At 35.5% G+C, this 57,671-nt stretch carries 55 protein-coding genes, 1 pseudogene, 1 riboswitch and 1 other annotated feature (2 of these 58 cut by a window edge); of the genes and pseudogenes, 40 read left to right on the top strand and 16 right to left on the bottom strand.

Going from position 1 to position 57,671, the window contains the following annotated elements; genetic code table 11:
- Positions 1–242: the 5' end (the start) of a Crp/Fnr family transcriptional regulator gene (locus tag FG384_RS08730; protein ID WP_142642213.1), read on the bottom strand. Its footprint begins 454 nt before the window's first position; 242 of the gene's 696 nt are visible here — the first part of the coding sequence; it begins with the start codon at positions 240–242; its stop codon lies beyond the left edge, outside the window.
- Positions 243–389: 147 nt separating this feature from the next.
- Here FG384_RS08730 and FG384_RS08725 point away from each other — a divergent pair, with 147 nt between their 5' ends.
- Positions 390–2,516, top strand: a complete 2,127-nt coding sequence (locus FG384_RS08725; protein WP_142642212.1) for an ATP-dependent Clp protease ATP-binding subunit — start codon at positions 390–392, stop codon at positions 2,514–2,516.
- Between the two features lie 1,675 nt (positions 2,517–4,191).
- Here FG384_RS08725 and FG384_RS08720 read toward each other — a convergent pair.
- A complete protein-coding gene (locus FG384_RS08720) occupies positions 4,192–4,380 on the bottom strand; it encodes a YjzD family protein (protein ID WP_142642211.1) in 189 nt (62 codons plus the stop codon).
- 164 nt (positions 4,381–4,544) lie between these two features.
- Here FG384_RS08720 and FG384_RS08715 point away from each other — a divergent pair, with 164 nt between their 5' ends.
- From FG384_RS08715 to FG384_RS08685, 7 genes are all read left to right on the top strand, one after another.
- Positions 4,545–5,480 carry a beta-ketoacyl-ACP synthase III gene (locus FG384_RS08715; RefSeq protein WP_142642210.1) on the top strand — a complete coding sequence of 312 codons (936 nt, stop codon included), beginning with the start codon at positions 4,545–4,547 and terminating at the stop codon, positions 5,478–5,480.
- A 28-nt stretch (positions 5,481–5,508) separates the two neighbouring features.
- Positions 5,509–6,741, top strand: coding sequence for a beta-ketoacyl-ACP synthase II (fabF, locus tag FG384_RS08710; protein WP_142642209.1), 1,233 nt, complete (start codon positions 5,509–5,511; stop codon positions 6,739–6,741).
- A gap of 484 nt (positions 6,742–7,225) precedes the next feature.
- On the top strand, positions 7,226–8,233 hold the full coding sequence (locus FG384_RS08705; protein ID WP_142642208.1) for an ABC transporter ATP-binding protein: 1,008 nt from the start codon (positions 7,226–7,228) through the stop codon (positions 8,231–8,233).
- Positions 8,230–9,216 carry an ATP-binding cassette domain-containing protein gene (locus FG384_RS08700; RefSeq protein WP_142642207.1) on the top strand — a complete coding sequence of 329 codons (987 nt, stop codon included), beginning with the start codon at positions 8,230–8,232 and terminating at the stop codon, positions 9,214–9,216. The genes FG384_RS08705 and FG384_RS08700 overlap by 4 nt, the downstream gene beginning before the upstream one ends.
- Before the next feature lies 1 nt (position 9,217).
- Positions 9,218–10,180, top strand: a complete 963-nt coding sequence (gene opp4B, locus FG384_RS08695) for an oligopeptide ABC transporter permease (RefSeq protein WP_142642206.1) — start codon at positions 9,218–9,220, stop codon at positions 10,178–10,180.
- 30 nt (positions 10,181–10,210) lie between these two features.
- Positions 10,211–11,122, top strand: coding sequence for an ABC transporter permease (locus FG384_RS08690; protein ID WP_142642205.1), 912 nt, complete (start codon positions 10,211–10,213; stop codon positions 11,120–11,122).
- 61 nt (positions 11,123–11,183) lie between these two features.
- On the top strand, positions 11,184–13,031 hold the full coding sequence (locus FG384_RS08685) for an oligopeptide ABC transporter substrate-binding protein (protein WP_142642204.1): 1,848 nt from the start codon (positions 11,184–11,186) through the stop codon (positions 13,029–13,031).
- 244 nt (positions 13,032–13,275) lie between these two features.
- On the opposite strand, the gene trpS is transcribed toward FG384_RS08685, so the two are convergent.
- Complete coding sequence (gene trpS / locus FG384_RS08680) at positions 13,276–14,262, bottom strand: tryptophan--tRNA ligase (protein ID WP_142642203.1); 987 nt, start codon at positions 14,260–14,262, stop codon at positions 13,276–13,278.
- A gap of 44 nt (positions 14,263–14,306) precedes the next feature.
- Positions 14,307–14,525, bottom strand: a binding site (T-box leader).
- 54 nt (positions 14,526–14,579) lie between these two features.
- Complete coding sequence (locus tag FG384_RS08675; protein WP_142642202.1) at positions 14,580–14,924, bottom strand: DUF3899 domain-containing protein; 345 nt, start codon at positions 14,922–14,924, stop codon at positions 14,580–14,582.
- A gap of 235 nt (positions 14,925–15,159) precedes the next feature.
- Here FG384_RS08675 and FG384_RS08670 point away from each other — a divergent pair, with 235 nt between their 5' ends.
- The 10 genes from FG384_RS08670 (at position 15,160) to pepF (ending at position 28,372) form a co-directional block, all read left to right on the top strand.
- The gene (locus FG384_RS08670; RefSeq protein ID WP_142642201.1) at positions 15,160–16,872 is read left to right on the top strand and encodes a peptide ABC transporter substrate-binding protein; all 1,713 of its coding nucleotides are present in this window, start codon (positions 15,160–15,162) and stop codon (positions 16,870–16,872) included.
- 209 nt (positions 16,873–17,081) lie between these two features.
- The gene (gene opp3b / locus FG384_RS08665; protein WP_142642200.1) at positions 17,082–18,014 is read left to right on the top strand and encodes an oligopeptide ABC transporter permease; all 933 of its coding nucleotides are present in this window, start codon (positions 17,082–17,084) and stop codon (positions 18,012–18,014) included.
- Complete coding sequence (opp3C, locus tag FG384_RS08660; protein WP_142642199.1) at positions 18,014–19,033, top strand: oligopeptide ABC transporter permease; 1,020 nt, start codon at positions 18,014–18,016, stop codon at positions 19,031–19,033. The genes opp3b and opp3C overlap by 1 nt, the downstream gene beginning before the upstream one ends.
- 16 nt (positions 19,034–19,049) lie before the next feature.
- Positions 19,050–20,114 (top strand): ABC transporter ATP-binding protein, encoded by a 1,065-nt coding sequence (locus FG384_RS08655; RefSeq protein ID WP_142642198.1) that lies wholly within the window; start codon positions 19,050–19,052, stop codon positions 20,112–20,114.
- A complete protein-coding gene (locus FG384_RS08650; protein ID WP_142642197.1) occupies positions 20,114–21,055 on the top strand; it encodes an ABC transporter ATP-binding protein in 942 nt (313 codons plus the stop codon). Before FG384_RS08655 ends, FG384_RS08650 begins: the two co-directional genes overlap by 1 nt.
- Before the next feature lie 104 nt (positions 21,056–21,159).
- On the top strand, positions 21,160–22,368 hold the full coding sequence (locus FG384_RS08645; RefSeq protein ID WP_142642196.1) for a putative glycoside hydrolase: 1,209 nt from the start codon (positions 21,160–21,162) through the stop codon (positions 22,366–22,368).
- A gap of 821 nt (positions 22,369–23,189) precedes the next feature.
- Positions 23,190–23,585 carry a transcriptional regulator SpxA gene (gene spxA, locus FG384_RS08640; protein WP_142642252.1) on the top strand — a complete coding sequence of 132 codons (396 nt, stop codon included), beginning with the start codon at positions 23,190–23,192 and terminating at the stop codon, positions 23,583–23,585.
- A 221-nt stretch (positions 23,586–23,806) separates the two neighbouring features.
- Positions 23,807–24,475 (top strand): adaptor protein MecA, encoded by a 669-nt coding sequence (gene mecA / locus FG384_RS08635; protein ID WP_142642195.1) that lies wholly within the window; start codon positions 23,807–23,809, stop codon positions 24,473–24,475.
- An 862-nt stretch (positions 24,476–25,337) separates the two neighbouring features.
- On the top strand, positions 25,338–26,489 hold the full coding sequence (locus FG384_RS08630; RefSeq protein ID WP_142642194.1) for a competence protein CoiA: 1,152 nt from the start codon (positions 25,338–25,340) through the stop codon (positions 26,487–26,489).
- Positions 26,490–26,551: 62 nt separating this feature from the next.
- On the top strand, positions 26,552–28,372 hold the full coding sequence (gene pepF, locus FG384_RS08625) for an oligoendopeptidase F (RefSeq protein ID WP_142642193.1): 1,821 nt from the start codon (positions 26,552–26,554) through the stop codon (positions 28,370–28,372).
- A gap of 451 nt (positions 28,373–28,823) precedes the next feature.
- Here pepF and FG384_RS08620 read toward each other — a convergent pair whose 3' ends face one another.
- The 4 genes from FG384_RS08620 to FG384_RS08605 form a co-directional block, all read right to left on the bottom strand.
- Positions 28,824–29,639: a DsbA family protein gene (locus FG384_RS08620; protein ID WP_240793379.1), complete on the bottom strand. Its 816-nt coding sequence runs from the start codon at positions 29,637–29,639 to the stop codon at positions 28,824–28,826.
- A complete protein-coding gene (locus tag FG384_RS08615; protein ID WP_142642192.1) occupies positions 29,636–30,034 on the bottom strand; it encodes a globin domain-containing protein in 399 nt (132 codons plus the stop codon). Before FG384_RS08615 ends, FG384_RS08620 begins: the two co-directional genes overlap by 4 nt.
- 137 nt (positions 30,035–30,171) lie before the next feature.
- The gene (locus tag FG384_RS08610; RefSeq protein ID WP_142642191.1) at positions 30,172–30,822 is read right to left on the bottom strand and encodes a lytic transglycosylase domain-containing protein; all 651 of its coding nucleotides are present in this window, start codon (positions 30,820–30,822) and stop codon (positions 30,172–30,174) included.
- A 6-nt stretch (positions 30,823–30,828) separates the two neighbouring features.
- Positions 30,829–31,404, bottom strand: a complete 576-nt coding sequence (locus FG384_RS08605; protein WP_142642190.1) for a CYTH domain-containing protein — start codon at positions 31,402–31,404, stop codon at positions 30,829–30,831.
- A gap of 100 nt (positions 31,405–31,504) precedes the next feature.
- On the opposite strand from FG384_RS08605, the gene FG384_RS08600 reads away from it, so the two are divergent.
- The 6 genes from FG384_RS08600 (at position 31,505) to FG384_RS08575 (ending at position 36,332) form a co-directional block, all read left to right on the top strand.
- Entirely contained in the window at positions 31,505–31,888 is a 384-nt protein-coding gene (locus FG384_RS08600; RefSeq protein WP_142642189.1) for a UPF0738 family protein, read from the top strand.
- A 32-nt stretch (positions 31,889–31,920) separates the two neighbouring features.
- On the top strand, positions 31,921–32,598 hold the full coding sequence (gene yjbM / locus FG384_RS08595; protein WP_142642188.1) for a GTP diphosphokinase: 678 nt from the start codon (positions 31,921–31,923) through the stop codon (positions 32,596–32,598).
- On the top strand, positions 32,595–33,401 hold the full coding sequence (locus tag FG384_RS08590) for an NAD kinase (RefSeq protein WP_142642187.1): 807 nt from the start codon (positions 32,595–32,597) through the stop codon (positions 33,399–33,401). The genes yjbM and FG384_RS08590 overlap by 4 nt, the downstream gene beginning before the upstream one ends.
- Positions 33,398–34,315 (top strand): RluA family pseudouridine synthase, encoded by a 918-nt coding sequence (locus FG384_RS08585; protein WP_142642186.1) that lies wholly within the window; start codon positions 33,398–33,400, stop codon positions 34,313–34,315. Before FG384_RS08590 ends, FG384_RS08585 begins: the two co-directional genes overlap by 4 nt.
- Before the next feature lie 224 nt (positions 34,316–34,539).
- Entirely contained in the window at positions 34,540–35,895 is a 1,356-nt protein-coding gene (mgtE, locus tag FG384_RS08580; protein WP_142642250.1) for a magnesium transporter, read from the top strand.
- 59 nt (positions 35,896–35,954) lie between these two features.
- On the top strand, positions 35,955–36,332 hold the full coding sequence (locus FG384_RS08575; RefSeq protein WP_142642185.1) for a hypothetical protein: 378 nt from the start codon (positions 35,955–35,957) through the stop codon (positions 36,330–36,332).
- A gap of 933 nt (positions 36,333–37,265) precedes the next feature.
- Here the strand turns inward: FG384_RS08575 and FG384_RS08570 are convergent.
- Complete coding sequence (locus tag FG384_RS08570; RefSeq protein WP_142642184.1) at positions 37,266–37,778, bottom strand: CotY/CotZ family spore coat protein; 513 nt, start codon at positions 37,776–37,778, stop codon at positions 37,266–37,268.
- Between the two features lie 133 nt (positions 37,779–37,911).
- Between FG384_RS08570 and FG384_RS08565 the strand changes: the two genes are divergently transcribed.
- The 7 genes from FG384_RS08565 (at position 37,912) to FG384_RS08535 (ending at position 41,024) form a co-directional block, all read left to right on the top strand.
- The gene (locus FG384_RS08565) at positions 37,912–38,301 is read left to right on the top strand and encodes a YhcN/YlaJ family sporulation lipoprotein (protein WP_142642183.1); all 390 of its coding nucleotides are present in this window, start codon (positions 37,912–37,914) and stop codon (positions 38,299–38,301) included.
- The gene (gene spoVAC, locus FG384_RS08560) at positions 38,301–38,756 is read left to right on the top strand and encodes a stage V sporulation protein AC (protein WP_142642182.1); all 456 of its coding nucleotides are present in this window, start codon (positions 38,301–38,303) and stop codon (positions 38,754–38,756) included. The genes FG384_RS08565 and spoVAC overlap by 1 nt, the downstream gene beginning before the upstream one ends.
- Positions 38,750–39,757, top strand: coding sequence for a stage V sporulation protein AD (locus tag FG384_RS08555; RefSeq protein ID WP_142642181.1), 1,008 nt, complete (start codon positions 38,750–38,752; stop codon positions 39,755–39,757). The genes spoVAC and FG384_RS08555 overlap by 7 nt, the downstream gene beginning before the upstream one ends.
- A gap of 1 nt (position 39,758) precedes the next feature.
- Positions 39,759–40,124, top strand: a complete 366-nt coding sequence (gene spoVAE, locus FG384_RS08550; RefSeq protein ID WP_142642180.1) for a stage V sporulation protein AE — start codon at positions 39,759–39,761, stop codon at positions 40,122–40,124.
- Between the two features lie 67 nt (positions 40,125–40,191).
- Positions 40,192–40,335 carry a YjcZ family sporulation protein gene (locus FG384_RS08545; protein ID WP_142642179.1) on the top strand — a complete coding sequence of 48 codons (144 nt, stop codon included), beginning with the start codon at positions 40,192–40,194 and terminating at the stop codon, positions 40,333–40,335.
- 33 nt (positions 40,336–40,368) lie between these two features.
- Positions 40,369–40,614 (top strand): stage VI sporulation protein F, encoded by a 246-nt coding sequence (locus FG384_RS08540; RefSeq protein ID WP_142642178.1) that lies wholly within the window; start codon positions 40,369–40,371, stop codon positions 40,612–40,614.
- Between the two features lie 104 nt (positions 40,615–40,718).
- Positions 40,719–41,024: a hypothetical protein gene (locus FG384_RS08535; protein ID WP_142642177.1), complete on the top strand. Its 306-nt coding sequence runs from the start codon at positions 40,719–40,721 to the stop codon at positions 41,022–41,024.
- Between the two features lie 70 nt (positions 41,025–41,094).
- Here FG384_RS08535 and FG384_RS08530 read toward each other — a convergent pair whose 3' ends face one another.
- Genes FG384_RS08530 through FG384_RS08520 form a run of 3 tightly spaced genes read right to left on the bottom strand, consistent with a single transcriptional unit; the run spans position 41,095 to position 42,825 of the window.
- Complete coding sequence (locus tag FG384_RS08530; protein ID WP_142642176.1) at positions 41,095–41,523, bottom strand: GNAT family N-acetyltransferase; 429 nt, start codon at positions 41,521–41,523, stop codon at positions 41,095–41,097.
- A gap of 3 nt (positions 41,524–41,526) precedes the next feature.
- Positions 41,527–42,042 (bottom strand): YjcG family protein, encoded by a 516-nt coding sequence (locus FG384_RS08525; protein WP_142642175.1) that lies wholly within the window; start codon positions 42,040–42,042, stop codon positions 41,527–41,529.
- Between the two features lie 60 nt (positions 42,043–42,102).
- The gene (locus FG384_RS08520; RefSeq protein WP_142642174.1) at positions 42,103–42,825 is read right to left on the bottom strand and encodes an alpha/beta hydrolase; all 723 of its coding nucleotides are present in this window, start codon (positions 42,823–42,825) and stop codon (positions 42,103–42,105) included.
- A 101-nt stretch (positions 42,826–42,926) separates the two neighbouring features.
- On the opposite strand from FG384_RS08520, the gene FG384_RS08515 reads away from it, so the two are divergent.
- Positions 42,927–43,511 (top strand): phosphatidylglycerophosphatase A family protein, encoded by a 585-nt coding sequence (locus FG384_RS08515; RefSeq protein ID WP_142642173.1) that lies wholly within the window; start codon positions 42,927–42,929, stop codon positions 43,509–43,511.
- Between the two features lie 54 nt (positions 43,512–43,565).
- On the opposite strand, the gene FG384_RS08510 is transcribed toward FG384_RS08515, so the two are convergent.
- The 3 genes and pseudogenes from FG384_RS08510 to FG384_RS08505 form a co-directional block, all read right to left on the bottom strand.
- Positions 43,566–44,932 (bottom strand): IS3 family transposase gene (locus FG384_RS08510; RefSeq protein ID WP_142642172.1). Its coding sequence is split into 2 segments (ribosomal slippage): positions 43,566–44,434 and positions 44,434–44,932, totalling 1,368 coding nucleotides; the frame shifts between segments, so codons are not numbered across the junction.
- Positions 44,933–45,280: 348 nt separating this feature from the next.
- Positions 45,281–45,337 (bottom strand): annotated as a pseudogene (locus tag FG384_RS20510) (hypothetical protein); the annotation flags it as partial.
- A gap of 14 nt (positions 45,338–45,351) precedes the next feature.
- Entirely contained in the window at positions 45,352–45,939 is a 588-nt protein-coding gene (locus FG384_RS08505; RefSeq protein ID WP_166462413.1) for a thermonuclease family protein, read from the bottom strand.
- Between the two features lie 44 nt (positions 45,940–45,983).
- Here FG384_RS08505 and FG384_RS08500 point away from each other — a divergent pair, with 44 nt between their 5' ends.
- Positions 45,984–46,829, top strand: coding sequence for a DNA-3-methyladenine glycosylase family protein (locus FG384_RS08500; RefSeq protein ID WP_142642249.1), 846 nt, complete (start codon positions 45,984–45,986; stop codon positions 46,827–46,829).
- 56 nt (positions 46,830–46,885) lie between these two features.
- On the opposite strand, the gene FG384_RS19780 is transcribed toward FG384_RS08500, so the two are convergent.
- A complete protein-coding gene (locus FG384_RS19780; RefSeq protein WP_166462412.1) occupies positions 46,886–47,032 on the bottom strand; it encodes a hypothetical protein in 147 nt (48 codons plus the stop codon).
- 321 nt (positions 47,033–47,353) lie between these two features.
- On the opposite strand from FG384_RS19780, the gene FG384_RS08495 reads away from it, so the two are divergent.
- The 7 genes from FG384_RS08495 to FG384_RS08465 all read left to right on the top strand — a co-directional run.
- The gene (locus tag FG384_RS08495; protein ID WP_142642171.1) at positions 47,354–48,742 is read left to right on the top strand and encodes an aldehyde dehydrogenase; all 1,389 of its coding nucleotides are present in this window, start codon (positions 47,354–47,356) and stop codon (positions 48,740–48,742) included.
- 177 nt (positions 48,743–48,919) lie between these two features.
- The gene (locus tag FG384_RS08490) at positions 48,920–49,969 is read left to right on the top strand and encodes a M42 family metallopeptidase (RefSeq protein ID WP_142642170.1); all 1,050 of its coding nucleotides are present in this window, start codon (positions 48,920–48,922) and stop codon (positions 49,967–49,969) included.
- 136 nt (positions 49,970–50,105) lie between these two features.
- Complete coding sequence (locus FG384_RS08485; protein WP_142642169.1) at positions 50,106–51,680, top strand: peptide chain release factor 3; 1,575 nt, start codon at positions 50,106–50,108, stop codon at positions 51,678–51,680.
- Positions 51,681–52,185: 505 nt separating this feature from the next.
- Positions 52,186–55,257 carry an efflux RND transporter permease subunit gene (locus FG384_RS08480; RefSeq protein WP_142642168.1) on the top strand — a complete coding sequence of 1,024 codons (3,072 nt, stop codon included), beginning with the start codon at positions 52,186–52,188 and terminating at the stop codon, positions 55,255–55,257.
- Between the two features lie 34 nt (positions 55,258–55,291).
- The gene (locus FG384_RS08475; RefSeq protein WP_142642167.1) at positions 55,292–56,380 is read left to right on the top strand and encodes an SDR family oxidoreductase; all 1,089 of its coding nucleotides are present in this window, start codon (positions 55,292–55,294) and stop codon (positions 56,378–56,380) included.
- Between the two features lie 60 nt (positions 56,381–56,440).
- A riboswitch (yybP-ykoY riboswitch) is annotated at positions 56,441–56,600 on the top strand.
- Positions 56,599–57,351 carry a TerC family protein gene (locus tag FG384_RS08470; protein ID WP_142642166.1) on the top strand — a complete coding sequence of 251 codons (753 nt, stop codon included), beginning with the start codon at positions 56,599–56,601 and terminating at the stop codon, positions 57,349–57,351. It overlaps the preceding riboswitch by 2 nt.
- Before the next feature lie 120 nt (positions 57,352–57,471).
- Positions 57,472–57,671 carry the start of a TrkH family potassium uptake protein gene (locus FG384_RS08465; protein ID WP_142642165.1) on the top strand. 1,153 nt of this gene lie beyond the right edge of the window, so the window shows 200 of its 1,353 coding nt (coding positions 1–200); its start codon is at positions 57,472–57,474; the stop codon falls past the right edge of the window.

The raw sequence follows: 57,671 nt of genomic DNA, 5'->3' as shown, positions 1-57,671 counted from the left end.
ACTACGTCACAAAAAACAGTAGTCTCTCCAATGATATTTTGAGGACCAGCTATTTTAAGTGTAAGAATTCTTCCGCTTTCTGTATCTTTTGTAATTCTGACAGAACCGGATTGAATATAATAAACATCCTCGGAACGTTCACCCTCATGAAATATTGGCTGGTCTTTCTCGATTTTATTAATGGAACCAAATTGTTCAAACAATGAATAAATACCAGTCGAAGAAAATGTATTTTCATCCATTTATCAACACAACCTTTCCATCTTTAATACAATAATAGCATATTAAACTAATGTCAATAAATCACTTTTCTTTACAAAGTGTATTGTGAAAACTTATAATTGAATTAGTCAAAAAAGGTCAAACTATTTCAAAGGAGATGTTTGGTTATGCAGATGAAACAACAAGAAGAAAAAAGTCCTTTAGAAACGTATGGACGTAATTTGGTTTCAGCAGTTAAAGAAGGGAAAATGGACCCTGTTATTGGCAGGGATCAAGAAATAAGAGACGTCATTCGAATATTATCTAGAAAAACAAAAAACAATCCCGTGCTTATCGGAGAACCTGGTGTAGGTAAAACAGCAATTGTAGAAGGATTAGCACAAAGAATAGTTCGAAAAGATGTTCCAGAAGGACTAAAAGAGAAACAAATTTTTGAATTAGATATGAGCTCATTAATAGCAGGAGCTAAATATCGGGGAGAATTTGAAGAGCGTTTACAAGCTGTTTTGAAGCAAGTAAAAGATAGCGAAGGTCAAATTATTTTATTTATCGATGAAATTCATACAATTGTAGGTGCCGGAAAAACAGATGGAGCAATGGATGCTGGTAATATGCTAAAACCAATGCTTGCTCGCGGTGAATTGCATTGTATCGGAGCAACAACATTAGATGAATATCGGATGTACATCGAAAAAGACCCTGCTCTAGAAAGAAGATTTCAACAAGTTTTAGTACGAGAGCCTTCCATAGAAGACACTGTTTCTATTTTGCGAGGATTGAAAGAGCGATTTGAATTACATCATGGTGTTCGGATTCACGATAGAGCGATAGTCGCTGCTGCGGAGCTTTCCAATAGATATATTACAGAACGTTTTCTTCCAGATAAAGCAATCGATTTAGTTGATGAAGCATGTGCAATGATTCGTACAGAAATAGACTCCATGCCACAAGAATTAGATGAAGTAACGAGAAAAATGATGCAACTCCAAATAGAGGAGCAGGCATTGATGAAAGAAATAGATGTTGCTAGTCGTAAGAGACTTGAACAATTGCGACAAGACTTACTCGAATTAGATCAATCATCGAGTGAAATGCGGAGTAAATGGCAGCAAGAAAAAGAAGCAATTCAAGTTATTCAACAAAAAAGAGAAGAGCTCGATCGATATAGACGTGAACTGGAAGAAGCAGAAAATAAATATGATTTGAATAAAGCTGCAGAACTTCGACATGGTAAAATACCTACTCTAGAAAAGGAACTGCAAAGTTACGAGCAACAAGTAAATCAAGAATCAGAATCACGCTTGTTGCGTGAAGAAGTAACAGCGGAAGAGATTGCATCCATTGTTTCTAGATGGACTGGTATTCCAGTAACGAAACTAGTAGAAGGTGAAAGAGAAAAGCTTTTACGTTTAAAAGAAACACTTGGGGAAAGAGTAGTTGGACAAGACCAAGCTGTGCAATTAGTTACGGAAGCAGTATGGCGTGCAAGAGCAGGTATAAAAGATCCTAAAAAGCCTATTGGTTCATTCTTATTTTTAGGGCCGACTGGAGTAGGAAAAACAGAACTTGCTAAATCGTTAGCAGCAAACTTATTTGATTCGGAAGAGCATTTTATACGCATTGATATGTCCGAGTACATGGAGAAGCACAGTGTCTCTCGTCTAGTTGGTGCACCTCCTGGTTATATAGGGTATGAAGAGGGTGGCCAGTTAACGGAAGCAGTTCGTAGAAATCCATATTCTGTTGTGCTTTTAGATGAAATAGAAAAAGCACATCCAGATGTTGCTAATATTTTATTGCAACTAATGGATGATGGTCGAATTACAGATAGCCAAGGTAGAATTGTTAATTTTACGAATACGATCGTCATATTAACATCAAATATAGGTTCTCAATATCTTTCGAATACAACTGGAGTTATTGAAGAGGAAGAAGAGACTCTAGTTATGGCTACTTTGCGTGAATATTTTAAACCTGAGCTTTTAAATCGGTTAGACGATATCATCATGTTCCATTCTTTAACGGCGCAGCATTTCGAAAAAATCGCTGAAAAATATGTAAAACAACTTCAAGCTCGTGTGTTGGAACAAGAGATTATGTTACAAGTAGATGAAGAGGTTATCGGTTGGATTGTGTCAGAAGGAACAGACGCTGCTTTTGGTGCAAGACCTTTGAAACGATTTATTCAACGGAATCTAGAAACAGCGGTAGCTAAGCTTTTACTTGGAGGAACCGTTCTACCGGGAAGTACAGTAGTAGCTTCAATTGTGGATGGTCAATTAGTATTGAATTAAAAAAACAGCTCCTATTGGGAGCTGTTTCAGATTGAAGACAAAAGGTTTCGGTAATGTTGGAAAATCTCGAAACCTTTTAATTTTATCCATTTTTTTCAATTCCGTGGGTATTTCCATGATGATGCTTCTTCAAAAAGAAAATCGTTGAAACGGCTCTCTTTCCGCGGGCGTTGCCTCAGCCTCCTCGCTACGCTGTGGGGTCTTCGACTAACGCTATTCCCGCAGGAGTGTCGCCATTCCAACGATTTACTAAAAATGAAAAAGTCCCTATAATTCGAATTTGATAGATGAGGTTGTTATAATAATCCAACCAAAAAGAAAATCGTTGAACCAGCTCCCTTTCCGCGGGCGTTGCTTCAGTCTCCTCGCTGCGCTGCGGGGTCTTCGACTAACGCTATTCCCGCTGGAGTGTCACCATTTCAACGTTTTCTAGAAATGAAAAGGTCCCTATAATTCGAAGTTTCCAGATGAGATTGTCTAATATTTCAATCAAAAAGAAAATCGTTGAAACGGCTCTCTTTCCGCGGGCGTTGCCTCAGCCTCCTCGCTACGCTGTGGGGTCTTCGACTAACGCTATTCCCGCTGGAGTGTCGCCTTATTCAACGATTTTCTAGAAATGAAAAAGTCCCTATAATTCGAAGTTTCCAGATCAGATTGTCTAATATTTCAATCAAAAAGAAAATCGTTGAAACGGCTCCCTTTCCGGAGGCCACTGAAAAACCAAAATTCAGAAAATAAAGTCACCACTTGAGAAGTATATTTGTATCAAAATTGGCATGACGTCCCCATAAACACCCTAAAAAGTGAAGGAATTATGGGATTTCGTTTTTATTTTTTGAAAAAAAGTGACTTTTTCAGTGGCCTCCCTTTCCGCGGGCGTTGACTCAGCCTCCTCGCTACGCTGCGGGGTCTTCGACTAACGCTATTCCCGCAGGAGTGTCGCCATTTCAACGATTTTCTAGAAATAAAAAAGACTTAATCATCTCTAGCTATTCGTGTCCATTTAGTATGTATTAGGACATCATCGCTTAACTACTTCTTAATTCAATACATAGAGGAAAAAGTTGCGAGACTCCTGCGGAAAAACGATCGTCCAAGACCACGCACGATCGAAGCGAGGGCACTGAAAAACCTCGTTTTTATCATTTCAATCTTTATAAATGAAAAAGTAAGGCACTTTTTGCTCGTTATTGAACAAAAAGTGCCTTATTATTTTACTTATTCTTGCTCATTTTTCACCATTAGTTAGTCTCTCTATTATAAACGAAGAAGGTTTTTAGAAGAATAGGTGGATGCTAGTTGATTGGAGGGGAAGGCGGCGACTCCAGCCGGAATAGCATGAGCTGAAGACCCTGGACTGAGCGTAGCGAGGGAAGCGGCTGAGGCCATGCCGGCGGAAAGCGTCCGCCTGGAACGGAAATCAACGATTTCCTAATAAAAAGAGAGTATGTGAACAACTTGTCATTCACCATACTCTCTATGAAATCTCTTGGAGGTCTTTTTCAGTGCCCTCATCGAAGCGAGGAGGAGGCTTGACGGTTCGTCCTCGGAAAGCGAGTAACTTTTTCCGTACTCAATTAGTCTTCATTCCGTTTAAAAGAAAAAAGACAGTAGTCAAACTCGATATTATCGAATTTGTCTACTGTCTGAAACAGCTCCTATTGGGAGCTGTTTTTTAGTGATGTTCAGATGGTGTTGGATCGTTTGGAAGTATTGCAGAGATGATGAAAATCATAATTGCAACTGGAATAGACATGATTAATCCATTCATTAAGATAAAATCTACGTTTTGTACGGAGCTAACTACATAATTTAACATAGTTACTAAAATTACTGACCAGAAAATTGTCATGATATATTTCATTATAAGTTCACCTCAAGCTATTTTTACTATGTTTATCATATCATAACACTGGCTTTTTCAAAAGAATATTTGTAGTTTCAAACTATGTTGTTGAAAAATGTACATAAATTCGTTATTATTATTACCAGGTACTAATAATAGATTATAAGAAAAGAGGAACTTTCATGAATGCAGGGATTATTGGTTTAGGTACGTATGCACCTGAACAAGTACTAACAAATGAAGACCTTGAAAAAAAAGTAGATACATCCGATGAATGGATTCGCACTAGAACTGGAATAGAAGAACGTAGAATTGCGAGGCCTGAAGAAGATACATCCGATATGGCATTAGCAGCAGCAAAAGAGGCTATTAAAGATGCTGGGATTTCTGCAGATCAAATTGGTTTAATCCTTGTTGCAACAGTAACACCAGATCGTCCGTTCCCAAGTGTAGCAACTATACTACAAGATAAACTTGGTGCAACAAATGCAGCAGCAATGGATATTTCTGCTGCATGCGCTGGGTTTATGTACGGATTAGTTACAGCAAAACAATTTGTAGAATCTAATGCTTATTCTCACGTACTTGTAGTAGGGGTAGAAAAATTATCCAAAGTTACAAACTGGGAAGATCGTAACACTGCTGTCTTATTTGGTGACGGTGCTGGTGCTGCAATAGTAAGTAAAGTATCAGAAGGTAGAGGAATATTATCTTTTGAACTTGGTGCTAACGGAAGTGGCGGAAAGTACTTATTACAAGACGGTTCTTATATTACAATGAACGGACGAGAAGTATTTAAGTTTGCTGTTAGACAAATGGGTGAGTCAGCAGTTAATGTAATAGAGAAGGCTGGGCTTTCAAAAGAGGATATCGACATGTTAATCCCTCATCAAGCAAATATCCGTATAATGGATGCTTCGAGAGAAAGACTAGCATTACCTGTCGAAAAAATGTCAAAAACGATTCACAAGTATGGTAATACATCATCCGCGTCCATCCCACTTTCTTTAAAAGAAGAAGTAATTAATGGGAAAGTTAAAGATGACGATATTATTGTCATGGTTGGATTTGGTGGCGGATTGACTTGGGGAGCAATTACACTTAAATGGGGAAAATAAACGAAGAACTTCGGAAGGATGAATATTCATGACGAAACGCAGAGTTGTAGTAACAGGAGTAGGAGCTGTGACTCCACTAGGAAATGATGTTGAAACGACTTGGGCTGGGATTAAAGAAGGAAAATCAGGTGTAGGAATGCTTACACGTTTAGATGCAAGTCAGTTTTCAGCAAAAGTGGCAGCGGAAGTAAAAGACTTTGATATAGAGAAATATATTGAAAAGAAAGATGCTCGTAAAATGGATCGTTTCACTCATTATGCACTTGCGGCTTCTATTATGGCTGTAGAGGATGCAAATTTAACGATCACAGAAGAATTAGGACTTCGCACTGGTGTATGGATTGGTTCAGGAATCGGTGGTATGGAAACATATGAAGCACAATTCCGAGTATTTCTAGAAAAGGGAGCGCGTCGTGTTAGTCCGTTTTTTGTACCAATGATGATTCCTGATATGGCAGCTGGTCAAGTATCTATTCATTTTGGAGCAAAAGCAATCAATTCATGTACGGTTACTGCTTGTGCTTCAGGTACAAACTCCATAGGGGATGCATTCAAAGTGATTGAACGTGGAGATGCAGACGTGATGATTACTGGTGGAGCAGAGTCACCGATCACGCATATGTCAGTTGCAGGATTTTGTTCAAATACTGCACTTACATTAAATACAGATCCACAAACTGCTTCAAGACCATTTGATGCAAATCGTGATGGATTTGTTATTGGTGAGGGAGCAGGAATTCTTATATTAGAAGAATATGAGCATGCAGTTGCGCGTGGAGCAAAAATTTATGCTGAAATTATTGGTTATGGCTCTACTGGTGATGCACATCATATTACTGCTCCAGCACCTGAAGGAGAAGGAGCTGCACGTGCAATGCAACAAGCAATAGAAGATGCGGATATTAGTCCTGAACAAGTGGACTATATCAATGCACATGGCACAAGTACTCCATATAATGATCAATTTGAAACACTTGCAGTGAAATCAGTTTTTGGTGAACATGCATATAAATTAGCTATGAGTTCTACAAAGTCAATGACTGGTCACTTGCTCGGGGCAGCGGGTGGAGTGGAAGCGATTTTCACAGTATTGGCTTTAAAAGAAGGAATTTTACCACCTACGATGAATTTAGAAACTCCAGATCCTGAATGTGATTTAGATTATGTGCCAAATAGTGCAAGAAAAGCAGAAATCCAATATGCTATGAGTAATTCACTTGGATTTGGCGGACATAATGCAAGTATCTTATTCAAAAAGTAAAATAAAATTTTATTAAATATTAAATGTTGTAAAAAAGCAATTCCATTTATTTTGGAATTGCTTTTTTGTGTTCCAGAAACGTTGATAATTCAATACTTTAGCAGATTGATTTACTAACGTAATAGAAAAAAACAGTAAAAAAATGTCGAAATACGACTAAATATTCTGTCTGTTAAAATTATTTTTAAATTTATATTTTTAAATTAAAACGTTGATAGTATTGATTTTTTTATTCAATTAAGTTTGTCGAAATATACTGAATAAAGAGAATAGTCTAAAAATGTATTGCTATAGAAATAATACTGTAATAAAATTTACACTTAAGAGTAGCAAAAAACAGAAAAATGGAAAATTAGAAATGAAGGGGTGATTAAGTATACATTTTCCAAAATAGGTTATTAATTCTCCCTATTCTCATATCATAGGAAGTAATTAGATGTTGCACACCGTAAATAGGTTTTAGGAGAAAGGAGTTAATTATAATATGACGGGTGAACTTTTAACGATAAAAGATTTACATACTGGATTCCGAATTAAAGATACATATTACGATGCAGTCGATGGGGTATCGATTACATTAAAGAAAAATGAAATCCTTGCCATTGTTGGAGAATCAGGTTGTGGAAAAAGTACATTAGCAACATCTATTATTGGACTTCATGATCATAACAAAACGAAGGTTCAAGGTGAGATATCATACAACGGTTTAAACCTTGCCCTTCTAGATGAAGACAACTTTAATAAAGTTCGTGGTGAAGAAATAGGGATGATTTTCCAAGATCCGTTATCTGCATTAAATCCCTTAATGCGAATTGGAGAGCAAATTGAAGAAGGATTAATATATCATACAAATCTTTCAAAGGATGCAAGGGAAAAGCGTGTGCTTGAATTATTAAGTCAGGTTGGAATTCCTAAACCAAAACGAGTCATAAGACAATTTCCACATCAACTTTCGGGTGGTATGCGTCAACGTGTCATTATAGCTATTGCAATTTCTTGTAAACCAAAAATTATAATAGCAGATGAGCCTACAACAGCACTAGATGTTACTATTCAAGCGCAAATACTGGATTTATTAATAGATCTTCAAGCAGAAACAGGAGCTGGAATTATATTAATAACACATGATTTAGGTGTAGTTGCTGAAGTAGCAGATAGAGTTGCTGTAATGTATGCCGGTCAAATTATTGAAGAAGCTCCTGTAGACGAATTATTCTCGAATCCGCAACATCCATATACTCGGTCATTGTTCAATTCAATCCCTCAAATGAATAGTGAAGATGACAAATTACAAGTAATTCAAGGGTTGGTACCATCTTTAGTGAAGTTACCTAGAACTGGATGCCGATTCTCATCACGAATTCCATGGATTCCAGCTAGAGCTCATGAAGAAAATCCAATACTTCATGAAATTTCTCCAGGTCACTTAGTAAGATGTACTTGCTGGCAGCACTTTCATTTTGAAGGTGAAAGAGGAGGAAGTTTCCAATGAGTTTTATGCAAATTAATGATTTACATGTACATTACCCAATACGTGGGGGATTCTTTAACGCAGTTGTAGACAATGTGTTAGCAGTTGACGGCATCAGTTTAGAGTTTGAGAAAGGAAAAACTTATGGTTTGGTTGGAGAATCTGGGTGTGGTAAATCCACGACAGGCAAATCGATTATCGGACTTGAGAAAGTGACTTCTGGAAGTATTATATACGAGGGAGAAGATGTCACAAACAAAAGTCGTAATCGAAATTCTAGTTTTAACAAGGATATCCAAATGATTTTCCAAGATGCAAATTCTAGTTTAAATCCAAGGAAAAGGGTTCAAGATATTATCGCTGAACCAATTCGTAACTTTTTGAAGCTTTCTGATTTAGAAGAAAAACGTAAAATTAATGAATTACTAGCAATTGTCGGAATGCCAGAAGACGCAAAGTTAAAATACGCACATGAATTTTCTGGAGGACAAAAACAACGTATTGGAATTGCACGAGCTATTGCAACAAATCCAAAATTGATTATAGCAGATGAGCCTGTATCTGCTCTTGACTTGTCTGTACAAGCCCAAGTATTGAATTACTTGAAAGATATTCAAAAAGAACTAGGTCTGAGTTATTTATTTATTTCACACGATTTAGGTGTAGTAAAGCATATGTGTGATCATATTTCGATAATGTATAAAGGACGTTTTGTTGAGTCTGGAAATCGTCAAGATGTCTATCAGTCTCCTCAACATATTTATACGAAACGATTATTATCTGCTATTCCAACGATAGAACCTTCCACAAGGGAATCACGTAAAAGAGAACGGATTACTGTGGAACAAAACTATCAAAAAGAAGAGTATCAATATTTTGATGAGGATGGTCGTGTGTTTGACTTATATTCTCTTTCAGATACACATAAAGTAGCGATGACCACTACAAACAAGGAGGTCATCCATAAAGTAGCGATGACCACTACAAATAAGGAGGTCATCTAGTATGTGGAAAACAATTTTAAGACGTGTACTAGTAATGATTCCTCAGTTATTTGTATTAAGTTTACTTATTTTTATCTTAGCTAGTTTTATGCCAGGGGATCCATTTACAGGATTAATCACACCCGAATCAGATCCCAATCGGCTTGAGGAATTGCGTGAAGCTGCCGGATTTTATGATCCTTGGTATGTTCAGTATTACAATTGGATTGTAAATGCTGCTCAAGGAGATTTTGGGAAAAGCTACACGTATAAAATAGCTGTCGCTGATTTAATCGGTGACCGAGCATTGAATACATTTTGGTTATCGTTATTAAGTGTTGTTCTACTTTATTTGATAGCCATTCCTTTAGGAGTTTTAGCGGGGCGTTATCAAGATACATTCCTTGATAAAACAATCGTTTTGTATAGTTTTATTAGTTACGCTATTCCTACATTCGTACTTTCACTAATTTTCTTATTTTTGTTTGGTTATCAATTCCACTGGTTTCCAACAACAGGTACGGTAGATATCAAATACGATCAAGGATCTTGGGGGTATATATGGAGTAAAATTTACCATATGCTTTTACCGGCCATTACTTATGCAATATTGGGAACTACTGGAGTTATTCAATATCTTCGTTCTGAAATAATTGATTCGAAATCGATGGATTATGTACGGACAGCACGAAGTAAAGGTATTCCAATTCGTAAAGTATATAGCAAACATATTTTTAGAAATTCATTATTACCAATTGCCGCTTTCCTTGGTTTCACGATTACTGGGTTATTAGGAGGATCAATCTTTATCGAAACTATTTTCGGGTATCCAGGAATGGGCCAGTTGTTTGTTCAATCCATTACATCACGAGACTATAGTGTCATTACAGCATTAGTCTTACTTTTAGGCTTCTTAACATTATTGGGTAGTCTATTGTCCGATATCATCATGAGTATTGTAGATCCTCGCATTAGGATAGATTGACGAAAATACAGGTTAAGGAGAGAGGGAAAGATGAGTGTAAATGTAGGAAATGTAAAAGATATCAATGAAAATATTATTAGTTCTCCTCCTACTGGTATTCAAGTAATAGCACGGGAGTTTAAAAAAGATAAATTAGCTATGTTTTCTTTAATAGGATTAGTTACAGTCATTCTTGGAATTTATGTTGCAGCATTTTTTTTAGATCAAGAAACATTAATGAAAGTAAGTCTTCGAGACAAATTTGCAGAACCAGGAGATAAGTTTTTCCTTGGAGCAGACCAAGGAGGCCGTTCTATTTTAGCACAGCTAATACTCGGTGCTCGTAACTCTATTACTATAGCATTATCCGTTACAATTATTACCGGAATTTTTGGGATTGCTGTTGGTTTAATAACTGGTTACTTTGGTGGTTTGATCGATAATATTTTCATGCGTATCATTGATTTTTTCATTACGATTCCAGTATTAATGATTATTATTGTTTTCGTAGTAATCATTCCTAAATACAATGTAGTGACTTTCATTTTCATTATGAGTGCTTTTCTTTGGGTAAGCACTGCACGACTTGTTCGAAGTAAATCACTTACTGAGAGTAGACGAGATTATGTAAATGCATCTAAAACGATGGGTACGGGGGATGCTAAAATTATTTTTACAGAAATTATGCCGAATATAAGCTCAATACTAATTGTAGATATGACACTCAGTTTTGCTGGAAATGTTGGACTTGAAACGGGATTATCTTATTTAGGATTTGGATTACCACAATCTGTTCCAAGTTTAGGAACGCTAGTAAGTTATGCGAATAATCCACTCATTTTACAAGAAAAATGGTGGGTATGGTTGCCCGCATCTTTATTAATTTTATTATTGATGCTTGCAATAAATTATGTTGGTCAAGCGATTCGTCGATCCGCAGATGCTAGACAACGTCTCGGATAATAGTAGGTATTAAACGTTAAACGTTTGATATATATAAGAGATATAAAAAGGAGGAAAAAGAATGAGTAAAAAGCTGTGGGCTCTACTTGTAATACTTTTAGCATTTATGCTAGTTCTTGGTGCATGTAAAGGTAGTGAAAATTCTTCAGAAGGCAATACGGAAACTACTCCAAAAGAAACTGAGAAAGAAAAAGAAGAAAAACCAGAAGAAAAGACAGAGGAACCTGCTGAAACATCAGAGTTCCCTCTAATCGTTGACAATGAAGGAGAAGCTATTAAAGGTGGAACTTTAAAAGTTGCTCTAGGAACTGACTCTCCTTTCCAAGGAATTTTCTCATGGGTTTTATATGAAGATGGTTATGATGCAGACATTATGGCATATTCAAGCAATGCAATCTTCGCAACAGATGGTGACTTTTTAGTTAATGATAAAGGAATTGCTACATTAGAGGTAGATCAAGCAAACAATAAAGCAATCGTAAAAATCCGTGAAGGAGTAAAATGGTCAGACGGAGAACCTCTTAAAATTGAAGATTTAATTTTACCGTATTTAATCATTGGTCACCCTGACTACCAAGGTATCCGATATGATGGTGATTTCCAAAATATCGTTGGGGCAGTTGAGTACCATGATGGTAAAGCGGACACAATTTCAGGATTGAAAAAAATTGATGAAACAACTTTAGAAATTTCATTCCAAAAATTATCACCAGCAATATTCTCAGTTGGTGATGGACTATGGAGTTATGCAGAACCAAACCATATTTTAAAAGACATTCCAATCGGACAGCTTTTAGAATCTGATGCGGTTCGTAAAAATCCTGTAACTTTAGGGGCATTCAAAATTGATAAAATCGTTCCAGGAGAATCAGTTCAATTTGTACGAAATGAACATTACTGGAAAGGTCCTGCTAAACTTGACGGAGTATTGCTGAAAGCAGTTCCATCTACATCTATCGCAGCTGCTATTCAATCTGGCGAATATGATATGACAGCTGGTTCACTACCTGCAACAAAATATCCTGAAGTAAAAGATTTTGATAACATTACGATTTTAGCTCAACCAGAGCTTTCTTATTCTTATTTAGGATTTAAATTAGGAAAATTTGATACAGTTAATGGAATCTCTGTTATGGATCCAAATGCTAAAATGGGAGATGTAAAATTACGACAAGCTATGGGTTATGCACTTGATGTAGAACAAGTAAATGAAGTTTATTATGATAACCTACGCAGTCGCGCAAACTCTTTAATACCACCAGTATTCAAATCATTCTATGATTCGTCTTTAAAAGGTTATTATTATGATAAAGACAAAGCAATCGAAATACTTGATGGAGCTGGATATAAAGATACAGACGGAGATGGTTTCCGAGAAACTCCTAAAGGTGAAAAATTAGAGATAAAAATGGCTGGTATGGCTGGTGATGCAATTGCGGAAGAGATGGCTGCATTCTGGATGCAAAACTGGGCTGATGTTGGTTTAAAAGTTGTATTGTCAACAGGTCGTTTAATCGAATTCCAAACTTTCTATGATAAAGTTGAAGTGGATGATCCAGAAATTGATATTTATATGGCAGCATGGGGAACAGGTACAAACCCATCTCCAGCAGGATTATATGGTAAAAACGCTGCATTTAACTTTAGTCGCTTTACAACACCTGAGCTAGATGCTTTGTTAACAGCGATTGATTCTCCAGATGCATTCGATCCAGCATTCCGTGCAAATGCATTCCGTGAGTGGCAAGAATATATGGAAGAAAACGCGCAAGTTATCCCAACTCAATTCCGTACTGCAATATATACAATTAATGACCGTGTAAAACACTATGATGTAAATTATGATACAGAGTTTGATCTAAACGAAGTAGAATTAACTGCAGATGCACCAGCAAAATCTACTAAATAATTAAGTAAAAACCGTTCCTTTACGAAAGTTTAGGAACGGTTTTTCATATGGTTTAAGAAGGATGTGATATAGATTAGACTTTTATTATTTCTAATAAGCTACGGAATAGCAATCGTCAGCTGTTCTCACTTAGTTTTGTATTTGAATTTCCTATCTTTAGGATACTCTTGGAACACTGTCCTTCTCTATATACTACAATCAAATGATTTTTTCGTTTTCTGTTTTTCTATCATTTCTTTGACGGTTATCGTCTTCTTCCAAGGCCCATTGCGGATTCCATCTTAGTTAAAGTAGCTTGAGCGAGAGTATTTGCTTTTTCTGCTCCTCTATCTAAAATATCGTCAAGCTCTGTAGAATGCAATAGTTGCTCATAACGAGCTTGGATAGGAGCGAAATGTTCTATTATTACTTGTGCAACGGATGATTTAAAATCGCCATAGCCTTTGCCTTCATATTTTTGTACAAGTGCTTCGATCGATACATTTGTTAAGGCTGACTCAATGGATAACAAATTTGACACACCTGGTTTATTTTCTGGATCAAATGCAACGATACCTTCTGAATCGGTAACAGAGCTTTTAATTTTCTTTTCAATTTCTTTAGGTGTATCTAAAATACGTATAGTTGCTTTTTGGTTTGGATCTGATTTGCTCATTTTCTTTAATGGATCTTGAAGGGATTTAATACGTGCACCATTTTTCGGTAACTGTATCTCTGGAATCGTAAGCACTTCACCATAACGTTTGTTGAACCTTTCAGCTAGATCACGAGTTAGTTCAACATGTTGTTTTTGGTCATCTCCAACAGGAACGATATCTGTTTGATAAAGTAAAATATCTGCGGCCATTAAAGGAGGATATGTTAAGAGCCCAGCAGAAACACCATCCTTTCCATCTGATTTATCTTTAAATTGCGTCATTCTTTCTAATTCACCGATATGGGAAATACATTGCATAATCCAACCTGCTTGAGCATGAGCAGGAACTTCCGATTGAATAAATAATGTAGATTTTTCCGGATCAATACCTACTGCGAGATATAAGGCTGCAAGAGAACGAATATGTTTACGTAATTCTTCTGGATCTTGCGGCACTGTTATTGCATGCTGATCTACGATGCAAAATACACACTCATTGTCATCTTGAAGTGCAATAAACTGTCTGAATGCACCAATATAATTACCTAAAGTAATGGTGCCTGTTGGCTGAACGCCTGAAAATAATGTTTTCACTACTTTTCCTCCTTTATAAATAAAAAAAACATCACGCATCCCTAAAAAGGGACGAATGATGTTAAATCCGTGGTACCACCCGGCTTGCTAAAATATGTATTTAGCCACTTTGACTTCGTAACGTGAAGGATACGGTATATGCTACTATAAGTTCACATATACGGCTCTGAAGCCCATTCCATTTGCTGTATGTTCTGTTTGCACCTACCACAGACTCTCTAATCATACGATTCAAATGTACTTTTCTTCGTCATCGCTTAGCTATATTGTTTTGAACATTATATTATAGAAGAAACTCAAAAATCAAGACTGAAAACCTAACTATAATAAACAAATAAAGCGATACACATACAGAACAAACAAGACAATCCTAACGCAATAATTGGCTTATAAGGAAAAGAAAAAACTTCAGAAGGCAAACGCATTTTCTTTGCTTCCTCTTTCATATGCTTCGGAGTAAAAACTTTTCTTGTACTTTCCGTAAAAAAATCAAAAAATCCACCAGATACTACATAAGTCAATAATCCTAAAAAAGTAATTGTTCCTCCAACATAAAAGGATATATTCACATAAGAAACTAGTGTGGAATTTCCATGAAATAAGAACATTAGTACGAAAACTAGTAATTGTAACCCAAAAAAGTAAATTAATTTTTTCTTCATATTTCACCTCAATCAAATTTTATTATAGAAGATTTCTTTTAAATAATCAAAACTTTAGGAAAATAAATGAAATAAACCTATAAAATATTTACCAAACATTCTCAATTGTTAGGACAATGTAATGATTTTGTTACGCAATTGTAAAAATATTATAAAAAAACCTGTACAAGTTAAAAGTAAAATGTATAATAATTATTGTAATGAATTTTTCTGAATATTTAAGGAGGTTATTATTTTGAAGAATAAAAAGTTTTTATGGCTTTTTAGCCTTCTGCTAGTTGTAGGTCTTTTCCTTGCTGCTTGTGGCGGTAAAGAAGAAGGTTCAAAAACAACTACAGACGAAAAAGAAAAAGAAGAAACTACAACACCGGCTGAAGAAGTAGCAGCTGACGAAGAACAAGTATTAAACTTGAACATGAGTGCGGAAATTCCAACTCTTGATTCATCTTTAGTAACAGACGCAGTAGGTTTTGACATTCTGAACAACACAAACGAAGGTTTATACCGCTTGAATCAAGAAAACGTTGCTGTTCCTGCAATCTCTGATGGTGAACCAACAATTTCAGAAGACGGACTTGTTTACACGTTCAAACTTCGTGATGCTAACTGGTCAGACGGTTCTCCTGTAACTGCAAATGATTTTGAATATGCTTGGAAACGTGCTATGAACCCAGATACTGCATCTGAATACGGTCCATACATGATGTCTGGTGTTATTAAAAACGCTACTGCAATTTCTGAAGGTACTGTTGAATACACTGAATTAGGTGTTAAAGCACTTGACGAAAAAACATTAGAAGTAACACTTGAAAAACCAATTCCTTACTTCTTATCATTAATGTCATTCGGAACATTCTTACCATTAAAAGAAGAATTCGTTACAGCGCAAGGTGAAAACTATGCGAAAAATTCTGAAGCATTGTTATACAACGGACCATTCACACTTAAAGGTTGGGATGGAACAGGTTTAACTTGGCAATTAGTTAAAAACGATCAGTATTGGGATAAAGATACTGTAAAACTTACTCAAATCAATTATGACGTAGTAAAAGAAACTGCAACATCTGTAAACTTATATACAAACGGTGAAAAAGACCGTGCTGGTCTTACTGGTGAATATGCAATGCAATATGCAAATGATCCAGAACTTTTAACTGAGGCAGATACATCAATTTTCTGGTTCAAATTTAACCAAGAACGTGTTGGTAAAAAATCACCTTTAGCAAACAAAAATATTCGTGAAGCTATTTCAAAAGCATTTAATAAGGATGATTTAGCTTCTGTAGTTTTAGCTAATGGTTCTATGCCTGCTAACTACATGATTCCAAAAGATTTCACATTTGATGAAGATGGAAACGACTTCCGTGATGTAAATGGAGATATGTCTACTTTTAACGTTGAAGAAGCTCAAGCTGCATGGGAAAAAGGTCTAAAAGAACTAGGTGTTACTGAACTTACTTTAGAAATCCTTGGAGGAGACTCTGACCTTTCTAAAAAAATGGATGAATACCTAAAATCTCAATTAGAAACAAACTTAAAAGGCTTAAAAATTACTCTTAAAGAAGTACCATTCTCTGTTCGTCTTGAACTTGATACAAGCCAAGATTATGACATCCAAGTAGCTGGATGGGGTCCTGACTTCCAAGATCCATATACTTTCTTAAGCTTATGGGAAACTGGCGGCGGTAATAACCAAATGTCTTACTCAAACCCTGAGTATGATCAACTATTAAAAGATATTAATGGTAAATTAGCACTTGATCCTGTTGCACGTTGGGAAGCAATGGCAAAAGCAGAAAAAATTATCATTGAACAAGATTTTGCAATTGCACCAATCTATCAACGTGGTTTAATGTTCTTAGTAAAACCATATGTTAAAGGTGTTGTTTCTCACCCATTCGGTGGGGATTACAGCTACAAATGGGCTTACATCGAAGGGAAAAACTAAGAATCGTTTAGATTCTTAATCTCTTAAAATCTCATAGTTAGAGAGTATATGGAATCCTATTGGGCCATATACTCTCTTTTTAAATGAATCAGAATTCACTAAATATTATTATAAATCATTTCATTTTGACAAAAACTATGTTTATCTGTTTAGATAGATAATAGATTAATATAATATTAGTTTAATAATTTTATGTAGGAGGTGCAAAGATGGCAAAATATATTACTCGACGTGTAATTTACATGTTTATTACTTTTTTCTTGATTGCAACGGCAACGTTCTTCTTAATGAAGGCGCTTCCAGGATCCCCGATTAGCTCTGCTTCAAAACTATCCCCTTCACAACTTGCGATAGTAGAAGCGAAATATGGATTAGATGAACCTGTACCAGTTCAATATGGTAAGTATATGTTAAACTTAGCAAAAGGTGATTTAGGTAACTCGTTCCAATTTAAAAACGCAAGCGTTACAGAATTAATTGTAAAACGCTTAGGACCATCTTTTATTCTTGGGTCTCAAGGATTAATACTTGGTGTGACGATTGGAATAATGTTAGGAATGATTGCTGCGTTACGACAAAATACTATTTGGGATTACGGTAGTACATTAATAGCTATCGTTGGTATCTCGATTCCATCTTTCGTTTTTGCAACTTTCCTTCAATACTGGCTCGGTGTTAAATGGGGAATACTCCCTGTAGCGTTATGGAAGGACGGCTGGCTGTCTAGTGTAATGCCTTCAATCGCTTTGGCAATGGGGCCACTTGCTACAGCTTCTCGTTTTATTCGTACGGAAATGGTTGAAGTACTAAGTTCGGATTATATTACATTAGCAAAATCCAAAGGTGCTAGCGGATTTGAAGTCGCATTTAAGCATGCTTTCCGTAATGCATTAATTCCTCTAGTAACTGTTTTAGGACCTTTAGCAGCTGGATTACTTACAGGTTCGCTTGTAATTGAACAAATATTTGCAATCCCAGGAATTGGGGAACAATTTGTTAAGTCAATTATGTCGAATGATTACTCTATTATCATGGGTACAACATTGTTCTTCTCTGCATTCTTAATTGTCGTAATATTCGTAGTTGATATTCTTTATGGAATTATTGACCCGCGTATCCGCTTATCAGGAGGTAATAATTAATGAGTCAAGATATACAAAAAATACCTGCTGATTCTTTTGAAAGAGTTCATATTGATAGTAGTCAAGCCGAAAGAATTACGAAACCTAGTCTAAGTTTTTGGCAAGACGCTTGGTTACGAATTCGTAAAAACAAAGCTGCTATCGTTAGTATGTTCATACTATTATTTATCATCATCATGTCCTTTGTTGGACCTATGATTAGTCCACATGATGCAGAAACTCAAACGCTAACTCATGCTAACTTACCACCAAAAGTTCCTGGTCTCGAAAAGCTTGGAATAATGGATGGATATGGAACTCTCGCAGGTAAAGAAGTAGATTTATATGAGTTGAAAAAAGTAGATACTTATTATTGGTTTGGGACGGATGGACTTGGACGAGACATGTTCTCTCGAGTTTGGAAAGGTACACAAGTTTCGTTATTTATTGCATTTGCTGCAGCTCTAATCGATATGGTTATAGGTGTTGCATACGGAGGTATTTCAGGATACTACGGTGGTCGCGTGGATGATATAATGCAGCGAATAGTAGAAATTCTAATTGGAATTCCAACATTAGTAATCGTAATATTAATGATACTTTTTATGGAGCCTGGGGTAACCGCGATTATTATCGCCATTACGATAACTGGGTGGATCGGTATGTCACGAGTAGTACGTGCCCAAGTACTGAAATATAAAAACCAAGAGTTTGTGCTTGCTTCTCGTACTTTAGGGGCTAGCAATGGTCGAATTATTTCGAAGCATATTTTACCAAATATTTTAGGGATAATTATTATTAACACAATGTTCACGATACCTGGAGCGATTTTCTTTGAAGCCTTTTTAAGTTTTATCGGGTTAGGTTTACAACCACCTGCTGCATCTCTTGGTACTCTTATTAATGATGGCAATAAAGTTCTTCAATTCCAACCACATATTTTATTGTATCCGTCTCTTATTTTAAGTTTATTGATGATTGCATTTAACTTGCTTGGTGATGGTTTGCGTGATGCACTTGATCCGAAAATGAAAGACTAATAGGAGGAAAGCGAAGATGGAAAAAATATTAGAAGTTAAAGACCTAGAGCTTTCCTTCCATACATTTGCAGGAGAAGTTAAAGCTATTCGCGGCGTTAATTTTGACTTGTTAAAAGGAGAAACCCTTGCAATAGTTGGAGAGTCTGGTTCTGGTAAGTCTGTTACGACAAAGTCTATTATGCGATTATTACCTGAGCATAGTTCAGAGTTTAAAAATGGTGAAATTCTTTTCAATGGAAAAGATTTAACGAAATTAACGGATAAAGAAATGCAGAAGATTCGTGGGAAAGATATATCGATGATTTTCCAAGATCCAATGACTTCTTTAAATCCAACAATGCCAATAGGTAAACAAATTATGGAGCCTATATTAAAGCACCGAAAAGTTAGTAAATCAGAAGCACGTAAAGTGTCGATCGATTTATTACGTTTAGTTGGAATGCCGAAACCAGAAGCGCGTATGAAGCAATATCCGCATCAGTTCTCTGGTGGACAACGTCAACGTATCGTTATTGCAATCGCACTAGCTTGTAATCCACAAATTCTAATTGCGGATGAGCCAACAACTGCACTAGATGTAACGATTCAAGCACAAATTTTAGAGTTAATGAAGGATTTACAGAAAAAAATTGATACTTCAATTATCTTTATTACTCATGATTTAGGTGTAGTTGCAAACGTTGCTGACAGAGTAGCAGTAATGTATGGAGGGCGTATTGTAGAGATAGGTACTGTAGATGAAATTTTCTATAATCCACAACATCCATATACTTGGGGATTATTAAGTTCAATGCCGTCATTAGATACAGCGGAAGAAAAACTATATGCAATTCCAGGTACTCCACCGGATTTATTGCATCCTCCAAAAGGAGATGCATTTGCACTGCGTAGTGATTATGCATTAAAAATCGATTTAGAGGAAGCACCACCTTTCTTTAAAATAAGTGATACGCATTATGCAGCAACTTGGTTATTACATCCAAATGCTCCACAAGTAGAACCTCCGGTTGCGATTGTTGAGCGAATGAAAAAGTATCCAGGAAGTAGATATTATGAAGGAACTGAAGGAGGTGCTTACTAATGGCTGAAAAATTACTAGAAATTAAAAATTTGAAGCAATATTTCAATCAAGGTAAGCCAAACGAAGTTCGTGCAGTAGATGATGTAAGCTTTGACATTTATAAAGGTGAAACATTAGGACTTGTTGGAGAGTCTGGATGTGGTAAATCAACAACTGGCCGTACGATTATCCGCCTATATGATGCTACTGATGGTGAAGTTATCTATGATGGTGTAAATGTTCATGATAAAAAATCTAAAAAAGATTTGAAAACATTTAACCAAAAAATGCAAATGATTTTCCAAGATCCATATGCATCTCTTAATCCGCGTATGAAAGTGTTAGATATCATTGCAGAAGGATTAGATATTCACGGACTAGTGAAAAATCCTAAAGAACGTAAAGAGCGAGTTGTAGAACTATTAGAGACAGTTGGTTTGAATCGTGAACATGCGGATCGATATGCTCATGAATTTTCTGGTGGTCAGCGTCAGCGTTTGGGAATTGCTAGAGCACTTGCAGTAAATCCTGAATTTATCATTGCTGATGAGCCAATCTCAGCTTTGGACGTTTCTATTCAAGCTCAAGTAGTAAACTTGTTAAAGGAATTACAAAAGGAAAAAGGACTAACGTATTTATTCATTGCCCATGATTTATCAATGGTGAAATACATTTCTGACCGAATTGGTGTAATGTATTTTGGTAAGCTTGTAGAGCTTGCTCCTGCTGAAGATTTATACAACAATCCATTACATCCTTATACGCAGTCGTTATTATCTGCAATTCCGCTTCCAGATCCAAATTATGAACGTACTCGTGTTCGTAAATCTTATGATCCTTCTGTTCATAATTACCAGGACGGGGAAGAAGTAACTATGCGTGAAATTACTCCTGGACACTTTGTTTATTGCTCAGAAAAAGAATATGTAGCACTGAAAGCAGTTTCTAGTGCTCGTGTCTAAAAATATGGTCATTCTTCTTAGAATGACCTTTTTTTAGTCGAATTACCCTTTCTTTCATATGACACAATTGATAGAATGAAGAAAAGTAGAAAGGACGAACTATTATGAAGAATTCACTTAAATGGTTTGCTGCATTTAGCATAGCTACATCCATATCGATTCCTACTTCTGCTTCCGCTGAAGTAAATTTGTTCTCTAAGAACTTTTCATCGAAAGAATATAGTTTTGAGTCAATCGATGAATCTATCATTTCGTCCTCTAAATTATTCATATACGACTCGGGACTAACTTTTGAATATCCAGATGCAGTAAGAGGCGTATATGTAACAGGTCATTCTGCGGGGGGATCCAGGTTTAATGATTTATTAAAATTAATGGATTCAACAGAGTTAAATGCAATGGTCATCGATATAAAAGATGATTTTGGTAACTTAACATATATACCGAAAGAGGATTCAACTCTTGCAAAGTATGACATTGGAAAACCATACATAAAAAATCCACGTGCAGTACTTGAAGTGATGGCAGAAAAACAAATTTATCCAATTGCTCGTATCGTTGTATTTAAAGATACAGAGCTTGCAGAACGAAAGCCAGAATTGTCGTTTGTAGAAGGAACTTCTGTATGGAAAAATAGACGTGGCGAAGCGTTTGTTAATCCGTTTATGCAAGAGGTTTGGGATCATAATGTAGAAATTGCAATTGAAGCAGCAAAGATGGGCTTTAAAGAGATTCAATTTGACTATGTTCGTTTCCCAGAAGGATTTGAGAAAAGAGATGGCACTTTAAAATACTCTATGGGGAAATACGAAAATTCCGAGCTTGACTCTGTGCAACGACGTGTAGAAGCTGTTACAGACTTTGTTGCTTATGCTAGAGAGAAATTAAAACCATATGGAGTTCAAGTATCCGTTGATATTTTTGGTTATTCAGCTACATTACCAGAGGCTCCTGGTATTGGACAAAACTTTTCAAAGATATCTGAAAATGTTGACGTTATTTCTTCTATGATATATCCAAGTCATTGGACTTCTTATTTTGGTATTGCTAAGCCTGATTTAGAACCATACCGTCTAGTTCAAGAATATGCAAAAGTTGAAAATGCTAAGCTAGGTGAGCTTAAAAATCGGCCGGTTTCACGACCATGGATTCAAGACTTCACAGCATCCTACCTTGGAGCAGGAAACTATCAAACATATGGTAAAGAAGAAGTAGAAGCACAAATAAAAGCATTAAACGAAGCAGGTATAATGGAATATTTACTATGGAATGCAGGTAACAAGTATTCTGCAGGCGTGGACTATACACCTTAAGTTATAGATATTTCTTCTAAGACAAGCCATGCAAGAAAGTAGGACATTTTTTAGTATACAAGTATAGCTAAAAGACATAAGATATAAAATCTTATGTCTTTTTTATGTTTTAAAATTATAAAAACTGTACACCCTACAAACGATTCTAAGATTAAACGATAACAGCTGTTGTCCCTGCGCAAGCTCGTCGCAGAAGACCGTTTACTCATGCGTAAGCTCGACGCAAAAGAAAGTATCAGTTCCACTACTTTTTTTCCTTGGCGTTTTCGGATTGCTTTGTACAGGACGACTTCAACACCTTCATTAGGATTTTTGAATGGTAGGGACTTGACTTAGTCACGTCCCTACCATCTTTTCGATAATTGTATGGATGGTGCCGGACAAAACATCCGTTTCACAAGGATTTCCAAAGTAATGTTGATGCATTTGTACATTCCAAAACACTCTAGAAATGATTAGTCAGCAATTTTTTTATTATTTTTGAAACCTTATTTCATGAAAAACGTATTATTTAGTATAACAGCCATTTTCAATTTGTACTTACTAATTGAGAATAGTAAATTTATTTTTTGTATTAGATGTTTAAAATAGAAAAGAGATGGGTATAAAAATAGTGTATATAATTTTTAGGTACATACTATAAGCTTACTTGTATATTCAACGAAATTGTGTCAGATTCATCAAATAGTAAATTTTTTCTTCTAAACATATTTTAATTAACTAAAAATTGGTGTATACTTAAAAAGTAAAGTATTACATTAAACTAATTATAATCTACTTCATATAACACAACAACCAATTGAGAGGGAGTGTTTTTATTGATGGTCACACTATTTACTTCACCAAGCTGTACTTCTTGTAGAAAAGCAAAAGCATGGTTGGAAGAGCATGATATTCCATATACAGAACGAAATATTTTTTCAGAACCGCTGAGCATTAGTGAAATAAAAGAAATATTACGAATGACAGAAGACGGTACAGACGAAATCATCTCCACTCGTTCGAAAATTTTTCAAAAATTAAATGTTGATGTGGAGAGCTTACCACTTCAACGACTATATGAGCTAATCCAAGAGTATCCTGGATTATTACGACGACCAATTATTTTGGATGAAAAACGTCTACAAGTTGGATATAACGAAGATGAAATTCGAAGATTTTTACCAAGAAAAGTACGTGCTTATCAGCTACTCGAAGCACAACGTATGGTTAACTAATACATTAAGAGCTGATTGTTTTCAAAGAAATTTTTGAAAAACATTCAGCTCTTATTTTATTACTTGCATAGTTACTTAAATTTTCTTAAAATGCTTATAGTCTGGTCGTTATTATTCCGAAAAGATAAGCACGAATCCTTTTCTTTTTTTATTAAACAACATACAATAGTAGTAGACATTGCACTATATGAAACGGTAGGAAGCGAAAGGAGATGTGTTAAATGGATATCGAGCGTATCAATGATAACACTTTCAAAGTATACATTTCATACATCGACATTGAAGAAAGAGGCTTCAGCCGAGATGAAATTTGGTTTAACAAAGATAAGAGCGAGCAGCTTTTTTGGGAGATGATGGATGAGGTTCATGATGATGACCATTTTGACGATTTAGATGGACCGTTGTGGATACAAGTTCATGCGATGGAAAAAGGTTTGGAAGTGATTGTCACTCGAACGGAAATGACAAAAGGCGATGATCGGTCAGAGTCAAGTTTTGAAATAGAAGACCATTCAAACAAAATTTTTAAAAATGGGGCTACGAGTTCTATAGGACCACATGAATTTGAAGATTTTCCAAGCTATCTAGATGATATGGAGGAATTACCATTAGAGTATACATTTGTATTTGACCACTTTGATGATTTACTTCCACTTGCAAAAAAATTAAATACGACGATTTTACAAACATCTTTGTATCATTATGAGGAGAAGTACTATTTGCATGTCCATTTCAACTTAGAAGTGAACGAAATAATATCAATCCTAGATACATTAAGTGTAATTTCAGAATTTGCTAGTCGTACATCAACGACTATTCATATTATTCAAGAATACGGAAAAGAAATAATAACAAACGATGTATTCAAGGAACTCAATAAATTCTTTTAAACCTTCTGTGAAAAGAAGGTTTCAGACTGTCGACAAACTCGATAAAATCGAGTGTGCCTACAGTCTTTTTTCTTCTAAAATATAAATAGGATTATTTTAGTCCGGTAATAGACACTCGCTTTCCGCAGGAGTCTCGCAGCTTTCTCCTTCGTATAGATTCTAGGAGTGCTATCCGAGATGTCCAAAAAGCAGCCAAAATGAACGTGATTAGTTAGAGTTGTTTACCTCTTTTTTATATAAATAGAACGAAGACTAAATGAGTCCGGAAAAAGCTACTCGCTTTCCGAGGACGAATCGCCAAGCCTCCTTGCTACGCTGAGGACACTGAAAAAGTGTCATTCATATAAATTATCTATCAAATAGTCCTAAGAGAATTTAGCGCTTTGGCATTCGCTTTCCGCGGGCGAGCGACGAGCCTCCTCCTACGCTTCGCTTCGTGCGGGGTCTCGTCTGTCTCGCTTTCCCGCAGGAGTCTCATGCGTCGCGTTAAATTCTTTGATGATATACAGCAAATAGTTCCTATAAAAATAATAATTTTGAGTTTTTCAGTGGCCTCGAAGCGAGGAGGCTGAGGCAACGCCCGCGGAAAGGGAGCTGTTTCAACGATTTTCTTATTAATTGAACTATCGGACAACCAGATCTGTCAAAGTTGAATTATAGAGAATTTTTCAGTGCCCTCGTTACGATCGTGATGGGTCTTGCTGCTCCGTTTTTCCGCAGGAATCTCACGGCTTTTTCCTCTAAGAATTGAAACAAGGACAATGTTATGCGAAGATTCATTGATTTTTTTGCATTTAGTATTAAGTTTGTTATTAATACTTGATTATTTTAGCGAATATTCGTACATTTAGAATAGGAGGTGATGGTAATACTCACAGCTATTACAAAACAAGGTAAAATCATTATTACTGCCAATTATTCTAATGAGCAATTAAAGGAATTAAGAAATAAGAACTCTTTCCTTTGTATGCAATGTCAGGAAGAAGTTATATTGAAAAATGGAATGATTAATATCCCGCATTTTGCTCATAAGCAAAATTCCAGCTGCTCGGAATCCTTTTCGGAAGGTGAAAGTGAAGATCATCACTATGGCAAGCTTCAACTGTACTCTTTTTTTCAACGGTTGAAAGTACAAGCTCAATTGGAGCCATTCATTCCAACAATTAAACAAAGACCAGATATTTTAGTACAGTGTGATAAAACAAACTTTGCAATCGAATTTCAATGTAGCCCAGTACTTGTATCTACTATTCAAAAACGAAAGTTAGGTTATCAAAACGAGCAAATAATCCCACTTTGGATACTTAGAAAACCTCCTAAATACGAGCTCCCAACTCAAGAAATAGGAATGATGCAGCTATCTGCATTTAGAAAACAATTCATCAGTAGACATTCCACCTATGGTAATACAATTATTACCTACTGTCCCCAAGCTAAACATTTTCATTATCTTTCTAACTTAATGCACATTAAAACTAACACATATATAGTTAAATCCAAAAGTTTATCACTGGAAAAGCAATCTTGGCCTTTTGCATTATTAAAGCGTTTAACTTTTGAAGAGTATCTAATTTATTTAAGACTTTATAAACAACAACGAATGAAACATTTAAATAATATCTATATCTACAATAGAAAAGGAATACAATCTCCCTTTTTACAAGTATGCTATCGGTGGCAAGTACTTCCTCGAAATCTCCCGTTGTTTATTGGAATTCCTACTTCATTTGCGGAAGCATTTCATGTACATGCCATAGAATGGCAAATTCAATTGATCGATTATTTAAATATTATGCATGTCTCAATCGACCAAGTGACTGATTTCCATTGCGAATCTTTTCTTCAAAATAGACCAATTGGAAAAGGAAGTAATAATAGAATGTTTGAAGCTATAAAGATATATATTCAGCTATTACAACGATGTATTGAAAAATCTAATTCATCTATTCAATTGAGTAAAATAGATATCCCTAAAATGAATCATTTACTCTACGTTGATTTCCTTGCAAATTGACTAGAAAATTGAGAAAATAAGGAGTGATTCGAATTACGAAGGAATTGGAAGGAGAGCTCATCTTGACTGCAGAAGCGAAAAATAAAATTTTATCACGAGAAGAAGTAGAAGAGCAATTAACATGGAGATTAGAAGATATTTTTTCTTCAAATGAAGCGTGGGAGCAAGAATTTAAAGAAGTATCGGAGCTGTCTAAAAAAGCTGCTTCCTATCAAGGGACAGTTGGAAGCGGTGCAAATGCTCTATTAGCAGTATTAACGTATCGAGATGAACTTACTAGTCGGTTGCGTAAACTTTATACGTATGCACATATGCGTCACGATCAAGACACTGCAAACAGTATATACCAAGCGATGGAAAGTCGTATCAAATCACTCTATGTGAAAGTTTCTACGGAATTATCTTTTTTAGTTCCAGAAATATTATCAGTTGACGAGGCGGTTATTTCTTCTTATTTAAATGATAACCAAGAATTGAAAGTTTATAGTCAATTATTAAAAGAAATCAATAAGGAACGACCTCATGTGTTACCTCAAGAACAGGAAGCTTTACTTGCACAGTTTTCAGAAATTGCTGGTGCATCATCCGATACATTTGGAAAGTTGAACAATGCGGATCTAGAATTTCCATCCATTAAAGACGAAAATGGAAACGAAGTACAATTAACACACGGAAGATATTCGCGCTTTTTAGAGAGTAAAGACGGGAGAGTCCGTGAGGATGCATTTAAAGCGATGTACGATACGTACGGTAAGTTCCGTAATACATTTGCATCAACTTTAACAGGTAATGTAAAAGCTGATAATGTGAATGCTAAAATTCGCAACTATAAAACTGCTCGTGAAGCAGCTATGTCCCAAAATCATATACCTGAAAGTGTTTATGATAATTTAGTAGGAACAGTTAATAAAAACGTACACCTACTTCATAAATACGTAGGATTACGTAAAAAAGTCCTTGGTCTAGATGAACTTCATATGTGGGATTTATATACACCTTTAGTTAAAGAAATCGATATAGAGTATACGTATGAAGAAGCATGTGAAACGATGTTAAAAAGCTTTGCTCCACTTGGTGAAGAATACGTATCAATCGTAAAACAAGGTTTGGAAGATCGATGGGTAGATGTTGTAGAAACGAAAGGTAAACGTTCAGGGGCTTATTCATCTGGAACGTATGGAACGAATCCATATATTTTGATGAACTGGCAAGATAACGTAAATAATCTTTTTACTCTTGCGCATGAATTTGGTCATAGTATTCATAGTTACTATACTCGTGCAAATCAACCTTATGTATATGGTGATTACTCAATTTTCGTCGCAGAGGTGGCATCAACATGTAATGAAGCATTGCTAAATGATTACCTATTAAAAACAATTGAAGATCCTAAGAAGCGTATATATTTATTAAATCATTGGTTAGAAGGATTCCGTGGCACTGTATTCCGTCAAACGATGTTTGCTGAATTTGAACATATTATCCATCAGTTAGACCAAGATGGGGAAGCATTGACAGCGGATAAACTAACAGAAGTGTACTATGATTTAAATAAAAAATACTTTGGCGATGAGATTGTTATTGATGAGCAAATTGGATTAGAATGGGCGAGAATTCCACATTTCTACTACAATTATTATGTGTATCAATATGCTACTGGGTTAAGTGCTGCAACAGCTCTTAGCAATCAAATTCTGACTGAAGGTAAGCCAGCAGTAGAACGTTATATTAATGAATTTTTAAAAGCTGGATGCTCAGACTATCCAATCGAAGTGTTGAAAAAAGCTGGAGTGGACATGAACACAGCTGCTCCAATAGAAGAAGCCTGTCGAGTATTCGAAGAAAAATTAAACGAGTTAGAACAATTGCTTTCTGCACAATAATTTCAAAAAGGGGTAATCCATTAAATCGTGTACAACGACTTAAGGATTACCTTTTTTGTTTAGAAATCAAAATAAAATGTGCATTTTAGGTTTAAACAAATTATCTTGTAAAATAATAACTAATAGGAATGGATGAACAAAATAGGTTAGACGTCTTATGTATGACGATTTTGTGAAAAGAGTATCTAATATATTGTATTATTTATTCCGGCATGATAAAGTAAGAGTGTGAAATAAATCACAAGATAACATACACCCCTTTGTTTGAACGTGAACATTTCTCCCATCCCCTTTGTAAAAAGAAAATGCCCTATCCTCATGGAGGATAGGGCATTTTTCTTTTTGATTAAGTCACTTTAAATAGAAATCTTATCCTATTCAAGTAAAAGATTAGCAGCCTACCACTAGGAATATTTAAACTCATAGAGATAGACTGCTTTATATTCAATCTTTATTTTAATCGCCACAATACTGTATCTTGTAAAACAAGTCTATCAACTTGTTGAAGTAATAAGCGCTTTTTTAACTCTCTTTCTGCTTGGGGTTCTGAAATATTATAATAGCAAGCTATCTCACTTGTCGTTAATGAATAGAATCGCTCAAAAAGCTTTTCTAGGGATGGTGGTTGCTGTTTATGCGGCTCTTCATAGAGCATTTCGTTTAATATTTGTACATAAATTTCATATGGATAAATGCCGGATACTTTAATACCTTCATCTTCAATATTTTCGTTGAAGAAAACGATACTTGGAAAAGAAGTTACTTCCATTTCACACGTTATATTTAAGTCACTTTGGAATGAACGGGCACATTCTTTTGAACGAAAGTCATTACTAAACTCCTGTACATCAATATTTACTTCAATAGCAAGTTCTTGAAGTACAGAAAAAGATGTTACATTTTTGGTTTTCAAAAATAAATGTTCTTGTATTTTATTGAAAAAACGAAGAGCAGCTTTTTTTCCTTGAAACTCTGCAGCTTTAACCGCAATAGATGGAAATACAGGGTGCTCCATGTCTAAATAGTCACCATTACTTTTTACCAGGTGTTCATTTGGCTTTGTACATACAGTATTTAAGTTACTTAGTTGCGTGCTAAGTACTGTACGAACTGTAAAATACTGTCCATATTCCACTTGCAACTTCCGAATGATCGGTTGCAAATCCCAACAAGCTGAACAAAGAGGATCAAGAAAAATATACATTTCAATGGGCTTGTTTACTAAAGGAGAAGCAATTGTTTCAGTCGGAATTTGTACTCTTGTCACATCATTTCCTCCTCATGACTCATTTGATTGACCATGTGGTTGGCAGTAAGAACAAGTCTTCTATAAAAATCATGACGGAATTTCCCTTCGATACCTGTTTCGTCCATTGCATCACTCATGCATTCTAGCCATGCTTCAGCACGTTCAGGAGTAATAGGAAATCGTGAATGTCGCATTTTCATCATTGGATGTCCATGCTCTTCCGTAAACAAATTGGGGCCACCAAGATATTGTGTTAGAAACTGTTTTTGTTTTCTAGCAGTCTCTGTTAAATCTTCTGGAAAAATTGGCTTCAGCTTAGGATGTTCTGCTACATTTCTATAAAATGTATCGACTAGCTCTGATAATTTTTCAGCACCGATTTCATCATAAGGAAGTATTGGTTTCTCTGTCATGTTAGTTACTCCTTTGCTTAGCTCTATTTCCATTCTATCAATCCACTTCGAATATCTCAAACAATTAGACTGGCTTCAAAATTAGAGCAAAAAACGACCAGTTTAATGGCCGCTTGAATATTGTTTCCTAGTAATTCTTATGCTTGAAAGTAATTCATTACTTTTCGTACGTAATCTTGTGTTTCTTTGTATGGTGGGATACCGTCATATTTTTTGACAGCACCTGGTCCAGCATTGTAAGCAGCTAGTGCTGTTTCAATATTACCATCGAATTGATTTAGCATTTGTCGTAAATACTTTGCTCCACCCATAATGTTTTCTTCTGGGTCAAAAATATTGTTAATACCTAAATATTTCGCAGTACCAGGCATAATCTGCATTAATCCCGATGCACCAGCTGTACTAATAGCAGAAGCATTAAAGCCAGACTCTTGCTTTATGACTGACGAAATTAGCTTTTCTGGTAAGTTGAACTTTTCTGATGCTCTTTGAATAATCTCATCATAATTAGAAGATAATCCTGTTTTAGATGAAAAAGAAGTAATAGCATTTGTAAAACTTCCATTTTGAAAATTTATATTCGATGGAATGAATACTGGTGAGTTTCCACTGTAAATTAGGGAAGACTCATTATACAAAGAAGACGAATCTTCATTAACATGGAGTACTTCTCCAAGTAACTCTGAGAACAAAGAAGAGTTATTAGAGTTACTTGGAGAGCTTTGCAACGATCCTAAAGTTTGCATTGCATTTATTTCCATTAGTGTTTTCAATGATTGAATATCCACTTGGTATCAACCTTTCAACGAATTATTATAGTTTACAAGTCGTGCGATTTTTTTATCGGTATGTCTTACGGGAATTTTATAGGTATCTAATAAATGCGAAAAAACCATTTTCCCATTTTCGACATCGTTACACTCATATTCTAACTCAAAATCTTCTGTATTACTATAAATGGAGTGATCAAAAAATAACATACCATTGTCAAATGATAATTGGGCACGTTTTGTTTTCATACTACCGATACAGATGAGAGGTCCTTTTTCTTCCGTTTGTTCGAGAAAGGAAACAGAAGGGAACTTAAGATTATGTATGATCGCATCTCTTTCTATATCGGTTACAAGTTGAGTTGTTTCATGCATAATATGCTCTTGTTCTGGAATTTTTAGTGTTAATTCATTTCTATTTGGTAATACTCGCAAACGAAAGCCCATTTTTTTTTCTTTAAAATAGTTATTTGGTGTGTCAAAATAATAGTTTGTTTGTGTAAAGAAATCTTTTTGAGTTAATTGAAAATGAGTTAATAATTGATTAAATTCTTCTTTCGTGAGCAAGTTTTTAAATTCAATTTCTTTTTCTTTATGCATTATTTCACGACCTTTCTTATTATTTCTATTATAGACAGTTTGCAACGGTATTCAATATGATAAAATAGTGGAAGAATGGATAGAAAGGAAAGATTTTATTTTGCCTATTACGTTTAATGTGCACAGTGGAGTGCAATTAGAGAATGATATACGTTTTATTTTAGATGAGGTTCCAACAAATATACATATAGCAGCAGGAGGTCAAATGATTACTGATTCCGATACGCTAGCTTTTGTCTATCTATTAGAAGATGAGACAGGCTATCATTACGTGAAGTTCGGTCAAGCAGTTTGGCCACTACTAGTGAGCACATTAAAAGCTACAGAGGATCCAACATTACAATTTGGAGAAGTAGAATTAACACTACATAAGTTTAGAGAAGAGCTTGAAATGCTAATATTCAATATTGAAGGAAATGATAACTATGGTGCTGAATTTTCAAAAGCAGTAGAAGAGGCATTCAGTGAAATTCTAATGCAATAGAAAAAGTCATGTGAAGTGGAGGTGACGCGCGTATGGGGCAATGGGAACGTTTTCTAGAGCCGTACAAGCAAGCAGTTTCTGAGTTGAAAATAAAGCTAAAAGGGATGCGTACACAATTTGAAATTGAAAATACGAACTCGCCTATCGAATTTGTCACTGGGCGAGTAAAACCATTAGCGAGTATTTATGATAAATCTCTTGGAAAAGGAATTGTATTCGAGCCTTCCGATACGTTAGCAAAAGAAATTCCGGATATTGCCGGGTTACGAATGATGTGCCAGTTTGTCGACGATATTGAAACTGTAGTGGAAATGTTAAGAGCAAGAAAAGATATAAGAGTAGTGGAAGAAAGAGATTATATATCAAATAAAAAACAAAGTGGATATAGATCCTATCATATGATAATTGAGTACCCTGTCCAAACAATACATGGCGAAATCAATATATTGGCCGAAATACAAATTCGTACACTTGCGATGAACTTTTGGGCTTCGATTGAGCATTCCTTGAATTATAAATATAAAGGCGTATTTCCAGAAGAAATAAAAAAAAGGTTACAGTATGCAGCAGAAGCAGCATTTCGGTTAGACGAGGAAATGTCGTTAATACGTGGTGAAATACAAGAAGCACAAAAATACTTTAGTGCTAACAAAGAGCTTTCCACCCCAAGAATACATGGTCACACGGAAGAGAGGCATCGCCAACGATGAAATTTTTCATACAATCTCGAAATGATAAATTATCAAATAATTTAATGGAAAGTGCTAAATCGTACTTAGTGGATTTTGGGCTTGAGTTGGATGAAGAGAATCCTGATATCGTTTTATCCATCGGAGGAGATGGAACGCTCTTACATGCATTCCATAAGTATAAGCATAGAACATCATCTGTTGCATTTGTCGGAATTCATACGGGACATTTAGGTTTTTATGCAGATTGGAAGCCTTCAGAAATAGAAAAATTGGTCATTAGCATTGCAAAAAAAGAATACGAAGTAATAGAATATCCGCTCCTTGAAGTGACTATTAACTATCGACACGGCGAAGATAGCTCCAAATACCTCGCAGTAAACGAGTCAACTGTCAAATCTCCAGACGTAACATTAGTTATGGATGTGGAGTTGAATGGAAGTCATTTTGAACGCTTTAGAGGGGACGGACTGTGTATGTCCACCCCATCAGGTAGCACTGCTTACAATAAGGCATTAGGTGGTGCAATTGTGCATCCTTCGCTAGAAGCAATGCAACTTGCAGAAATTGCGTCTATAAACAATCGAGTATTTCGTACCGTTGGAGCGCCTTTAGTTTTGCCAAAACATCATTCTTGCTTATTAAAGCCTGTCAAGGGGCCGGACTTTATGGTAACAGTTGATCATTTGCAGTTACTGCATAAAGATGTGCAATCTATCATGTACAGAGTTGCGAATGAAAAAATACGTTTTGCACGTTTTAGATCGTTTCCATTTTGGAAAAGAGTGCATGATTCCTTTATAGATAGTGATCTAGAAAAATGAACTCCAATCCAATATCTTTGTCTTTTGAAATAAAAGAACAACAAGTATTAAGAGATGCAATAAAACAATACGGAATTTCCAAAAAAGCATTAACAAGTATTAAATATGAAGGTGGAAAAATTCTCGTCAACGGGGAGGAAAAAACGGTTCGTCATCTTTTAAAAATAGGAGACGTAGTGTCCGTCATTTTCCCGAAAGAAAGAAAAAGTGAGGGATTAATTGCTGAAAAAGGAGAGTTTCCAATTCTTTTTGAGGATGAACATATATTAATACTTTCCAAAAAAGCTGGGATTAGTACAATTCCTTCGAGGGAACATCCACATGGAACAATTGCAAACTACGTAGCTGGGCATTTAGAAGAAAGAGGTTTGATGACGACTGTTCATATTGTTACTCGATTAGACAAGGATACTTCTGGAGTTATTTGTATAGCGAAGCATCGTCATGCTCATCATTTATTAAGCGAAATGCAAAAATCAGGAGATATTTTTCGGACATATGAAGCGATTGTACATGGCCATCTTTTAGAAGATAACTTTACAATAGATGCACCAATTGGACGTAAAGATGGCAGTATTATAGAAAGAATTATTTCGTCAGAAGGGAAGCATGCTAAGACCACTGTACAAGTACTTGAGAGATTTTCGTTCCAAGGGGAGGAAATTTCCCATGTAAGACTAAAGTTGCATACAGGGAGGACTCATCAAATAAGAGTACATATGATGTCTATAGGTCACCCATTAATAGGAGATGATCTATACGGTGGTAGTCTCTTGTTAATGGATAGACAAGCACTTCATGCGAAGGAATTGAAATTTCTTCATCCTTTTACAAACGAAACAATTCATATTGAGGCACCATTTCCTAAAGATATGAACGAAATTTTGTATAAATACCCACGATTATTACCTTGATAATAGGTGATAATCGTGGGCCTTTTTATTATATAGGATTAATAAAGTTTCAAGGTGTGATTTCCCGGGAAATAATAGGATGGAGATTCGCGAGGAAACACACAATATAGTAGTTGCTTAATAATAATAAACCACATACAATAAGAAAAGTGTTAGGAACTGAGAGTATGTAAAGTATATACTTGTACAAACCGCTGAAAGGAGGGGTATACGTGAAAGAAGAAATGAATCAACTTGCACTAGACGAATCCCAGTTAATAGAGTTTTTAAGTAATGATTTAATGGACGAATTTAGAGAAGAATTTATGCAGCTTCACCCATATGACCAATCGTTATTTTTTGAAAAGGTGGAGCCAGATATACGTAAAAAAATCTTTCACTATCTCTCTCCTAAGGAAATGGCGGAGTTATTTGAAGCGACAAAATTTGATGATGAGCAATATGAATTTTATTTGAAAGAAATGGATACGACATACGCTGCTGATATGCTTTCCTATATGTATGCAGATAATGCCGTTGATGTATTAAATGAATTAGGAAAAGACCAAGTAGCCAGTTATTTAAGCATAATGGATGAGGAGTCTGCTCAAGAGATTAAAGATCTTCTACATTATGATGAGTATACTGCTGGATCAATTATGACAACAGAATATGTAGCAATTCCAGAAACATCTACTTGTCGTTCTGCAATGACTATTTTAAGAAAAGAAGCACCGAATGCGGAAACTGTATATTACTTATTTGTCGTAAATGAATTACACCAGCTTACTGGGGTAATTTCGCTACGTGATTTAATCATAGCAGAAGAAGATACTTTGATAAAAGATATTATGAATGAACGAGTTGTAAGTATATTAGTAAGTGAGGATCAGGAAGAAGTTGCCCGAACGATAAAAGACTATAATTTCTTAGCTGTACCTGTTGTTGATTTTGAACAGCATCTTTTAGGAATTGTTACGGTCGATGATATTATTGACGTTTTAGATGAAGAAGCATCGGATGATTATTCTAAACTTGCAGGGGTTGCTCATATGGATACTTTTGATAAAAGTCCATTTCAGGCAGCGAAAAAAAGGTTACCATGGCTAATTATTTTGTTATTTTTAGGAATGTTGACAGCAAATTTAATGAGTATCTTTGAAAAAACGTTAGATCAAGTAGCTTTGCTCGCAGTTTTTATTCCCCTAATAGCAGGGACTGCTGGAAATAGTGGTACACAAGCTTTAGCTGTTGCAATAAGAGGAATTGCAACTGGTGATATTGAAGAGGAAAGCAAATTTAAATTATTGTTTAGAGAAGCTGGAACTGGGTTAACTACTGGTCTGCTATGTGGAATAATTGTAGTAGGAATTGTTTTCTTTTGGAAGCATGATATAGTAATTGGATTACTAGTTGGAGCAGCCATTTTTGGCTCCATTTTTGTTGCGACACTTGCAGGTTCATTTATACCTTTGTTAATCCATCGGATGAAGATAGACCCTGCTGTTGCATCCGGTCCTTTTATTACAACTATTAATGATGTTATAAGTATTTTAATCTACCTCGGTTTAGCGACATTGTTTATCTCTTCTATATCTTAAATAGGCTTTTGCACATTTTCAATGAAATGAGCATAAATTAAAGGAAAAAGGATGTGTCTGTGAATTCTTTTAATGATCCTTTACTTTATATAAAAGGTCCACCAGTTTTTCATTTGCCACCTAACTATAAGAGAGATGTAGAAATAGATGTCCAAGAAAAAGAGCGAGAAGAGAGCACTTCAATCTATGAAATACGTTCTAACATGTCTAATAAGACAATCGCCATATTAGAAAAGTTAAATTTTTTAGTAAAACCATTTCAACGAAAAGTATATAGACCACTTGTATTTCATATAGAAGGTGGGATACATGTCCCTGGAGAAGTAGAAAAAGTAGATGATGAATTCGTCACTTTTTTGGTTGGACCAGAAGAAAAAATTACTTACCGAGTGGATCAAGTGGAAAAAATAGTATGGCGCGGAGTAGAAATGAAGTAAAGAATAATAGCTTAAATGCATGAATTAATTCCGTCAAAAGAGAAAAAACTATCCTTATTAATTTAATTGCACCCAGATTGTTAGTATGAAGCTAACAGTTAGGGGTGCAATTAAAAAGGATAGTTTTTTTATTGCATAGAAAATGAAAAATCAGGACTTTTGGATTTTCGACAAAGCGTTTCTAAGTCCATACTCCAGCATCGCAGAAGAACTTGCCTGTTGGTTACTTACTTTGTTCTTCGGTGTTTTCGGTATGCTTTGGACAGGTTTATCGCGATTTCGGAGAGAGGAAACATCTATTTCGTCTAAACATTAAAGCTAATTCTTAAGTGAATACGAGGGCGCTTGGCTTTTGTTCAAAGATAAGAAAGGTAATTAGATGTTGCCAGATGAGGTTGTCCAATATTTAAATACATAAAAAATCGTTGAAACGGCTCCCTTTCCGCGGACGTTGCCTCAGTCTCCTCGTTTCGCTGCGGGGTCTTCGACTAACGTTATTCCCGCAGGAGTGTCGCCTTTATCAACGATTTTCTTGAAATGAAAAAGTATTTATTCTAAAAACAGACAGTTTTTCAGTGCCCTCGCTTCGCTCCGTGCGGGGGCTGGTCTGTCTCGCTCGCCAGGTAGATAGTATCTATTCTTTCATTAACCTAAGCAATAGCCAATCTGACTCCAACCGTTTCAAGCGGGCACGGACAAACGACAGCCATAGGATTACCGAAGAAGAGTGACGGGAAGTGGATTGCCACTTCTCGTCACTCTTAAAACTTATCCGGTAATAAGATGGCCGACATGCTGTCCAAAGCACGCTAGAAACGATGAAGGCAAGATGCATTTAAATTGCGTTTGCGGATTTTATTTTCTTTGTAAAATTGCACAATAAAACCGTCCGGGACATTCCCGAACGGAGTAGACACTGCAAGGTTGAAACGATCAGTCACATACATCTAAAAATACATCAGCAATACATTCGATTGCACAGAAACAATTTAAATCTACCGTAATACAGCTACCAGTCAATGCAAAATTACGCACTTTGCAAATTTGTCGTAAGTCGATTTTTGTTCCATCTGCGTTCAATAAATCAACTTCTTTTCTTTGCGCATCAAGTGGTTCTAGTACTCGTAAGGTAGCGCAACAGCTGTCGAAAATATCTTCCACTCGGAAAAAGACTGAGAAACAATCATTATCGCATCTGTCTCGATCTCTGTAAAATGCTTTAAAAGGTGTTCCATCTTCTGTTAAAAGCATAAATACACGTGTATCAGCTTGGTTTCGAGAGGGACTAACAAGACCGCCAAGAGGTTCTAAAAAACAGTTTGTAGGACATGGGGGACAATCCGAAGTCGCTTGGTCTTGAATATCTTTAATTGCACGTACGACATCACAAACGCAACGTCCAGTTCTTCTTACGTCCGTAATATCTTCAATTCTTCCACAACCCATTACATTTCACCTCCTCTTTACCTATCTCTAATTTATGTAACTATCCATTTGGTGTAAGGGCAAATATCTCAATTGACTTTCGTATATTTCTTTTTTCGAAGCTCATACTAACTCGAAAAGGAGCGAGAATCCTATGAAAAATGCTATATATATACTTCTGCTTTGCTTCTTAACGGCTTGTTCCAATGAAGTAAATGAAGCAATTTATCCTGAAAACGATTCATCTGAAATAAAACAAGTATTAAATAATTATGATTCGGTAAAGGGTTACAGCAGTGTTACAGACAAAAATGATGTTCTCGTTGCAATTGATATACGCAGAATGAGTAGGTTTAATAAAGAAAAAATTGAAAAAAAAATATCCAAAAAGTTAGAGGAAAAGTTTCCTGATAAGGAAGTCCTAGTGACAAGTGATTTAAAGATACGGTGGGAAGTTGAAAAAATAATCGAGCAAAGTATGCAAGAAGATGAAATGACAAAGTCGATTAAAAAAATAAAATCATTATCAAAGGAAGAGACCTAATGGAACAGAAGCAATTCGATAAAATTGTCGATCAACAAACTCCTAAGACACCGTTATTTGTAAATATGTTAAAAGCATTTTTAGTTGGAGGAATCATTTGTACAATAGGTCAACTGATTACATTTTTCTATATCCGCTTCTTTCCCTTTACCGAAAGAACAGCTGCAAATCCAACGGTAGCAACAATGGTTTTTATCGCGATGATATTAACGGGTACTGGACTATATAAAAAGATTTCGCAAATCGGTGGTGCTGGATCAGCAGTTCCAGTAACTGGTTTTGGAAATGCTGTTATTTCAGCTTCCATTGAACATAAACCGGAAGGGTATGTATTAGGTATTGGTGGTAATATGTTCAAGTTAGCTGGTTCCGTTATCGTATTTGGAGTTGTTTCAGCTTTTTTTGTTGCTCTAATTAAAACAATTTTAGTGAAATTGGGAGTGGTCTCATGGTGAACACATATGGAACAATACAATTTATGGCAAAGCCAAGTATAGCGAGCACAGGTGTTGTGGTTGGTCCAGTAGAAAAAGAAAGTTCTTTTGCAGAAGAGTTTGATGAAATTCTTCCATTAGAGAATGAAAAAGATGAAACATTTGAACGGGCAAATACACGTTTTATTGAAAAGGCTTGTGAAGTAACCATCCGTAAAGCACACGAGCAAATGGAAAACATCGATGTATTTATTGGAGGAGATTTAATCAATCAACTTTCTCCAACAAACTTTGCCGCACGTCAATTATCTATTCCTTTTCTAGGTGTCTTCTCTGCTTGTGCAAGTTCAATGGAATCTGTTATTCTTGGTAGTCTTCTATTGGAATCCGGAAATGCACGATCGGTTATAGCAGGAGCCTCAAGTCATCACCCAGCAGTAGAAAGACAGTTTAGATATCCATTGGAATATGGATCTCAAAAACCTGGAACTGCTCAATGGACAGTAACTGCTGCTGGATATGCGTTATTACAAAAACAAGCAAAAAATGCACCGATTATTACACATGCAACAATTGGAAGAGTAGTGGATGGCGGTCAAACAGATCCTTTACATATGGGAGCTGCAATGGCACCAGCAGCAAGAGATACTATTGAAAGACATTTAACGAATACTAACAGTAGGATGGCGGATTATGACGTTATTATGACAGGTGATTTAGGAAAGATAGGACTATCGATATTAAAGGAAATGTTTCAAGATGAAGATAGTGGTGTGATATTACAAGATGCTGGTGCGCAATTTTATGGAGAAAAATCATTTTATAATGCAGGAGCGAGTGGTGCAGGTTGTTCTGCAGCAGTTTTTTTTAGTTACGTGTATAACCAATTAAAAAATGGTGTATTTAATCGTGTATTGCTTGTTGCAACAGGAGCCTTATTATCACCACTAACTTTTCAACAAGGTGAAACAATCCCTTGCATAGCTCACGCCATTGAATGCCGTATGGAAAAGAGGGGATAAAATGATTTCATCATTAATTACTTCATTTGTTGTTGGTGGTCTCATATGTGTAGTTGGTCAAATATTAATGGATGTATTTAAACTTACGCCAGCACATACACTTAGTACACTTGTTGTGAGTGGATCAATTTTAGATGGTTTTGGGCTGTATGAGCCGCTAATTGACTTTGCAGGTGCTGGAGCTACAATTCCTATAACTTCGTTCGGAAATTCTCTTACCCATGGAGCTTTAGCTGAAGCAGAAAAGCACGGTCTTATTGGGGTATTAACAGGAATGTTCGAAGTAACGAGCTCTGGTATTAGTGCAGCAATAATATTTGGGGTAATAGGAGCTTTTATTTTTCAAAATTCAAAAACTACTTATTAGTTGATTCGCCCTTTTTTCAGTTCCCCATCCGCATACTATAAGTTGAAGATGAGAGGAGGGAAAGAGTATGTACGGCTACTGTGGTGGAGGATATCCTGGCTATGGCGGGGGCTATGACTGCGGTTATGGCGGAAATAAAAGTTCAACATTTGTACTAATCGTTGTTTTATTTATTTTATTAATTATTGTAGGAGCTAGCTTTCTCCATTAATCCAAAATATTGATAATGTGAGGGAGAGAGTAAATGCAAAATTCATTTTTTAAAGCAATTGAAAATAAAACTGGTGTATCAATGGAAGAACTTTTTACGCTTGCCAATGCCATCTCGTATGCTGATTTTACGGATGAAAAACAAGTTCGTAAAATTGTTCGAAAAGTTGGCAAGCTAGCAAATAAACCAGTATCTAAAGAATTAGAAGATCAACTTACGAATTCTATATTGCAAAAAGGTAGTTCGTTAAGTTTATCAGACATCGAAAAATTGATGTAATCTGAATATTCAACAAAATATTATTTTGCCGATGTTAAAAGTGATAAGTTTCATGCAATGAAGCATAGGGTATAGAGTGTTAAAACAAGCAGGAGGTGGAGAAAATGGGTTACATCATTCCAGTTCAACCGATCCAGTCACAAAATTATGCGAATCGTATGCTAATGGATGATTATAATTTTGCTTATATCAATAATGTAAATGGAATAAGAATGAAATCAAATTTTGATAAACATCTTGAGCAACAAGAACAGAAATTCGAGAAGAGCCAAGAAAAGCAATTATTGGACTCAAAAGAACCATCTATCCTTCCTTTGTTTAAAAGCTTTATTCAACCAAACCCGGTAAATTTATCACCGAAAGTCGCAGAAATCAGTCGCAAAGGAAATATTATTAACTTGTATATATGACCAGTAACTAAAAATAAAACCGTTAATGGAAAAATAAATTCCACTAACGGTTTTTCTTATTGATATATTATTAAAAATTTTTCTCCATTGCACGATGTGGAATTCCAGCTTCTAAAAATTCAGGAGACGTAATCGTATAATTTCTTTTTTCATAAAATGGTATAGCATGGCTTTGAGCATTTAGCTTTAATTTTTGAAAACCATTTGCTTGTGCGTGATCTTCCATACATTGCATCATTAAGTTGCCATGATTTTTACCTCTGTAAGATGGAAGTATGCAAACACGCTCGATTTTTCCAATAGAAGGTTCAATTGTTCGAATTCTCCCTGCACCAAATGGAGTATCACCATCGTATGCGACAAAATGTTTAGCGTCTTGGTCAAACTCATCTAATTCCAAGTGTAGCGGAACATCTTGTTCTTCAACAAATACTTTTCTTCTAATGAAAATAGCATCTTGATATTCTTTTTCTGTTCCTACAATTTTTGCGTTAACCAATTATTATTCAGCTCCAGACAATCTAAATGTTTCGTAAACAGTCCAAGAACCATCTTCTAATTGATAAAGTAAATGAAGTCTGTCAATTTCTTCTTCGAATTCTGCACCAATCATCTTTAGTTGAGGATAAATATCATCATGTTCGCTAGAATTCATTTTTTGTGCAATCGTAATATGAGGAACAAACGCGTAATTTTCACTATCGTTCAGTTCTATAGCATTTAAATCTTTACGTAAAGCTAGTAATTCATCAGTTGGCTCTACCTTAAAGTAAATAGCATTTGTCACTGGAGCAAATGAACTAACCTTGGAAGTTTTCAAAATAAATGGTTTATGACCTCTCACAACTTCGTCCACTTTTCGTGCGATTGTTTTGATTTCATTTTCGTCTGCCTCAAATACACCTTTAATAGTCATATGTGGTGTAATAAGTGCGTAATGCGGGTCATAACGCTTTCTATAGGAGTTAGCAAAATCCTGTACCTTCTTCGATGGGAAAGCAACAATACCGTATTTCATTTTTAATTACCTCCTCATAAATTTTCTACGGATCACATAACCATTATAACAAAAAAACATCTATAAACTGAAATTGTTTAATAGTGATCGCTTCATATCTGGTTGCCAAAGCTTCCAAGTATGGTCTCCGTTTAATTCGTCATAAAACGTAGAAAAACCTTTATTTAATAATAAATTATGCAATTTTCTATTTGGGGTGATGAAATCGGTTAATAATCCATCTCCTGTTTTGACAGCTGTTTCACCTTTGCCAATTACATGATATAGAGAAAATGCATGTACTTCTTTATGATTCTCTACTTGATCTAATACATACTCATTCACAAGTGGGGAATGTAGTATTAATTTTCCAAAAGTATTTGGGTATTGAAGTGCAGTAAGTAAGGAAACTGTAGCAGCTAGTGAGTCACCAATTAATGCACGTCCCATTCCAATTTGATAAGTCGGATAATTAGCATCTATGTAAGGTACAAGTTCCTGTGCAAGGAAACGTATGTATGATTGATGCTTCTGTCCATCAGGGTGATACTTTTCTCTTCGATCTGGAACGTTTTTATATGGTACACCTACAATAATTAGGTTTTCAATTTCGTTTTGTTCGTATAATTCATCTGCAACTCGAGAAATTCGTCCTAATTGAAAATAATCTTTCCCGTCATTTGCGATAAGGACAGAGTACTTATACAATGGAGAATAATTTGGTGGTAAATAAATTAGCAATTGCATCTCTTCTTGCAATGCTTCGCTAAAAAGCGTCAGATCTTGTACAACTCCTTTGTTCATCGTGAACCTCCTACTAATAATCATGTTGTATAGAAATTGTAACATATACATGAACAGAGGTATAATAAACACTAATCAGTAAGATAAAGGGGATAATAAAATTGGATAGAGGGACATCAAGAGTACATTCAAGAGCCGTTGAAAAAGCTGCAAATGATGCATTATTACGAAGAGGTGTTACGATAGAGGAAATTGCAAAAATTGTTTATGAAATGCAAATTCCATACAATAAAGGACTCACAATTGAACATTGTGTGGAATCCATAAAGAGTGTCTTGAAAAAAAGAGAAATGCAGCATGCAATTTTAGTTGGAATAGAATTGGATGAACTCGCTGAAAAGAAAATGTTATCAGAACCGCTTCAACAATTAGTAGAGTCAGATGAAGGATTATTCGGCGTAGATGAAACGATTGCATTAGGTTCCGTTTACACGTATGGAAGTATTGCTGTTACAACATTTGGGCACTTAGATAAAAATAAAATAGGTTTAATTTCAAAACTTGATACGAAATCGGGAAATGGAGTGCATACATTTTTAGATGATTTAGTTGGTAGCATTGCTGCAAGTGCTGCTTCAAGATTAGCACATCGCACGAGAGATTTGGAAGAAGCGAACGAAACGTTTGAAGACATACCGCCTGAAGATACTGCACCTGAAGCTAATATTACAGGTGTAAGAACATAAAAAAAGTGAAAATCCCATGAGGCTGAACTGACCCAATAAAGTTAGACAAATAATTTAGGCAGCTTCTAAGATCTGTGTTCGGTATTCTACCGGGCTCAGATCTTTTAATTTTACCTTCATTCGCTTGTGATTATAATAATCCATATATTCTTCTAATTCCTTTTCAAAATGCGCCATGCTCTCAAACTCTTGTAAATAAAGCAGTTCAGACTTTAATAGGCCAAAGAAATTTTCAATGACTGCGTTATCTAAACAGTTCCCTTTACGAGACATACTCTGTGTAATTTGATGTGCTTGTAATGTCTGTTGATATTTTTTCATTTGATAATGCCAGCCTTGATCGGAATGAAGGATGACTTCGTCTCCTGGCTGGAGGCGCTGAACAGCTTCGTCTAACATATCTCCTACAAGTTGGTAGACCGGTCGATTCATGACTTTATATGCGATAATTTCCCCATTACACAAATCAAGAACAGGTGACAGATAACGTTTTTCTCCGAATAGATGGAATTCAGTCACGTCTGTTACCCATTTTTGATTCATTTTCTCTGCCTTAAAATCACGTTGTAGTACATTAGGAGCGATTTTCCCAACGTTTCCTTTATAAGAGCGATACTTCTTCATACGGACCTCACATTTTAAACCAATTTCATTCATCAAGCGGTTGATGGTCTTCGGGTCATGAGTAAAACCGTATTTCTGCAGTTCTTTCGCGATGCGACGGTAACCATAACGACCCTTATGTTCGTGATAAATGATCTTAATGGCTTCTTTTACCGCTTCATATTTATCGACTTGATCCAATCGTTTTTCCCAGTAGTAATAAGTACTGCGTGGAATGTCAGCGACCTCAACTAAATCCACGACCTCATATTGTCCCTTTAGTTCAACAATTACTTGCGCTTTGATCTTGTTTGTAATTTTTCCTGCGTCTGAACTAAAGCGTTTAACTTTTTTAAATAAGCATTTTCCATTTCTAAACGCTCGACTTTCGCTTGTAGAGCTTCGACTGAGTCTTCTGCTAGAGTGGATGTTGGTGATATAATTTTCTTCGTTTCTTTTTTCATGGATGGACGCCCCTTTTTCTTTGGTTCAAGCGCGTCCATTCCTTTTGTCTTAAGCAACTGTTCCCACTTATACACGGTACTAGGGGAAGAAATATTAAATGTGCTTGCGGTTTCTCGAAGAGACGCACCAGTTTTGATCATAAAATTGAGTACGTCTAGTTTAAACGCTGATGAGTAACTTGTATAGTCGTCTTTCTGAAAACCATGTTCACCTTGTGCTTCAAACAGTTTTACCCAAGTAATGACTTGAGATTTAGCTGCGCCAATGCTTTCTGCAATAGTTTTATAGCTTTGGTTTCCAGTTAAATAGCGTTCCACCGCTTGTAATTTAACTTCTACTGTATATTTAGACATAAAAACACCCCGTAAATGTTAGTTGATGTCTAACATTTACGGGGCAGTTCAGGCTCATGGGATTTTCTTGTTATTACGTTCATTTAACGAACTGATAACGCGCAAGTCGTTTTAAATTATCTATCAAATAGTCGTTAAGAGTTTTTATCGCTTTGGCATTTGCTTTCCGCGGGCGAGCGACGAGCCTCCTTCTTCGTGCGGGGTCTCGTCTGTCTCGCTTTCCCGCAGGAAAGACACTGGCCGAACTTTATTTGGCCAGTGTCTTTGCAGTGACGAGGAGACTGAAGCCATGTCCACGAAAAGCGTCCGTCGTAGCGAAAAACCATGGTATTTCTACGTTTACTCTTCTTATTCTCCAAATTTTTTAAATCCAGCTTGAACTGCTTCTTGTTCGGTACAAAACCACTTCTCAGGATTGGTTACTTCATAATATTTTCCACCGACTTATTTGTCCGATTATTTGATTTTGAAATAGCAGAGGCATCAAATCCACGATTAGTAACGTAGTCATCTGTCTCCCACACACCAATTTGTTCAACTTTTGCAGTGTCCGAAGCTTTCTCAAAATTATCTAAGTATCTTGTGTTTGGGGGAAATACATATGCAACTCGTGCTAATCCTTCCTCAAGTAGTGTTTCTTGAACACTTACACCATCTACGTAAATATATGCAAGCATTCGGCCATAGTCATCGAATCGATTACCAACATCAAATTCAATCGTTACATTTCCGCTATTCAGAAGTTCTTTGTTTCGAACTTTTGCATCTTCTCCAAAAGGTTGTTTGCCAAGTGTTTTATGGTTTGTTTCCGGAGTATCGATAAGTAAATATCGAACTTTTTCAATGTTTCCATTATAATTTATTTTAATTGTATCTCCGTCGATTACTTCAACAACTTCTATTGGTACCTGGTTCGTTGTACCACTTGTTTTTGTAATCTCGCTTGTAGGAACTGATTCACAACCAAAAAGGAAGAGTAGCCCTAATATTAGAAACCATTTTTTCATCATCATCACCAATAGTATTTTAGCACATGATAAAAGGAGCGAAAATATTGACACAGACGATTGAATTACCATTTGCATATAGATTTGACGACGCAATTGCAAGACTTGCTTTGGATCCTCTAAATGCAGTAAATGTAAACGAGCAATCAATTAAAATTCCGTTAGATAATTCGATCATTACAATACAAAGTATTGGGTCTTTTGAAGAGCCTAAATTTAATCTAATAGGAATTAAAACGGCCGAACAGCTAGAACGTATATCATCCATTTTTCATTTTGATCGTAGTTTAGAACCAGTTAATGCCCATTTTGCTAATACCAATTTAAAGGAACTGTTTGTTAAATTTGAAGGAACTCCTATCATTACAGATTTTTCCTTATACGCAAATCTTATAAAAAGTATTATTCACCAACAGTTAAATCTTTCATTTGCCAGAACATTAACGGAACGATTTGTGCAAGCTTTTGGAAAACAAGTGGATAGCGTATGGTTATATCCAGATGCAGATAAAATCGCTTTGTTAGATGTAGAAACACTTCGAAGCATGCAATTTAGTACAAGAAAAGCAGAGTATATTATCGGTATATCAAAAGTAATTGCAGAAGGGGAGTTGAATTTGAAATCCCTCTCCAATGAATCAGATGAAACGATTATTCATACACTCATAAAATATCGAGGAATAGGTCCATGGACAGCAGAAAGCTTTTTATTATTTGGACTTGGTAGAGAAAATTTATTTCCAACTGCTGATATTGGACTTCAAAACTCATTAAAACAAATTTGGAAACTGGAGAGCAAACCATCCAAAGAAGAAATCACAATGCATTTCTCCACATGGTCCCCATATCTTAGTTACGCTGCATTATATTTATGGAGAAATATCGAATAAAAAATCAGCTTTCCTGTCACTTTTCTAGGAAAGCTGATCTTATGTAGAAAGTCTATTCAATTATTGGGCTCCGTTTCGTCTTGATTTTCTGTGAAATATAAAAATGCTTCTTCGTTTAATTCAGATAATCGTTCTTTGTTAATTCCCATTGCAATTGCACCAGTAAAAATAGGTTCCCACCAAGTAGTTTCTGTTTCAGTCATGTTATTTCCTCCTTTATTTTCCGATATCCATTTGATCATTGTATACCCTAACAAATTTCAGTAATAAACTTATTGTTTGAAAAATGAATCAATAATCATAAAGCAAAAATAAGACTTATAGACTAATGGAGTGGAAAGTGTAAAAAAAGAATTTCTCTCTACAGTTAAGAGTATTTCCACATTTCGTGTCATTCATGTATTTAAAAAGAAAGAAGTTTTAACATTCGTTTCTTTGAAGGTAATATTCTTCCCTATATAAGAAAAAAAATGTATGATTTTCTTAAGAAAAAGGTCGATTATAACAATAAGGAGATGCTTATTATGAATTTTTCAGCGGAACAATTGGATAAAATAATAGAGGAAAACCAAACATTTTTTTATTCAGGAGTAACTAGAACTGCCAAATTTCGAATAGAACAACTGGATAATTTGAAAAATACGATAAAAAAGTATGAAAAAGAAGTCATTCAAGCATTGCATGATGATTTACGAAAAAGTGAATTTGAAGCATATACTACTGAGATAGGACTTGTCTATGAAAGTATTTCATTTATGAAGAAAAATTTGGAAAAATGGATGGAGCCAAAGCAAGTAAAAACACCAATTGCTTTAATGCCTTCTAAAAGTTTTATCGTCCATGATCCATATGGTACGGTTCTAATCATTGGACCTTTCAATTATCCATTTCAACTAGTGATAGAACCACTTCTTGGTGCCATATGTGGTGGAAATTGTGCAATCATTAAACCATCTGAAATAACTCCAAATACGACAAAAGTGATAAAAAGAATTATAGAGGAAACATTTGATCAACGTTATATTCGTGTATTGGAAGGTGAAAAGGAAGAAACGTCCTTATTAATCAATGCACCTTTTGATTTTATCTTTTTCACCGGTAGTGTAAAAGTTGGAAAAATTGTCATGAGAGCGGCCTCTGAACGACTAACACCTATAGCACTAGAACTTGGAGGAAAGAGTCCAGTTATTGTAGATCATACTGCAAATTTAGAAATGGCTGCAAAACGTATAGTTTGGGGTAAATTAGTAAATGCAGGTCAAACTTGCATTGCACCAGATTATATTTTAGTAGAAGAAAATGTAAAAGTGAAATTTATCGAACATTTAAAAGAAACGATTCATCAATTTTATGGGAAATCAATTCAAGACAGTGTTGATCTCGGTAGGATTGTAAGTGAGAGTCATTTTAGTCGTTTAGAAGAAATGCTGGAAAAAGAAAAGGATCATATTATATTTGGAGGAAGTACAGATAGGAATGATTTATATATAGAGCCAACTATACTTGATGGAGTAAATTTCTCTAGTCCATCAATGGAGGAAGAAATTTTCGGACCAATCCTACCGATTATTTCCTACAAAGATTTACCAACTATCATTCGTCAAATTCGTAAATTACCAAAGCCTCTAGCTGCCTATATGTTTAGTGAACATGAAAGAGCACAAAGTTACTTTTTACAGGAATTCTCTTTTGGTGGAGGGTGTATTAACGATACAATTTCTCATGCGGGGAGTGCATTCTTACCGTTTGGAGGAGTAGGCAATTCAGGACACCGAGCCTATCATGGAGAATCTAGCTTTACATTATTTACTCATCAAAAATCGATACTTAAAAAGAACACTAAATTACCTGTCAATATAGTCTTCCCACCATATAAAAACAAAGTGAAACTTGTAAGAGGTCTTCTAAAATAACTTTACAAACATCCGCGAATCTTACAAGTTTGTGGATGTTTATTATTTTTGAGAAAGTTTAGTAGAAAAAGTATTAATTAGTAATCAGAAGCACCTGAACCTACTATAATTAGTTCTGTATGAAAATATTAATTTTTGATAAGATAGAATAATGGAATAAAAGGAGGACGCAACAATATGACATTTACTTTTAATGCTAAAGAGACGGTTTCATTACTAAAGAGCTTAGTGGAAACACCAAGTCCATCAGGTTATACAAAAGAGATAATGGATTTTATGGAGAAGATTTTAATGGATCTTCAAGTACCATATCAACGAACAAATAAAGGTGCTTTAATCGCTACGATTAAAGGAGAAGATGATTCAAAGCATCGTTTATTAACTGCACATACAGATACTCTCGGGGCAATGGTTAAAGAAGTGAAAGCAAGTGGAAGATTAAAACTAACAATGGTTGGAGGCTACAACTGGAATGCTGTTGAAGGTGAGTACTGCACAATTCATACAGCGAGTGGTAAAAAAATTCGCGGTACAATTCTTATGCATCAAACATCTGTACATGTTTATAAAAATGCAAGCGGACTAGCACGAGATGAAAATAACATCGAAGTTCGGATTGATGAAAAAGTAACAAATGCAGAAGGAACACGTCTGTTAGGAATTGAAGTAGGAGACTTTGTTTCATTTGATCCTCGCTTTGAAGAAACGGAATCAGGTTTTATCAAATCTCGTCATCTGGATGACAAAGCAAGCACTGCTTTATTACTTCAATTAATTAAATCGATTCAAGAAAATAATATTGTACTACCAAATACGACTCATTTTTATATTTCAAATAATGAAGAAATCGGATACGGTGGAAACTCTAATATTCCGGAGCAAACAGTGGAGTACATTGCAGTTGATATGGGAGCTATTGGGGATGGTCAAACATCCGATGAATATACAGTATCTATTTGTGCAAAAGATTCCTCAGGACCTTATCATTATGAGTTGACTCGACAATTAGTAGAACTTGCTAAGAAGGAAAATATTGATTATAAGTTAGATATTTATCCGTTTTATGGTTCAGATGCATCGGCTGCAATTCGAGCTGGATTTGATGTGAAACATGCGTTATTTGGTCCAGGAATAGAAGCGTCTCATGCATATGAAAGAACACATGTTGAGTCGTTAGAACATACTGCTAATCTTTTGTATGCATATGTAACCTCCAAAATGTCTTAATCTACATTTTGAAAGAATCAGCAACAGATTTTGTGATTAAATTCGCAAAATTACCGTTGACTGATTCTTTTTTACTTGTATTTTCGCGCTTGAATCCATATGATAAAAAAGTAAATAAGAAGGAGATACTCAAAATATGGACTTAAAAATAAAAGATGAAATACTAAAACGAAGAACTTTTGCAATTATTTCCCATCCAGATGCTGGTAAAACAACTATTACAGAAAAGCTTTTATACTTTGGTGGAGCAATTCGTGATGCAGGAACAGTAAAAGGAAAAAAAACAGGGAAATTTGCAACATCGGACTGGATGGAAATCGAAAAGCAACGTGGTATTTCGGTTACATCTTCTGTCATGCAATTTGATTTTAATAATTGTCGAATTAACATTTTGGATACTCCAGGGCATCAGGATTTCAGTGAAGATACGTATCGTACGCTTATGGCTGTAGATAGCGCTGTTATGATTGTCGATGCTGCTAAAGGAATCGAAGCACAAACTTTAAAACTATTTAAAGTATGTCGAATGAGAGGGATTCCGATTTTCACGTTTATTAATAAACTCGACCGTCAAGGAAAAGAACCATTGGAACTGATGGAAGAACTAGAAGAAGTGTTAGGAATCCAGTCATATGCTATGAATTGGCCTATTGGTATGGGGAAAGAGTTTTTAGGAATCTATGATCGTTTTAATAACCGAATTGAACAATTCCGTACAGAAGAAGAAGAAAGATACCTGCCCTTAGATGAAGACGGTGAACTAGCAGTTGATCATCCAATGAAAAAAACTTCCTATTATACGCAGGCAATGGAAGACATTATGCTGTTAAATGAAGCAGGTAATGACTTTGACAAAGAAAAAGTACTTTCAGGAGATCTAACACCTGTATTCTTTGGAAGCGCATTGACGAATTTCGGGGTACAAACATTTTTAGAGACTTACTTACAATTTGCTCCAACTCCACAGCCACGTAATGCAGATAATGGCGAAGTGGTAGATCCATTAACAGAAGAATTTTCTGGTTTCATCTTTAAAATTCAAGCGAATATGAACCCTGCTCACCGAGATCGTATTGCTTTCGTCCGTATCGTATCTGGTAAGTTCGAAAGAGGAATGAATGTCACGCTTGCTCGTACTGGGAAAAATTTCAAAGTAACGCAATCTACTCAATTTTTAGCAGATGATCGTGAAACTGTAGATGTTGCAGTAGCGGGTGATATCATTGGTCTATATGACGTTGGAAATTATCAAATAGGCGATACTGTAGTTGGAGGAAAAAAAGCATTTAATTATGAAAAACTTCCTCAATTTACTCCAGAACTATTCGTTAAAGTAACTGCCAAAAACGTATTGAAGTCTAAGCATTTCCATAAAGGTATTTTACAATTAGTACAAGAAGGTGCTATTCAATATTATAAGACTCTCCATACAGAAGAAGTTATTTTAGGAGCAGTAGGACAGCTACAATTTGAAGTATTTGAGCACCGTATGAAAAATGAATACAATGTAGAAGTACGTATGGAGCCAATTGGTTCAAAAGTAGCTCGATGGATTGAAAATGAAGAAGACGTAAAAGAATCGATGACAGGTCCAAGAAGTATGCTAGTGCGAGACCGTTACGATCAATATGTTTTCTTATTTGAAAATGAATTCGCTACAAGATGGTTCCAAGATAAATACGAACACATAAAACTATATAATCTTCTTTAATTCAAAAGAGGTCATCTTGTTCAATCAGATGACCTCTTTAATTTATAGCTACACAAGTGCCAATTGTATACTCTATATGCAAATTCATCCCAAATCGAAAGTTCCTTCCGGTTATGCGCAAGTTCCCACTCGCTAATCGCAAATTCCAAGATTGTATCTGCAAATGTAAAGACTCTATGTGCAAATTAAAGCGTGTCAAACGCAAATTCAGTCCAAAGCGCAAGTTCTCACCCGTTAAGCGCAAATTCCAAGCCCATATGCGCAAGTTCAAAGCTCGTATGTGCAAATTCAAAGACTCTATGCGCAAGTTCACCCAAACGCAAAGTCAGCCCTAATCGCAAGTACCCAGCCGCTAAGCGCAAATTCCAAGCCCACATCCGCAAATCCAATATTCTGTATCCGCTATTACTCTCGTGAGCTCGTCCTGTTTATCTTTTTTCGTATTTGAACTCTTGGGAGCTAGGGCATATGATAGAAGTAGCAAATTAGAAGGTGGAACCCGAAAATGAAAATAAGTGATTTCTCCATAAAAAGGCCAATATTTACGACCGTAATTATGTTTTTAATAATTATTTTAGGTGGAGTTTCTTTTTTTAAAATTCCTATTACTTTAATACCGGACCTAAATCCTCCGATAGGTGTCGTAGTGGCAAGTTATCCTGGTGCCAGTCCAGTAGAAGTGAATGAAAAAGTAACAAAACCATTAGAATCTTCCTTAAGTACTTTACCTGGGATAAAGTCGATCAAAAGTACTTCACAGGAAGGTGCCAACTTTATCTTATTAGAATTTGATTGGTCTACGAATATGGATGAAATAGAACTAGATGTTATGCAAAGGATGGACGTAACGATACTTCCTGAAGATGTTGGAAGGCCACAGTTTCTGAAGTTTGATCCTGCGCAATTTCCAGTAATTCAATTAGCTTTGAGTGGGACAAGTTCAGATGAAGATATTAGGCTAGTAGCAGAGAAATTAGAAAAGGAACTAATTAGTACAAAGGGAGTTGCAAGTGTTAATGTTTCTGGAACACTTGTAGAAGAAGTACAAATTTTACTCGATCAGAATGTATTAGAAGAAAAAGGGCTTACGCAAAATGACATTGTACAACTAATCCAAGCAAATAATATATCGTTACCGGGGAATCCTATTGAAACTGAAGATAATAAATTGCTTACAACAAGAATAGTCAGCTCTCTAACGAATCTGGATGATATAAAAAATTTAGTTGTTACAGTAAATCCGCTTGATGGGACCAAAGTAACGATTGCAGATATAGCTACGGTTCAACTTGCTGAAAAAGAACAGAATTCAGAAACGAGAGCGAATAATGAACCGGCCGTTTTGTTATCTGTTTTTCAAGAATCTAGTGCCAATACTGCAAGTGTATCAAAGGCGTTTCAAAAAGCGTTAGAGAAGCAACTTGCAACAGAAGAGTTCAGTGGAGTAAAAGCAAATATTTTATTTGATCAAGGTGATTATGTAAAGCTTGCTATAGACAATATTGGCACAACCCTTATAACAGGTGGAATTTTAGCAATGCTCGTATTGTTCGTCTTTTTGAAAGGCATTAGAAGTCCAATTATTGTAGGTGTAGCAATTCCTTATTCAGTAATTGTGACGTTTGTTTTAATGTATTTTGCTGGATTTTCATTAAATATTATGACGTTAGGTGCATTAGCACTTGGTATAGGCATGCTTGTAGATAATTCTATTGTTGTAATCGAAAATATAGAAAGGCACTTAGGGTTAGGAAAAAATCCAAAAGAAGCAACTTATATCGGAACAAAGGAAGTAGTTGGGGCTATTACAGCTTCTACTCTAACAACCGTTGCCGTTTTTGTACCAGTAGTATTTCTTTCTGGATTAATAGGACAAATTTTTACTGAATTTGCTTTAACTATTTCGTTTAGTTTATTTGCTTCATTAGTAGTTGCGATTACGGTGATACCTATGATGGCAAGTAGGATGCTTACGAAGCCAAAAGGGAATATAGAAGCAAAAAGAAGACGTTCGAAAGCATACAATAATTTTGAACGTTCTATAAAATGGTCATTATCCCATCGTGCTTTGATACTTTCGATTACAGTTATTTTGTTACTTATTTCAACGCTTGGACTGTTCCGCACGGGGACGGAATTTTTACCTGCGACTGATGAAGGATTTGTCACTATTGCAGTAAGACTTGAAAATGGATCTTCTTTTTTAGCAACGGACGAAGTTGTAAAGAAAATAGAGAAGCAATTACAAAAAGAAAAAGATGTAGAAGTTTACGTAAGTTTTGTTGGAGGAAACCAAGAAGGCCAATCTAGAGGAACCTCGAAGTCTAATATGGCTGAAATATATGTCAAGATGATTCCGTTAGAAGATCGAAGTCGTTCTATTTTTACTTTTGTAGATGAAGTTCAACCGAAAGTAATAGCTGCGGCTGGTGAAAATGTAGAAGTGAATTTTAATATGCAAACGGCTGCTGGTTCAGCTCCGAACTCTCTATCTTTCACTATTTCTTCAGCAGATAAAGATCAATTAAATCATGCAGTTGGATCAATCTATAAAGAAGTGGATAAGATTCCAGGTGTTACAAGCATAAGAAACGATTTAACAGAAAAAGTCGAAGAAGTACAAATGACTGTAAAGAAAGAGGCGGCAACTGAATATGGTCTAGCACCAGTACAAATCGCTCAAACAGTAAATAATGTTACTAGAGGAGCATTTGCCACCCAAATTATTTCGGAACATGAGGATGTTTACGGAGTATATGTGAAATATGACGAGGCGTATCGTAATAGCGTCGAACAACTAAAGCAACTTAAACTTAGAACTCCTTCTGGACAATTCATTATGTTACAAGATGTTGCGGATGTAGAAATAGCAGAAGGACCATTAACAATAAGAAGAGTCGATCAAGCAGGAGCAGTTACATTCACTATAAAATATGAATCAAATTACTCTTTAGGTGAAATGTCTGATTTTGTTGATGAAGCAATTGACCAAGTAGCATTGGCAGATAATGTTCTCATCTCATTTGGCGGGGATAGAGAGTTATTAGATAATGCTAAAAATGATATGATATTGGCAGTATTACTGGCGGTCGTATTAGTATATATCGTTATGGCTGCCCAATTTGAATCTTATAAATATCCTTTCGTTATTATGTTTACAGTACCTCTTGTTACGATTGGGATATTCATTGGTCTATTTACTACAAGTACACCAATAAGTATTTCGACTGTTATTGGAATTCTAATTCTAGTTGGAATTGTTGTGAATAACGGAATTGTTTTAGTAGATTATATTAATCAGCGAAAAGCAGATGGTATGGACTCATTCGAAGCAATTACAACATCAGTTAGAGATCGAGTCCGTCCTATATTAATGACCGCATTAACAACTATTTTAGGTTTAGTTCCACTTGCACTAGGTATAGGAGAAGGAACAGAGATTAATCAGCCTATGGGGATTACTGTTATTGGGGGCTTAATCAGTTCTACTTTCTTAACACTTTACGTGGTGCCAGTAATATACAGTTTATTTGATAAACAAACTAGAAGAAAAGCAACACCAACAAATAATGACTGACTAATGTTAGGTACCTTTAAAAGGGGGGATTATTGTGACTACAGCTTTAATAACAGGTTTTCCAGGATTTCTTGCAAAAAATATTATGAAAGAACTCCGCCAACAAAAAGTTTTTTCTACTACTTATGTGCTTGTACTACCAACTCAAATTGAGAAAGCCAAGGTAATGATTAAAGAAATTTATGAGGATGGTTTATCCAATCAACAAATTGTTATAGTTGAAGGAGACATTACATTACCGAACGCAGGGATAGAAGACAATTGGTTAAAGAAACTCCTTGAAAATGTAGAATATATTTGGCATTTAGCAGCAATTTATGATTTAGCAGTTCCAAAAGAAGTTGCTTGGAAAATAAACGTCTATGGTACAGAAATGTTTAATAAGCTAGTTCTGCAGTTCAATAATCTAAAAAGGTATATGTATTTTAGTACAGCATATGTAGCCGGAAAAAGAGAAGGGAAACTTTTAGAAACGGAGCTACTAAAACCAAATGGCTTTAAAAATCATTATGAAGAAACAAAGTATGAAGCAGAAGTACTCGTGGATCAATTAAAAGAAATAATTCCAGTAACCATTATTCGACCAGGTATAGTGAGAGGAAATTCAAAAACAGGTGAAACAACAAAATTTGATGGACCTTATTTCTTTATTAATATGATTACGAATTTAAAGAAACTGCCTGTATTACCTTACCTCGGTAGGTCAAGTGCATTTATTAATGTTGTCCCTAGCGATTATATAACAAAAGCATCTATATATTGTTGTTTAAGTGAAGATGCGATTTCACAAACAGTCCATTTAACTGATCCGAAGCCATATCCAGTGGAGGAGGTATATCGTGCATTCGTAAAGCAAATAACAGGAAAATATCCAAAAGGAAGAATTCCTTTATTTCTTGCAAGAGCAGCGGTATCTATCTATCCAATCCGAAAGATGCTACAAGTGGAAAAGGAGACTTTAGATTATTTAACATGGGATTCTTCTTTTGATACTGTTATTGCAGAAAGGATTTTAAGCAAAGGAAATATTAGATGTCCGGATTTTATCGAATCGTTACCGGCTATGATTGAATTCTATCTCAAACATAAAAATGATAAATCTTTTCATATTCAAATTAAGTAAATGGTATTTACAATTTTATTTATTGTGGTATAATGATTTACATAATTAAATAGACTTTTGACTTTTGTCAAAGGGGAGTAGCTATAGGGAAACCTATTTCATAGTCGTCATTACATGGCATCTGCCATCGGTTATGATAGTAATTATACTAATTGCTTAGCAAGACCTTTGCCTTCTTAAAGGCAGGGGTCTTTTTATATGCAATGAGGAGGATATTAATGGAAACAATATTATTGGAGTATGGATGGGTATTACTTGTCCTAGTTGGATTAGAAGGCTTATTGGCAGCAGATAATGCAGTCGTAATGGCTGTTATGGTAAAACACTTACCTAAAGATAAGCAGAAAAAAGCATTATTTTATGGTTTGTTAGGGGCATTCATCTTTAGATTTTTAGCATTATTTATGATTACGTTCCTGGTGAACATTTGGCAGGTGCAGGCAATAGGAGCAGCATATTTACTGTTTATTTCCATTAAACATATTTATGATTCACGGAAAAAAGATGATGAAAAAGATGTTGAAGAAAAAGAAAAAAAGGGTTCTGGCTTTTGGGTTACAGTATTAAAAGTTGAGCTAGCTGATATTGCATTTGCAATTGATTCAATGCTTGCAGCAGTAGCTATCGCAGTTACATTACCGCATCTAGGTAGCTATGAGATTGGTGGAATAAACGGCGGACAATTCGCTGTTATGTTCTTAGGTGGAGTAATTGGACTTATTATTATGCGATTTGCTGCTCATAAGTTTGTTAAGTTACTTGAAAAATATCCTACATTGGAAACAGCAGCATTTTTAATTGTTGGTTGGGTAGGAGTGAAGCTAGCTGTATTAACGCTTTCACATCCAAAAGTAGGAATTTTAGATGAGCATTTCCCGCATTCAACAACTTGGAGTATTATTTTCTGGACTGTCCTGCTTGTTATTGCTGCATCCGGCTATATACTAGGTGTAGTAAAAAATAAAAAGTAAAATACTCGAAAATAAAAACAAAAAGTATGAAAAGATAGTTGGTTAAAGCTATCTTTTTATGCTTTTTTTTCTTACAATGAGTAAACAGGCTTGGCGATTCATGGAAAGGAAATAATTTGTATGAGAACTCCGCAACTTAAACCAAAAATAAAATTTACACCGGCACAAGTAATCGTTACGTATTACTTTATAGCAATTGCTTTTTCTGTCCTACTGCTTCGTTTACCTGGAGTCCATAAGCCAGGGGTTGAAGTAGATTTTATTGATAGCTTATTTACCGCTGTAAGTGCGGTAAGTGTAACAGGATTGACGGCTATTAA

It is taken from the genome of Psychrobacillus vulpis (assembly GCF_006861825.1).
GTDB lineage: Bacteria > Bacillota > Bacilli > Bacillales_A > Planococcaceae > Psychrobacillus > Psychrobacillus vulpis.
This window is presented reverse-complemented; position numbering and strand designations above follow the sequence as displayed.

Excerpts from the sequence above, each read along its gene's own strand:
- FG384_RS08725 (WP_142642212.1), top strand. The coding sequence starts at position 390 with ATGCAGATGAAACAACAAGAAGAAAAAAGTCCTTTAGAAACGTATGGA.
- FG384_RS08720 (WP_142642211.1), bottom strand. The coding sequence starts at position 4,380 with ATGAAATATATCATGACAATTTTCTGGTCAGTAATTTTAGTAACTATG.
- FG384_RS08715 (WP_142642210.1), top strand. The coding sequence starts at position 4,545 with ATGAATGCAGGGATTATTGGTTTAGGTACGTATGCACCTGAACAAGTA.
- fabF (WP_142642209.1), top strand. The coding sequence starts at position 5,509 with ATGACGAAACGCAGAGTTGTAGTAACAGGAGTAGGAGCTGTGACTCCA.
- FG384_RS08705 (WP_142642208.1), top strand. The coding sequence starts at position 7,226 with ATGACGGGTGAACTTTTAACGATAAAAGATTTACATACTGGATTCCGA.
- FG384_RS08700 (WP_142642207.1), top strand. The coding sequence starts at position 8,230 with ATGAGTTTTATGCAAATTAATGATTTACATGTACATTACCCAATACGT.
- opp4B (WP_142642206.1), top strand. The coding sequence starts at position 9,218 with ATGTGGAAAACAATTTTAAGACGTGTACTAGTAATGATTCCTCAGTTA.
- FG384_RS08690 (WP_142642205.1), top strand. The coding sequence starts at position 10,211 with ATGAGTGTAAATGTAGGAAATGTAAAAGATATCAATGAAAATATTATT.
- FG384_RS08685 (WP_142642204.1), top strand. The coding sequence starts at position 11,184 with ATGAGTAAAAAGCTGTGGGCTCTACTTGTAATACTTTTAGCATTTATG.
- FG384_RS08675 (WP_142642202.1), bottom strand. The coding sequence starts at position 14,924 with ATGAAGAAAAAATTAATTTACTTTTTTGGGTTACAATTACTAGTTTTC.
- opp3b (WP_142642200.1), top strand. The coding sequence starts at position 17,082 with ATGGCAAAATATATTACTCGACGTGTAATTTACATGTTTATTACTTTT.
- opp3C (WP_142642199.1), top strand. The coding sequence starts at position 18,014 with ATGAGTCAAGATATACAAAAAATACCTGCTGATTCTTTTGAAAGAGTT.
- FG384_RS08655 (WP_142642198.1), top strand. The coding sequence starts at position 19,050 with ATGGAAAAAATATTAGAAGTTAAAGACCTAGAGCTTTCCTTCCATACA.
- FG384_RS08650 (WP_142642197.1), top strand. The coding sequence starts at position 20,114 with ATGGCTGAAAAATTACTAGAAATTAAAAATTTGAAGCAATATTTCAAT.
- FG384_RS08645 (WP_142642196.1), top strand. The coding sequence starts at position 21,160 with ATGAAGAATTCACTTAAATGGTTTGCTGCATTTAGCATAGCTACATCC.
- spxA (WP_142642252.1), top strand. The coding sequence starts at position 23,190 with ATGGTCACACTATTTACTTCACCAAGCTGTACTTCTTGTAGAAAAGCA.
- mecA (WP_142642195.1), top strand. The coding sequence starts at position 23,807 with ATGGATATCGAGCGTATCAATGATAACACTTTCAAAGTATACATTTCA.
- FG384_RS08630 (WP_142642194.1), top strand. The coding sequence starts at position 25,338 with ATGGTAATACTCACAGCTATTACAAAACAAGGTAAAATCATTATTACT.
- FG384_RS08615 (WP_142642192.1), bottom strand. The coding sequence starts at position 30,034 with ATGACAGAGAAACCAATACTTCCTTATGATGAAATCGGTGCTGAAAAA.
- FG384_RS08605 (WP_142642190.1), bottom strand. The coding sequence starts at position 31,404 with ATGCATAAAGAAAAAGAAATTGAATTTAAAAACTTGCTCACGAAAGAA.
- yjbM (WP_142642188.1), top strand. The coding sequence starts at position 31,921 with ATGGGGCAATGGGAACGTTTTCTAGAGCCGTACAAGCAAGCAGTTTCT.
- FG384_RS08590 (WP_142642187.1), top strand. The coding sequence starts at position 32,595 with ATGAAATTTTTCATACAATCTCGAAATGATAAATTATCAAATAATTTA.
- FG384_RS08585 (WP_142642186.1), top strand. The coding sequence starts at position 33,398 with ATGAACTCCAATCCAATATCTTTGTCTTTTGAAATAAAAGAACAACAA.
- mgtE (WP_142642250.1), top strand. The coding sequence starts at position 34,540 with ATGAATCAACTTGCACTAGACGAATCCCAGTTAATAGAGTTTTTAAGT.
- FG384_RS08570 (WP_142642184.1), bottom strand. The coding sequence starts at position 37,778 with ATGGGTTGTGGAAGAATTGAAGATATTACGGACGTAAGAAGAACTGGA.
- FG384_RS08565 (WP_142642183.1), top strand. The coding sequence starts at position 37,912 with ATGAAAAATGCTATATATATACTTCTGCTTTGCTTCTTAACGGCTTGT.
- spoVAC (WP_142642182.1), top strand. The coding sequence starts at position 38,301 with ATGGAACAGAAGCAATTCGATAAAATTGTCGATCAACAAACTCCTAAG.
- FG384_RS08555 (WP_142642181.1), top strand. The coding sequence starts at position 38,750 with ATGGTGAACACATATGGAACAATACAATTTATGGCAAAGCCAAGTATA.
- spoVAE (WP_142642180.1), top strand. The coding sequence starts at position 39,759 with ATGATTTCATCATTAATTACTTCATTTGTTGTTGGTGGTCTCATATGT.
- FG384_RS08545 (WP_142642179.1), top strand. The coding sequence starts at position 40,192 with ATGTACGGCTACTGTGGTGGAGGATATCCTGGCTATGGCGGGGGCTAT.
- FG384_RS08540 (WP_142642178.1), top strand. The coding sequence starts at position 40,369 with ATGCAAAATTCATTTTTTAAAGCAATTGAAAATAAAACTGGTGTATCA.
- FG384_RS08535 (WP_142642177.1), top strand. The coding sequence starts at position 40,719 with ATGGGTTACATCATTCCAGTTCAACCGATCCAGTCACAAAATTATGCG.
- FG384_RS08525 (WP_142642175.1), bottom strand. The coding sequence starts at position 42,042 with ATGAAATACGGTATTGTTGCTTTCCCATCGAAGAAGGTACAGGATTTT.
- FG384_RS08520 (WP_142642174.1), bottom strand. The coding sequence starts at position 42,825 with ATGAACAAAGGAGTTGTACAAGATCTGACGCTTTTTAGCGAAGCATTG.
- FG384_RS08505 (WP_166462413.1), bottom strand. The coding sequence starts at position 45,939 with ATGAAAAAATGGTTTCTAATATTAGGGCTACTCTTCCTTTTTGGTTGT.
- FG384_RS19780 (WP_166462412.1), bottom strand. The coding sequence starts at position 47,032 with ATGACTGAAACAGAAACTACTTGGTGGGAACCTATTTTTACTGGTGCA.
- FG384_RS08495 (WP_142642171.1), top strand. The coding sequence starts at position 47,354 with ATGAATTTTTCAGCGGAACAATTGGATAAAATAATAGAGGAAAACCAA.
- FG384_RS08490 (WP_142642170.1), top strand. The coding sequence starts at position 48,920 with ATGACATTTACTTTTAATGCTAAAGAGACGGTTTCATTACTAAAGAGC.
- FG384_RS08485 (WP_142642169.1), top strand. The coding sequence starts at position 50,106 with ATGGACTTAAAAATAAAAGATGAAATACTAAAACGAAGAACTTTTGCA.
- FG384_RS08480 (WP_142642168.1), top strand. The coding sequence starts at position 52,186 with ATGAAAATAAGTGATTTCTCCATAAAAAGGCCAATATTTACGACCGTA.
- FG384_RS08470 (WP_142642166.1), top strand. The coding sequence starts at position 56,599 with ATGGAAACAATATTATTGGAGTATGGATGGGTATTACTTGTCCTAGTT.